Here is a 56,963-nt window from a genome sequence, read left to right as displayed (position 1 = left end):
CGCCGCCGAGAACGGTCATCGGCGGAATGACGAAGATGAAGTGGCGGATGCCGTTGTAGAGCGCGGGGCGCTTCACCATTGCGATGACGAGCGGCAGGGTGGCCGCGAGCGTCAGCATCAGCATGATCGTCTTGCGCCGCGCCGGCACGTCCTTGCGCGGCAGCATGACGAAGGTGCCGACGACGGCGCCGATCATCAGCACCAGCAGCACTTCCGGCAGTTGCAGCGCGAACAGCGTCGGCAGATAGGACCACGGCATGTCCGGCACCGACACCAGCGCGCCGTCGAACATCTCCTTCCAGGGCTTTTCGAAGAAATGCGAGAAGTAGGTCAGCGCCTGGAACGGATTGGCGGGCTCCATGATCGACCACGGCCAGATCAGGCCCATGACGAGGTAGCCGAGCACGAGTCCGGGCAGCAGCACGTAGACTGTATGGGCGAAGCGGCGCACGGCTTCGCGGGCGCCCTCGACGCGAAGTTCCTCGAGGAACAGCGGGATGAAGCCGACCAACGCATAGACCAGCGCGAGGCCGCCGAGGATGCGCGAACCGATCGACAGGCCGGCGCCGAGGCCGACGATCAAAATCGTGCGCGGCGAGGGATGCGGATATTCGTCGGCGAGGCGCACGAGGCCGAGCATCAGGACGATCATCGCCACGGCGAACGGCGCGTCCTTCGGATTCATGAACATGTGCCCGTAGAAGATCGGGCAGAGCGCGAGCAGCAACAGCGTCGCAAGGCCGGCAATCGGTCCGCCGACGCGGCGGCCGAGCCGCCACGTCACCGCAAGGCCGATCACGCCGACGATGGCGCCGACCAGACGGCGGGTCTCGAACAGTTCGAGCGGAATGACCTTGTGCAGCAGCGCTGCGATCATGTCGAAGCCGCCGCCATACATGTAGAGGTTGGCGAAGGACAGCGCCGCGGTGTCCTTGAAGCCGGAGCCGAACATGCGCAGCAGAAGGTCGGCATATTCGGCGTGGGTGTAGTCGTCCCAGCCGAGACCGTAGTCGCGGAACGTCAGGCCGGCGATGACGGCGACCACCGCGAGCACGAGCGCGGCGAGATCGTCGCAAGTCCGTTCGATCGAGCGCCGCGCTGGCGTATCGAGCGCCGAAGTCGTGATGGATGTCATGGCTAGTAGCCCGGCGTCCCCTCTCGGCCCTGCTGGCGTGGACGGGCCTGTTCCCCGGACTTCCTATAGCGCAGTTCCACGTGCAAGTAATTCGGCATAATGGCTAAATTCCTGATGCAACGCAGCAAATTGGAAGTCCTGGAAGTCTTGGAACCTTGTTCAAGCTAGCGAGGCGATGCTGAAGGGAATGTGAATAAGTCCCTGATTTCGCTATTTTAAGGAACGGCTATGGCAAATGGTCGTTGGCGAGTTGCACAATATGACGGTATCGTGGCGTAGGCGTCGCGCACAGATGCGCGGCCGGGGGTGAGTTCGATGGCGCTGGCATTGATGATCGCGGGGGTGGTCGCCGTTGTGGCGGGTCTCCTCACGATCCTTTGGGGCATCTCGCTCAAGGAATTCAGCCTCGGTAGTACCCTCATAATGAGCGGGACGATCGGCGTCTGCTCCGGAATGTTACTGCTCGGCCTGTTCGTCGTCGTGCAGGAGCTGAAGACCATCGTCCGCCGGCTCGCCGGTTCCACCGCACCGTCGGATGTGCGGGTGCGGCCGGTGCTTCCGGCCGGCCTCGCGACCGCGGGAATGACGGCGCCGGCGGCCACCACGGCCGAAGACCTCAAGCTCGCGCCTGCGCCGCCATCGCCGGGGGCATCGCCGCCATGGCAGGACGAGGCTGCGGCGCGCGCGCGTACGGAGGCCGCACCGCCGGTGCCCGACCCGCCGCCGCCACCACCGCCCGCAGAACCGCCGCGCCGGCGCAATCTCCTGTTCGAATCGACGTCGCGCAAGGAACGCGAGCGCGCCGAGGCGAAGACCGGGGATGCGCCCTCGGGCGCCGAGCCGCGGCCCGCGCCACCGCCTCCTGCGGTGCCGCCAGAGCCGCCGCCCGCGAGTTTTGACGACGCCTGGCCGAAGCCGGAGCGCGTGCGTCCGTTGGAGGCCTCGGTGACGCGGCGTCCACCGCCACCGCCGCCGCGTTCGCCCCTCACGGAACCCGCCGCGGCCCCGCCTGCACCGCCTCCGCCCGCACCCGAGCCGGCGCGTCCGGCGCCGGCCGAGCAGACGGCCGTGACTGTGCTCAAGTCGGGCGTCGTCGATGGCATGGCTTATTCGCTTTATTCTGACGGCTCGATCGAGGCGCAGATGCCGGAAGGCATGATGCGTTTCGCCTCGATCGACGAGTTGCGGGCGCATCTCGACCAGCGGGCCTGAGGCGGCCGCGCCGGCTTGCGGGGGCCGTGAGTTGTTCTTGTTACTTGAGCAGTAATAAGCTCGAATTTACTAGTAGTCGCATCTTTGTCGAATGTATTGGTGACCATGAATTGCTCGGGCATCGCCGGATCAGGCGCTGCCATTTCAATGAGGTAGATCCCATGTCAGATGCCGCTGGCAAAAATTTCATCGAGCTCACGGCGAATATCGTCTCGGCCTATCTCAGCAACAATCCGACGCCCGCAACCGAGATCCCGAACCTCATCAGCCAGGTGCACGGCGCGCTGACGCGGGTCTCGGCCGGCCGCACCGAGGCGCCGCTCGAGCCCGCGAAGCCCGCGGTGTCGCTGAAGAAGTCGATGACGCCGGACTATCTGGTGTGCCTCGAGGACGGCAAGCGCTTCAAGTCGCTGAAGCGCCATTTGCGCACCCAGTACAACATGACGCCGGAGCAATATCGCGAGAAGTGGGGCCTGCCCGCCGACTATCCCATGGTCGCGCCGAATTATGCGGTGGCGCGCTCGCAACTGGCGAAGAAGATGGGGCTGGGGCAGCAGCAGCGGAAGCGCAAATAGCGCCGCCTCACGAAGCTTCCGCGAGCGCCTCGCGCGCGTCGGTCTTGATACGCTCGACCATCGAACGCAGCCCGTTGGAACGCTGCGGGGTCAGGTGATCGCGAAAGCCGAACTCGTCGAACACGGCGATCGCATCGGTCTCCAGAATTTCCTGGGGCGTGCGGCCGGAATAGAGCGACAGCACGATCGCGACCAGCCCGCGCACGATATGCGCGTCGCTGTCGCCAAGATATTTCAGGATCGGTGCACCGCCATTGCGCTCGATGCGCTTGGACAGCCAGACCTGGCTGACGCATCCCTGCACCTTGTTAGCGGCGGAATGCTCGTCCTCCGGTAGCGGTTCCAGCGTGCGGCCGAGCTCGATGACGTACCGGTAGCGGTCGTCCCAATCGTCCAGAACGTCGAAATTGTCCCTGATTTCGTCAATCGTCGTCATGTTGGCCCGTGTTTCCCTGGGACCCTATATAGGCACACCGGAGGGCGAAATCGATAGGCGAGCCTGATCCGGGGCGTTCGTGGCGCCCCGCCATGTCGAGCGGGAATCGCTTACGGCCGGTCCAGCCGGACCCACAAGGAACCGCCGAGATTTTGGCGGTTTCGGTAGACGTAGTGCCAGGCCGACAGGCGCGCCGGGATGAAGAGCGCGGCGAGGGCGGCTTCCGCAAGCCGCCGCATCCGGCCGCGCGGCAAGCTCCTGACACGCGCGACGAAGCCGTCCGGATTGAGCTGCGCGCGCTGAATATGGCTGTAGGAGATGTCGTGGGCCAGGAATTCCCGCCAGCTCAACGGCTCGAGCTCTGCCGAGCGGACCACCAGACCGTTGCGCCGGCACACCGCGTCGAAGGCTTGCGGCGTCCATCGCCCGATATGATTGGGCGGCTGGTCCGGAACGGAGCGGTTGGCTTCCTGGTACCTGACGCGCGCGGAGTTGGGCACGGCGCAGAATGCGGAGCCGCCGCTCTTCAGTAGTGAACTGATGCGGCCGAACAACGCGTCCAGGCCATCGAGATGCTCGACGACCTGGAACAGGAAGATGAAATCGAAGGAGCCGCGATAGGCGTCCAGCGCCTCGTCTCTGAGATCGACCGAAAGCGCGCGATATCCTTTATCCCTGAGGATCGGAATCGACTTGTCATTGTACTCGAGCACCGTGACGTCTTCAGGCCGAACGAGGCTCGGACAGATCTGGTCGAGGAAGTACCCATTCCCGGCGCCGACTTCCAACACCTTCGCGCCGCTCTTGTTCAGCTTGCCGAGCTCGGCGGCCGTGCGCGTAAATTCCCACTTGGCTCTGGGATAGACGCCGTCAGAGCCGGTGAAATTGTAGAACTCGGCGTTTCCGGCAACGTAAGGCCATGCGAAGCCGAAGCCGCAATCCGCGCAGCTCATGATCTGGCAGGTGTCGCCGCCCCACAGCGAGGTGACGCAGGACAGGATGCGCTTGTGGCTTTCGGCATCTGCACGCTCGGGTGCGAAGAAGTGAGCCGCTTCGCGCGCGGACACCGTTCGCAGCGAGGACAGGGATCGCGACTTGCACGCCGGGCATTCGGGCTGGTCGGAACCGCGCGTGGCGCGATGTGCATGCTGACCGGTCAATTGTTCAGGAGGCAAGCGATCGATGGTCTCAATCATGTCAGGCTCCGCGCCGGAAATCGGTCTTGCCGGCCATTAAGGTCGGTTTCGATTACCGTCACGCTGCAACCGGCGGAAGCATATCCTTTTTCCGTAGTTAACATCCGGATTAGATTAACCAACCCCTGCCATAACGTCGTCGCTCGTAACGTTTTCCTGCTATTCCGGCCGTATCATTGAACACGTCAGCCGCGCAGTTCCGACCCGCTGGCCAGCCCAAGCATGCAATCGACGATGACCGCCGCCGTACGACCCACAGATGTTAAGGCCGTCGCTTCCCGTTGGGTCGTCTCCAGCGTCGCGGTTCAATTCGCCAAATCATTGCTGCTGTTCGGCTCCCAGATCGCGCTTGCGCGCCTGTTGAGCCCTGCCGATTTCGGCGTCGTCGCCATGTGCGCGCCGGTCTTCGGCCTGTTCGCTTTGTCCAACGACCTCGGCCTGTCGCAAGCCGTCATCCAGCGCCCGTCGCTGAGCGCCGACGACAGCAACAATGTGTTCTGGATCAACCTGGCGTTCGGATGCGTCCTGGCCTTGACCCTGCTGGCGCTCTCGCCTGCGGTCGCGACGTTCTACAACGACCACAGGGTTACCGGCGTTCTCGCCGCGCTCTCGGTGCTGATCATCGTCAACAGCCTGTCCTATCAGCAGATCGCGCTGATGCACCGGCGCATGGAGCCGGTCCCGATCCTGCTGATCGACATCGCGCCGGTTCTCGCCAACGTCATGGCATCCATTACGGCCGCGCGACTGGGCTTCGGTTACTGGTCGCTCGTCTTCGGACAATTGGTGCATACGTTCACGGCCGGCGTGCTCGCCTGGACGCTGTCACCGTTCCGGCCGGCACGTCCGCGTGCGCTTGCCAAGACGCTGCCGCTGATGAAATTCGGCGCGCATCTCACCGGGCTTTCGCTCGCCTCGTTTGCGGCCACGAGTCTCAGCCCGCTGGCGGTCGGCCGCCTGTTCGGGGCGTGGGAGGTCGGCCTGTTCGACCGCGGCTTCAAGCTCGTGAGCATGTCCTTCGTGCAGTTTCTCACGCCGCTGTCGCGGATTGCGGAAACGTCGCTGGCCAGGCTCGCCGCCGATGCCAACGAGTATCGCCAGGCCTTTCTCCAGTTCTCCGAAGCGCTCATCCTCTTCCTCACGCCCGGCCTCGTATGCCTCGTGTTCATGGCCGATTACGCCATTCTGGTCCTGTACGGCCGGGATTGGACCGCCACGTCGCCGATCGTGAGCTGGTTTGCGGCTGCGAGCCTGCTGGCACCTGCCGGAGCTGCGGCGTCGTGGCTGTTCGTGAGCCAGGGCCGCACGAAACTGATGCTTCAATGCGGCCTCGTCGGGCAGGGCCTGACCGTGCTGGCGCTGGCGCTTGGCTTGCCGTGGGGTGTGGTGGGCGTAGCCGTGTCAGCTGCGATCTTTTCGCTTCCCATCCACGGCGTGACGATCTGGGGTGCTACCCGCGAAGGTCCGGTCTCGCTGGCGCAGTTCATCACCATGCTGCTGCCGATCGGCATGTCTGTCGTGATTGCCGCGGCGCTCGTCTATGGCGTCTCGCTGGAACTTCACCGCCTCTCGCTCCATCCGGTACTCGCGCTGACGATCGGATTGCTGACGGCTTATGTCGGGACAGGCCTCGCGCTGTGTGCGACGGCGTCGGGCCGCAGGATCATTGCGAATGCGTGGCGGGCGGCGCAGCTGATCCGGGAAGGCAAGGCGGCGGCGTAACCGTCACGCCGTTGTCGCGATCGCGACCTAGTTCGCGATGTCAGGTCCGTGCCATTCCAGCGCCAGATCGTCCTGGCTCAATGTGTCACGCGGCGCCTGGCTCGCGGCAAAATCGCCTTCACCGGCCATCGCGATCGAGCCGGTATGGTCGGGCGCCTTCTTGTCGTTCTTCTCGTTGGTGATCTGCTCTTTCTTGTCGTTGATGATCTGGTAGAGCTTGCGCGCGCCGTCCTGGGCCCGCTGGCCGATGATGGTTGCGGCCTGGCCGCCGACCTCGCAGGCCGCCGGCTGGCGCTTGCAGAACTGGCTCATGTCGGAGACGGCCGCGGTCGCGGCCTGCACCGCGTCGGCGGCGCCGATCTGCGGCAGCTTTTCCGATTCGGGCGTCTTGTCCCGCGGCAGGAGCACCAGCACCAGCCCGAGCCAGAATGTGATGCGGAACAGAAAGCGCATCTTGCGACCTGTAGGTTAGATCCTGCCGCGGTGGTCCCGCTCCAGTCGACCTAGCAGTCCTCGATAAATCGCAAGTAATTGCTTTGTGCTTAACTTGGCGAAAATTTGCGGCGGATTTTGCCGAATCGCCATGCTCGTAAATTTTCGATTGACGCCGGATCGGCAGCCTTTCGCATCCGCGTCCACCAATTCGAAACCATGAGTTCTGGCAGGGTGGAAACCCCGTGTTCACCATCCGCGCGAATGAAGCGGTCAAATCGCCCCAAAACGTCCGCGATCACAAGGTGTTTTGCCGCCGGCCGCGGCGCCTTAGCGTTCGTTTAATTCCGCTCTGACACGGTGGCTCAACGACAAGGAGGCGTTCCGGCGCGTCTTTCCGACGAATGAGCCGAAGCGCGAGACCCGTGACAGTTTTGAGTATCATCCGCGATTGTCTCGATGCGCTGCTGCATCCGTCCGCTCGTTACGATGCGTTGACGCGGGCGCGCCATCGCGCCTTCATGGCGCCGCGGCTTCTCGGCAGTCTGGCGGCCTTTGCCGCATTCCCGATCTATCTCGCCATGCGCGGGGCGCCGAGCGCGCTCGAAGTGGCAGCCTTTGCCTGGCTGATCGCGCCGATCCTGTTGTCCTGGTTCCTGTCGCGCACGGGCCGCTATGAAGGCGCCCATGTGCTGTCCTCGCTGGCGCTCGCCGGCCTGATCATGGCGGTCGCGCTCACGACCGGCGGCATCGAATCCTTCGCGGCGGTCTGGCTCGTCGTCGTGCCGCTGGAAGCCGCGCTGTCGGCCTCGCGCCGGGTCGCGACGTTTGCATCCGTGCTGGCCTTGTCCTGCGTCGCGGTTCTGATCGTGCTGACACAGTTCGACCTCTTGCCGCCGGATCAGGCGAGTTCCGCCCAGCGCGGCCTGTTCATGGCCTTTGGCGTCGCATCCGCAACGCTCTATGCGGCCGGGCTCGCCTTCGGCGCGGAGTCGCTGGCGCGCACCAGTGTCTCGCTGCTCTCGCGCGAGGAAGAGCGCTATCGCCTCCTGGCGCGTAACATGAGCGACGTGATCTCGCGGCACCAGCGCAATGGCGCCGTGCAGTTCATCTCGCCGGCGGCCGAGCCCATGCTGGGTTCGCCGGTTGCGCAATTGATGGGTCACGGCCTGTTCGACCGCGTCCACGTCGCGGATCGTCCGGCCTATCTCACGGCGCTTTCGGATGCCGCGCGCGGCGCGGTGCGCAGCGTCGAGTTCCGCCTGCGCCGCGAGGGCGGCGAGGGCGAGCGCGGCCGCGTCGATTTCATCTGGGTCGAGCTGCGCTGCCGTCCGCTGGAGCAGGACGTGCGCAAGGACCCCGGCCGCGAGCCCGAGGTCGTCGCCGTGATGCGCGACGTCACCGACCGCAAGATGCAGGAACAGGCGCTCGACCAGGCACGCAGCGCCGCGGAAGCGGCCGATGCCGCCAAGACGCGCTTCCTCGCCACCATGAGCCACGAGCTGCGCACGCCGCTCAACGCCATCATCGGCTTCTCCGAGATGATCGCGCAGGAACATAGCTTGATGCTGGACGCTGCGCGCCGCAAGGAGTATGCGCAGCTCATCAACGATTCCGGCCAGCATCTGCTGTCGGTCGTCAACGGCATCCTCGACATGTCCAAGATGGAATCCGGCAATTTCGAGATCGCGCCGGAGCCCTTTGCGCCGCGCGCGGCGCTCCTCCATTGCTGCAACCTGCTGGCGCTGAAGGCACGGGAGAACGGCATCGATCTCGTCACCGACGCGCCGCAGGACCTGCCCGGCGTGACCGGCGACCCGCGCGCCTTCAAGCAGATCCTGCTCAACCTCGTCTCCAACGCCATCAAATTCACCGAACGCGGCGGCAAGGTCACGGTCGCGGCGTCGGTTGCGGGATCGCAGCTCCTGCTGCGCATCAGCGACACCGGTGTCGGCATTGCGCCTGACGATCTGACGCGCATCGGCGCGCCGTTCTTCCAGGCCGGCAAGACCTATCAGCGCCGCCACGAAGGCACCGGCCTCGGGCTCTCGATCGTGAAGAGCCTGGTCGCCCTGCATGGCGGCGACGTGACGGTGCAGAGCAGGGTCGGCGAGGGGACGGTGGTCACCGTGCGCCTGCCGCTCGTCTGCGCGCCGCCGATGGCCAAGCCGGTCGAGAGCAAGATCGCGACGCTGACGCCGGCGCCGCGTCACGAAGTTTTGGAACAACCCGCTCTGGTGAAGAAAAGTGCCTAGAAAGTCTGCAAGGGATGAAGACACGCCGCGCCGCCGTGGTGCCAAGGCGGCGGCCGTCGATGTCGAGACCGAACGCAATTTCGCGATGCGCATCCTGCTGCACAGTCCGAAGGATACGCTGGCCGGCCTCATCGCCTGCGCCGCGATCGGCGCCATCGTTGCCAACGCGCTGTTCCTGCAAACCGGCCGCCACCCGGCGCCGATGTTCGGCACCGTGGTCAACCTGCCTGCGCCGCCGTCGATGAGTTTGTCGAATCCGCTGCCGCGCCCGCGTCCGCTGGCAGCCGACTCGCTGCCGCTCGAGCCGAAGCCGATGGAGTTTCGCGTTCCCGAGGCGCGGCCGGCCGAGCCCAAGCCTGTTGAACCAAGGGCCGTGGAACGGGCGCCGGAAAAGCCTGAAGCGACGGCATCGACCTCGCGATCGGCCGATCCCATGACCAATCTCGTCAAGGCCACGACGTCAGCGCCATCACCATCATCCGTTGCGGTCGCGCGTCCTCCGGCGCCGATCCCGGTCCAGCAAAACGCCGCCGCGCGTCGCGTCGCCGCCGTGCAGCGCGCGCTCTCCGAATATGGCTATGGCCAGTTGAAGGTGACGGGCGCGATCGGTGGCGAGACCCAGGCCGCGATCCAGAAGTTCGAGCGCGAGCACAAGATGCCGGTGACGGGGCAGGTGTCGGATCGCCTGCTGCGCGAGTTGGCGGCTGCGATCGGACATCCCGTCGAATAGAGCGTTTTCGAGCGAAGTGGATGCCAGTTCGCGTAAAGAAAACGCGTCAAAACTAGAAACTAGAGCCCCGTTCCGATGCCATCGGAACGAATAGGCTCTAGCGCCCGGCGTCTCACGCTGTCCTCTGTCATTGATGCCGATCAAGCGCGCGGCCGTCGTCGCGCGGTCCGAAGCCGCGTGGTCCGGCGTCGATTTGTTCGGGATCAATGACCGCGCGCAGGGTTCGGGGAGATGATCCTCTCATCCTCATCAAGGAAGAGAGAGGTCGCCATGTTCAAGGTTTCAGTCCTCGTATGGATCATGCTGGGGACGGTGCTGGCCGGGACCAGCCTGATCGTGGTCCTGATGATTCCAAGCCTCGCGGACCAGGCTCTCAAGGCCATCCCCTACGCGGTGGCCGCAGGTTTTGCGCTTGCGATGCCGCTGTCATATCTGGTGGCGCGCCAGATCGGCGGCGCACAGCAAGGCGCGAGCAAGGTGTGAGGCGCGGAAGCTGAGACTGGCGCGATCCTCAGCGCTGGCCTATCGTCCGACTCATGCGGTTGAAATCAAGTATCTGGGTGGCGGCCTATCTGCGCCGCTGCCAGGCCGATGGCGTATTCGGCGCGGTGCGCCGGCGCGGCGCCGAGGAAGCGGGCGCCGTGTTCGTCAAGGTGTCATTGCTCGACGGCAATGCAATGCTCTACGTGCCGGCGCCGCAGACCGTCTATGAGGACGGCCGGCCGGTCGATCGCTTCTTCGTGCCGGTTGCGCCGCAGCCTTTGCCGGAGCACGCGGTGGAGGAACGGCTGACCAAGGAGATCCGTTTCGACCCCGACGCATGGATCGTCGAGACCGAGGACCGCGCTGGTCGTCACTTCCTGGAATTGGCGCGCGCGTAGAGCATGATCCGGACCCGGAGGGCCGCGCTAGCGCAAAGTGTGCAGCGGTTTTCCCTCGCGACAAACGCGGAACGCGTTTGCGCGGCGATCATGCTCAAACGAAGAGGTTAGCGCTCGGACCCGCCGGTCCCGGTGCGGATGGCCGGGCTCGAGCCGGGCTGTACGGCCGGCCGCGACGGGCTTGAGGCCGCGCGGGCGCGCTGCCGTTCGCTCTCATAGAGCGAGGACTGGTATTTGGCGCGCGTGACGGCGAGCGTCGAGCCGCGCCAGGCGGAGAGCATCACCAGCGCGGACCGCTCGCTGAGGCGATCGTAGAGCCGCGACAGCCGGTAGACGGTGTTCACGGAGTTGCCGATCTCGGACTTGAAGAACAGCAGGATGCGCTGGAAGGAGGGGCTCGGCATGTCGAGCGCGCGCGCGGCGACAGCAAGCGCCTCGCCACCCGTGTCGTCGACGATCTGTGCAGCGACGCGTGCGGGCAGGATCAGGCTTTCGCCGAGTTCCAGCGCAAAACTTTCGGAATCTTCCGCGAAGGCCGCCATTTCCAGGGTCTGGATCGCGCGCTGGGCACGCGCCGTCGGGATGCGCGGCGCAGCCTTCAGCGGCGTCTGCGCGAGGTTGTGCAGGATCAGCGCCCGCTCGGACGCCGTGGCGCGGAAGAACATGTCGTGGATTTCGGCGGCGTCCTTCGGCTGCATCGACATGTTCGAGGCCATCCGCAACTCGGCCTCGCCAGGCATACGCGCCGGCGCGGGAGCCGGGGCAGGGGCCGGAATTTCGCGCGCCAGCGGAATGCGCCGTCCCTCATGCGCCGGCAGCAGCCCGAGCTTCTGCATGATGGGCGCGGGGGTTGCGGGATAGATCGCCAGCCGCGCCTTGACCGCGGCGCGCGTCGCGTCGTCGACCTGGTCGATCAGGCGCGAGGTGAGCTCGACGAATTGGCGTTCCTCGTCGCCGCTATGGCTCTTGGCCTGGACGTAAAGGTCCGTCAGCACGCGCAGCAAGGTCGGGCGGATATCGACGCCTTCGCGACGGGAGAGGGTCATCAGCCCGTCGAATCCTGGAAACAGCGGCTTGGATGTCATGAGGCGTACGCAACTCGAGAAGAATCGCCGCCACCTTATCGCGGCTTGTTTTAAAGCCTCGTTAAGGAAAACGAGACGTGAAACAAACTGCTCAAATTGGAGTGTTGTCGTGCCGCAACGGGACGCGCGGCTTGCCCGTGTCTTGGCGGTGTCTTGGCGGGTGTTTGGCCCGGGCGGCTACGGCCCGGCCGGCGCGTTTACACCCCGTTAACCATGAGCTGATCTTAATGAGCCCATGTTGTGAGGGCCGGCACCGGTCGCGCGGCAATTGAAGAGAGCTGACATGGGGACCATCATTGAATTTCCGGCCGGTCGCCGGGTGAGCTCGCCGGGGGATGTCGCCCCGCCGGCGGAAATGGGGACGGTCGTGATCCTTCCCGTGATCCGTATCGAGCGCGAAGCGGACGAGACCAGCGGCGGGCGCGGCCCGGAACAGGGCACAGCGCCGGGGCGCCGTCGTCGCCGGCGCTAAAGACCGGCTGATTTGAAATGCCGGACACATTCCGCCAGATCCGGTGTTGTTCATCGGCCCTGCTGCTCGCGCTGATCGGCGCGGCGCTCGGTGCCTGCAGCGGCGGCGATTTTGGCCGCACCCGCGCGGACATGCGCAGCGACGACATGCACCGCTGGTTAGGGGCCGAGGTGACCTCGAGCGTTGGGGTCAAGTCATCGCAATTCCAGCTCACCGACGAAGAGCGTCAGCTTCGCGATCTCGCCTATCCCCTGATCGAGCCGCCGCGGTCGCGGCCGGCCTGGCGAAGCGTGTTCGGCGACTACAAGGCGATGCCGTCGCCATGGCGGCAGAACGTCGTGTTCGACCGCACCACCTATGGCCGCACGCTGATCGACGAGCCGCATCGTTCGTTCTCCTCGCGCTATGCCCAACTCATCGAGGACGTGCGCGACGACATCACCCGCTTCGAGCCGTTCTTCGCGAGCGCCGTCCGCGTCATCGAGCTCGACCGCAAGCGTGAGGCCAGCATGAAGATGGTCTCGGAATTGTCGCCGCGCGAGAAAGCGGACGCGGTCGCGCGGATGCAGGAGAACTCGCTGATCGTGCAGTGGGTGCAGCAGTGCCTGGAGCGGCGCGTCTCGTCCTACCGCTGGGCGCTCGAGCGCCTGGTGATCCAGGCGCCGGACGGCATGGCCGCCGATGCCGACCGCCTGATTGGCGAGCTCGCCGCCCAGACCGCCAATCCGCCGGTTGCCTCGCCCTATGGGCGGGCAGTCGCCGTGCGCGGCTAGCCGCGCCCCTTTGACGGCTTGCCCCACTTCCGCTGCTCTCGACCTCGCATTGGCGTCGTCCGCTTTGCCGCGACGCGCTGGGCTGCCGCCACCGCCTGCCGTGCCCATGTGAGAAGGTCGTCGGGTTCGTCGAACAAGCGCTCCGGTGCGCGCCAGAAGGCAAGATCGATGGCTTCGCCCTTCTTCTCGTAGTTGAGAGGCGGAAAGGCTTCGGCTTCCTTGAAGGTCGCCCGGTTATGGTCATCCACCCGAAAGTAGAGAGTATTGTCTCGCACCATCCCGAGCATCACGCCGTCGCAGAACACGCCTGTCTTGCCGAACATCCGCCGCATCGTAAGGTGCCCGAGAGGCGCGAGTTGTTCGCGCAAGAACTCGGCAAAACTGTCGCTGGCAACCATGTCGCGTAGCCTTCCGGGCCGATCAGGTTGTTGGGTCGTTCGCAACGCGACCAAAGAGTCGAAAATCGTGAAACTTACCCTTGAACCATGCCTTCTGACGTTGAACGCCTTCAAGTCGAAAACCGACCTTTTCGAGCACGCGGTCGGATGCGGCGTTACCCGGGACGGTCCACGCCTCGATGCGGTTCAATTCGAAAAGCTGGTGGCCACAAGCGACCACTGCGTGCAAGGCTTCGGTCATGAAGCCTTGTCCCCAGTAACGAGGGTGGATTTCATACCCCACGCCACCAACTCTCCAGTCTTTCAAAAAATAGTTGAAACGAGCTGCTCCCACGAAACCTGCCGTCGAGCGATCTTCGATGGCCCACGCACATCCAGTGCCGGAGCCAAAGAGGTCGGCCATTCTCTCTATCGTTCGCGTGGCCTCGTCGTCACTCGGCGAACTCGGAATGTTCGAATAGCGGGTTACGTCTGGAATCGACAGCAATTCCTGGTAGGGCGCGCGATCGTCTCGCGAGATCGCGCGCAGACGCAATCGACTGGTGGACAAGACGGGAAAGCGGGAATCGGTCACCGGCGTCTCGATGTACGAGGGTCGGTTGGAGAATGAAGTCGGCAGCCGCAGAACTCAAGCGGTAACTGGCCGCTAGCGTGTCTCGCGATTGGCTCGCCCGATCGAGGCTCTCTCGAAATCAACTCCGGACAAATTCCCCGATTACGGCCATCGCGCGATCGGGCGCGTCGGGGATGACGGCGTGTCCGCAATCGGCAAACCGCTCGAAACGGACGAGATGGGCCGGCAGTGCTGCCGCGATATCGGCCTGGCTCTCGATCGGATGCATCGGATCATCCTCGCCTCCCAGCACCAGGGTCGGACACTGTATCAGGTGCAGGTCGCCGAACATGTCGAAGGAATTGCTCTCGCCACCCGGCCGCGTGAACCAGTGCAGAACGTCGCGCCGACTGATCGCGCGTCGTGCGATGTCGGGATCGCGCGGAGAGCGCGTGTAGACCGGAAAGGCCAATCGCCGCCAGGCCTCGATGGAGGTTTGATCGAGATGGCCGTCGGTTTCGAGGAAGCGCCGGCGGGCCAGAGCCCCGACCTCAGGACCGCCAAATTTCTCGAACAGCGCGACGCGCCGCTCCCGGTGCGTGCCGCCTGCCGCTTCCGTACTGATCAGCACCAGTTTTGACGGATGATCCGGATGGCGCGTGGCGTAGGCGAGCGCGACCATGCCGCCGAACGAAGCGCCGAGCACGATCGGTTTTGCAATGCCGAGGGCGTCGCAAAACGCGCGGACGTCGTCTCCCCACTCCGCCAGGGTCCAGCTTTCGCGAGGGCCATCCTCGCTTCGGCCATTGCCGCGGTGATCGAGATAGATGATCTGGGCGTCACCGGCCAACGCCGAATAGGCGGGCTTGTAGATCGAGTGGTCAAAGCCCGGACCGCCATGAAGGAGGATCAAGGTCGGCCTTTCCCTCATGGCCGGACCGTCGGGGACGAGCTTTGCTCCCTCGACGTCGAAGAAGAGGCGTACGCCGTTCACCAGCACATGCATTGCCCGGGTCCCTCACTCGCTGCGCGCTCCATAGCAGGCGCGGCCCAGCTTGCCATTCAGATCGCGTTCGGCAATGGGGCAAAACTCAAAGTGAGCATAACAGGGCGGCCGTGACGCCTGCTACTTTGCATGGGGTTGTTTTCCTGATTTCTGGTGTGCGCCGCGAAACGAACCGGTCGTGCCACTTCGGCCGAGCGTGCCGGCGGTAGGAGGTCGGCGCCGGCTGGCGGTCCCGAGGCCATTAACCGCAACACCGGAAGGCTTATGGAACCTGTGCTTCGCCAGCGCTTGAGCTGTCGAATGTGCTTGTCGTCCAATTGCCTGTCGATAGTATTGCTGCGTTTCGCGCACTTTTCAATTTTTGATCAAGGTGTTTCATCATGCGAACAGGCATCGCCGCCAGGCTTGATGGTCATTGCAATCCACTCCGCCTACAGGGCACCCTGATTGCGGTCGGTCTGCTCCTGGGGTCGGCGAGTTCGGCAGCTGCGCTCACCATGGAGGCCGCGCGCGAGAATTGCCGGATGACGGTCGGCAAGCCGATCGTGCAGGCCTGCATGCAGGCGGCCGGCGGTCGCAAGGCCGGTGCCGACATCGAAGCCTGCCGCGCCAAGGCTACGCCGCAGGTCAGGGCCTGCGTGATGGCTGCCCTCAATGCCGCGAACGGACGGGCCAACGTCGCCGTTGAACTTCCGAAGGAGGCCGCGCCCAAGCTTGACCCAGGCACCGCGCTGCCAAAAGGCTTCATTGCGCCGCCGCGCACCATCGCCGACATCACGGCAATCCTCGACAGCGAAAAGCCGGACGTGAAGCTGATCGCGGAGTTGAAGTCGGACGCCGACTCTACGCCGACCGGGAAGGAATCGCGCGGGGACCTGGCGCAGTTCTATTTCGACCGCGCCAACGCGCGGTCTCAACTCGGCCGGCTCGCCGAATCCATCGCCGATGCCAGCAAGGCCGTCGAGGTCGGTCGCGGTGCCGTCAGCGCCCATATGATGGGCCGGCTGTTGCAATTGCTGTCGCTGCAATATGCCGCGGCCGGCGACCCCAAGCGCGCGCTTGAGGTCATGCAAAGGCTGTTGCGGGAGACGTCCAACGCGCCGGGAGCCAAGGGGTACCAAATCAGTGCAAACCGGGCGGTGGCCTCCATCCTCATTATGATGGGCGACGTGGCGCAGGCCGAAGCCTATCTCCGCAAGACTTCGGCCGCGATCCAGGAAGCCCGCACCAGCGGTCTCCCGAATTGGCGCAACGCATACGCAAAGCTGGGGCAGAACTGGGAATCGGAGCTCGAAGGCACCCGCGCCATCATCTTCGAGGCACGCGGTCAGTTCAGCGAGGCAGAAGCGGCCTATCGCGTTGCCGAGCAGCGCAAGCGCGCCGGCATGAAAGGTGTCATGGAGTGGGAGAATCCCCCCGCCGAAACCATTATGCTCCAGGCGATCGATGGCGCCGTGCTGAGCCAGGCACGGATGAAGGCGCGGCAGGGGCGGCTCGCCGAAGCCGAGGTCGATGCCCGCCGTGCCTTGCTGTCGCGCTTGAAGGACACCGGCAAATACAACCCCGTTACTCCGCGCTACGTGATGGGGCTCGCTGGCATCCTGGTCGAGGAGGGCCGCTACGAAGAAGCCGAGCAGCTGGGCCGCGTCGCCCTGGAGATCAACAAGATCGTCGGGGTGCCGGACGACGCGCAATCGACGGTGCAATTGCTGTCGCAGCTAGCCGGGATTCTGAACCTGGAGAAGAAGAACGCGGAAGCGAATGACCTCTTTGCGAGGATCGACAAGGCGGTCGCCAACTGGGACCCGCAACGACGCCAGGTCTTCGAGCTCAACCCGTCACGCATCATGTCGCTCTACGCTGCCGGGCAGCTCGACGCCGGCATCGCCGCAGCCGAGCAATTGGTGAAGAAGCAGGTCGGGCGCGTCGGCGAGAACCATTTCGACGCCGCGTCTGCGCGCGGAACACTCGCGATCGGGCTGATGCGCGCGCGGCGCGATGCGGAGGCGATCCGCGAATTCAAGGCCGCGATCCCGGTCATGATGGCGAACGCGCGCGAGAACGCCGACGACGAGAACACGACGGTGGTGGCCGCGCGCAGCCAGCGGCTCCAGTCCATCGTTGAAAGCTACTTCGTGCTGCTCGCGCGCGCGGAAGGCAGTTCCGGCGAGGTCGGTGAAGAGACCTTTGGCCTGGCCGACGCCATCCGTGGTCAAACGGTGCAGAAGGCGCTTGCCGCCTCGAGCGCACGCGCTGCCGCAAAGGATCCCGCGCTCGCCGAGCTGGTCCGCAAGGAGCAGGACCTGACCAAGCAGGTCAATGCCCAGCTCGGCACATTGACCAATGTGCTTGCGATTCCATCGTCCGAGCGTGACGAGAAGGGCGTGCAGCAGATCCAGGCGTCGATTGCCGTCCTGCGTGGTGACCGCGACAAGGCGCGTCAGGAGATCAAGCAGAAGTTCCCCGTCTATGCCGATCTCGTGTCGCCAAGACCGCCGAGCGTGGCGGAAATCCGTTCGACGCTCGGCAATGACGAGGCGATGCTGTCGTTCTATTTCGGGCAGAACGGCAGCTTTGTCTGGGCTGTGCCGAAATCAGGTCCCATCGCCTTTGCGGCCGTCACGGCAAAGAGCGGGGACATCGAAACGAAGATCCGCAAGCTGCGTGAGGCGCTCGAGCCGCAGGCGGCGATGATCTCCGACATTCCGCCGTTCGACCTCAAGCTCGGCTATGAGCTCTATGAGCTGCTGCTCAAGCCTGTGGAAGGCGGCTGGAAGCCGGCCAAGAACCTGGTCGTCGTGACCAATGGTGCGCTCGGTTTGCTGCCCTTGTCGCTGTTGCCGACGGCGCCGGCCGAGGTGGCGCAGGACGACGATCCCCTGTTCGTCGGCTATCGCAAGGTGCCGTGGCTCGCGCGGACGCATGCGGTGACGACTGTGCCGTCGGCGGCCGCCCTGCGCACGTTGCGGCAGTTGCCGCCTGGCAAGCCGGGTCGCGGCGAGCTGGTGGCATTCGGTGATCCCTACTTCAACACGGATCAGCAGGCCGAAGCGCAAAACGAAGAGATCAAGGCCCAGGACACGAAGGTTCAGGTTGCCGACGCGAGCAATGTCATGCGTGGCATGCCGTTGAAGCGGCGCAACAGTCCGAAACTCGAGGGCGTGGACAGCGCCGAGCTCGGGCTTCTGCCGCGGCTTCCCGACACTGCGGATGAGCTGAAGTCCATTGCCATTGCGTTGCAAGCGGATCCGTCGAAAGTGCTGTTCCTCGGCAAGAACGCAACGGAGAGCGCGGTCAAGACGATGAACCTGTCAGGGTTCAAGATCCTGGCCTTCGCCACCCATGGGCTCGTGCCGGGAGAACTCAACGGCCTGACCCAGCCGGCGCTCGCACTGTCTTCGCCGACCGTGACGGGTGAGCAGGGGGATGGACTTCTCACCATGGAGGAAATCCTGGGCCTCAAGCTCGACGCCGACTGGGTCATTCTGTCGGCGTGCAACACCGGCGCAGGTGCCGGAGCCGGCGCTGAAGCCGCATCCGGGCTTGGCCGCGCCTTCTTCTACGCTGGCACGCGGGCATTGCTGGTCACGAACTGGTCTGTCCACTCGCAATCCGCGCGGCAAATGGTCACGGATCTATTCAAGCGTCAGGCTGATGATCCTAAGCTGGCACGAAGCGAGGCGTTGCGTCAGGCGATGATGGCTCTGGTCGATGGGCCCGGCTATCTCAACGGCGAAGGCAAGACCGAATTTGCCTATGCGCATCCCCTGTTTTGGGCGCCATATACGATCATCGGTGACGGTGGCCTCCGCTAGTTGAAGAGGTCGGAAGCAAGCATTGAGTGGAAAAATGATTGGAAAGATTTTCATTGGTGCGGTTGCGGCAAGCTGCTTGATGTCGGGAAGCATGTTGGTCTCGGGGGCGGTGCAGGCGGCTCCGTTGATCACGGAGGAGGAGGCGAAGCTGCCGCCGCCAAAAGGCGCGATCGCTGCCGAGCGGCGCGGCATCCTGCGCGGGCCGAAAGTGGAGGTGCTCTCGCCGAGCGCCACCGTGAGCTCGCCGATGAAGCTGCAACTGAAGTTCGAATCCTTCGGCGGCGCGAAGGTCGACCCTGAATCGGTCAAGGTGATCTTCCTGCGCACGCCGAACGTCGATCTGACCTCGCGGGTAAAACCCTTCATTCAGGCCGACGGCATCAACATGCAGGACGCCGAGTTGCCGCCCGGCGAATATATGGTGCGGGTGGACATCAAGGACAGCGACGGCCGGCCCGGCACGGCGAGCTTCACCTTGAAGGTCGCACCGAAATAACGCGATGAAGTGTCCGTATTGCCAGGCCGAGAATGCCGAGGGCGCGATGGTATGCTCGGCATGCTCGCGCGATATCGGAATCCCGGCGACGCTGATCGCCGAGCGTGACGATCTCTTGCGCAAGCGGGAATTGCTGATCGAGGAACTGCGACAGGCGCGCGGCGAGATCGAGAAGATCAGGCTCCGCAGGAAGCAGCGCTAGCGATGGAATGTCCGTTCTGCGCTGAAACGATCAAGGACGAGGCCATCGTGTGCAAGCACTGCTCGCGCGATCTGCGCGTGGTGCGGCCGATGCTTCTGGAAATCGAAGGCATTGTTGCCGATCTCGACAAGCTGCAGCGCGAACTGGACCGGGTCAATGTCAGGCTCGAGCGATACAACAATCCGCTGCGATATTTCTCGACCCACGCGCTTCTCTATGTCGCCATTCCGTCATTGCTGCTGGTGACCGCGCATATCCTGGTCACCATTACCTTCAATTTCTCTCCGATTCCGCTCCGGATCGCGTCGATCGCCATTCCGCTGCTGTTCGGCTTCGTCGCCTATCCCCTGCACAGGGTGCAGACGATCGCCGCGCTCGTGCTGGCATTCTGCGCTGCGGTTCTCAGTATCCTGTCGATGCTGACGGTGACGGGCATTCACGATCGCGTCCCGATCCTGCCGGAGGTGTGGATCGAATGGCGCGAGGTGATCGAATACGGCGCAAGCATCCTGCTCGCCTTCGTGTCCGGCAACATCCTCGGCGTCCTGATCTTCCAGACTCTGCCGCGCGTGCTCGCGCAAGGCGGCAAGCCCAATGCGTTCGCCTTCCGCGTGGCGCGTCTGCTCGGGCAGCATGTCGGCGAGGAGCAGTTGCGCCGAAGAGCCAGGCTGATCCAGGACCTCATGCAGACAATCGGTCCGTTGGCGGGCGTGGCCGCGACGGCGGTCGGCTCGATCTACGCGGGCTTGAAGGGGCTGCTCGGATAGAGGCGCGTTTGCGCTCAGCGTCGGCCGCGCGGCGTCTCGGCCTTGCCGGGCGCGTCTGTCTGCGGCGCGCAGGTCGCAGCCGCAAGCGAGGCCTGCGCCTGCTGCATCAGGCCGGGCTCGGGCGCGAGCGCCTTCATCACGATCAGGCCGGTCGTGGAGGGGGAATCGATGATCAGCCGGTCGGCCGCGGTGACTTCCTCGTCCTCGGGCAGCGCGTTGTGCTGCGCCTCCGTCATCAGGTCGAGCTCGATCACCTTGCGCCCCGCAGAGCGGTCGTTGATGGCATAATAGGCGATCTCGTTGCGGGTATAGAACGACAGCGACGTATAGGCCTGGCTGACCGGCACCTTCAGCTTGAGCGGACCGCCCGACAGATCGTAGCGGCAGATCGCGATCGCAAAGGCCGGGTCCATGAACGGCATCGGCGAATTGTTGGGATCGGCGAGCGCGAGCTGGGTGACGGCGTTCTCCTTGGTCATCGGCGTCAGCCGCGAATAGGCGTCCTGCGTCGCGATCCGCGGCAGCGCCAGCACGCTGACGAGGTGGACGACGAGGCCTAGCAGCACGCCGGCGAGAATCGTGAACGCGAGCCGGATCATGGGCAGTTCACCGTCGAAATCGTCGGCATCGGCGCATCGCGCTGGGTGCGCGTGGCAACGCCCACCGGCGTGTCGTACAGTCGCAGCATCAGCGCGTAGCGCTCGATGCCGCCGGTCGGCAGCCAGTTGCCGGCGCGCGAGCGCGAGGCGATGCGGATCTCGAACGAGCCGTCCGATTGCCGCAGGATCTCCTGGCTGGTGAAGCCGTAGCGTTGCAGCGCGTTGGCGACGAGATGACCCTTGCGGTCATACAGCGTCAGCGTCCAGAAGCGGGCAGGGGGCGTCACGCCGGAGACCACCACATCGCAGCGGCCGTCGAGCGCCTTCTTCTTGTCGTCGGCGGTGGCGGTGAAGGCGACGCCGTCGCCGGTGCCGATCGGCAGTTCGCCATTGCGCACGATGGTGGCACGCGAATACGGATCGACGTCGGCGGTGCCGGTGCGGGGCCGCGCGGTCCAGGCGCCGATCGTCAGCGCGCCGATGTCGGTGCCGCGCGTCGTCGTCATCCAGGTGGCGCCGACGCCGACGACGGTCGCCAGCACGAGCGCGGTCAATGTGATGAGGATCAGCCGCACGGGATTCGATCAGTTCTTGCGCGGCGCTGTGGAGTTTGCATTGTCCTCGGCCGCATAGTTTTGCGGGAAGGCCAGCGCGCTCGACGCGGGCGCCGGCTTTGCCGGCTTGGTCGTATCGTCAGACGTCGTCTTGGTCGCGGTCTTGGCGGCATCGTCGAGCAGCTTCTCGACCCGCACCAGAATGTCGGCGCCGCGCTTGGTCAGCACGGGCGGCGGACCGGGTTTTGTCTCCAGCACCTTCGGTGCCGCAAAGCCCGCCGCGTTGACCGGCTGCGGCGGCAGCTTCTGGCCCATGCCGATGCCGGGAATTTCCCTGACCTCCACGCCCTGATGGGCCGCGACCATGATGTCGTGCCAGGTCTGCGCCGGCAGCGAGCCGCCGGTCATACGGTTGGTCGGCGAGTAGTCGTCATTGCCGTACCAGACCGCGCAGGTGAAGTTGCCGGTGTAGCCGACGAACCAGGCGTCGCGATAGGCGTTGGTGGTGCCGGTCTTGCCGGCGGTCGGAATGCCGTCGAGCGCGGCGCGGCGCGCGGTGCCTTCGCTGACAACGTGGCTCATCATGCCGGCCATGTCGGCGGCGATGTTGGCCGGGATCGCCTGCTTGGGCTTCGGACCGTCGCGGTCCCAGCGCCAGACCAGGTCGCCGGCGCCGGTGCGCACTTCCAGCACCGAATGCGGAGTCACCGACCGGCCCCGGTTGGGGAAGGTCGCATACGCAATCGCGTGCTCGATCACGGTGACTTCGTCCGAGCCGATCGGCATCGACGGCGTGTCGGGCAGCGGCGCCTTAAGACCGAAGCGGCGCGCAACCTCGACGATCTTGGCCCGGCCGGCCTTCGGGCCGTCCTTGCCGCCGATCGCGATCGACAGCTTCACGGGCACGACGTTGATCGAGCGGGTGATCGCCTGCGTCAGCGTGACGGAACCGGAATAGGAATGGCCATAGTTCTGCGGGCACCAATTGCCGATACAGACGGGGCCGTCGACCACCTTCGAATTCGGCGTGAAGCCGTTGAGGAGCGCCGTGGTGTAGACATAGGGCTTGAAGGACGAGCCGGGCTGGCGGTAGGCGTCGGTGGCGCGGTTGAACTGGCTCGCGCCATAGTCGCGGCCGCCGACCATGGCGCGGACGCCGCCGTCGAGATCGCCGACCACGGTCGCGGCTTGCGTCGCGTGGTAATCGCGGCCGAACTGGCGGAGCTGGTTCTCGATCGCGTCTTCCGCCGCCTTCTGCACGTTCATGTCGATCGCGGTCCGGACCACGAAGACGCGCTCGGTATAGGATTTCGGGAAGGTGTCGACGAGCTTGCGCATCTCGTCGAAGGCGTAGTCGAGATAGTAGTTCGGCGAGGCCTCGTCGCGGCGGTCGACCGCGAAGGCGGGGTTGCGGCGGGCGCCGAACACCTGGCCCTCGGTCATGAAGCCGGCATCGACCAGATTGTCGAGCACGACGTTGGCGCGGGCGCGCGCGGCGGGCAGGTTGATGTGGGGGGCGTATTTGGTCGGGGCCTTGAACAGGCCGGCCAGCATCGCCGCTTCCGACAGGGTCACGTCGCGGGCCGACTTGTTGAAGTAGAAATGCGCGGCGCCATCCACGCCGAACGTGCCGCCGCCCATATAGGCGCGGTCGAGATACAGCTTCAAAATCTCGTTCTTGGTCAGGCGCGTTTCCAGCCACACCGCGAGGAAGGCTTCGTTGACCTTGCGCTCGATCGTGCGCTCGTTGCTCAAGAACAGGTTCTTGGCGAGCTGCTGGCTGATCGAGGAGCCGCCCTGGCGGACGCCGCCGGCCTGGGCGTTGGTGACGAGCGCACGCGCCGTGCCGGCGATGTCGATGCCAAAATGGTCGTAGAAGCGCCGGTCCTCGGTCGCCAGCGTCGCCTTGATCAGCACGTCCGGAAAGTCTTCCAGCGGGATCGAGTCGTTGTGCTTGATGCCACGGCTGCCGATCGGGTTGCCGTAGCGGTCGAGGAAGCTGACCGCGAGGTCGCTCTTCTTCAGCCAGTCCTCGTCCGCGGTCTCGCGGAAGGCGGGGATGGCGAGCGCCAGCAGCAGGACCAGCCCGCCGAGGCCAAGGGTGGCGGCCTCCGACAGCGGCTCGATGAACACCCAGCGCTTCCACCGCCCGACATAGAAGCGGTCCATGAAGGTCGAGTAGCGCTCATAGAGCTCGCGGATGCCCTTGGCGGAGGAGAACAGGGAGGAGTCGATGCGCGCATCGAGATCCAGGAAGAAGTTCCTGAACCAGGCCTTCCAATGCGGTGGTATGATCTGGCGCACCTAGAACCCTTGAGGCTCGGTTCGAAAGCGTTCAAGCACCCGACCGGGGCGGCATCGAGACGTCTTGCTTGGATGTTGCGGCAAACCCAAGGCGCGCCTCCCGCGTCCGAGGGGACTCCTAGGGTTTGTTCTAACCGAGCGGGGGCCATAAACCAATGGCTGCACTCGCGATTTTGAACAACAGACTGAACGGGACCCGCGCTTCTACGGGGCCGTCACGACACGGCTTGCGGCGCCGTCGCCCCGCGCCCTAGATGGGTTAACCAAGACTCTTGCGAAACCAGTTGAAGATGTGATGACGGCAGCTCCCAAACGACCTTCAGACCAGGAAGGATTCTTCTGGAAAACCAAGACGTTGGAACAGATGTCGGAGGCCGAATGGGAAAGCCTTTGCGACGGCTGCGGACGCTGCTGCCTGGAAAAGCTCGAAGACGAGGATACCGGCCAGATCTATTTCACCCATATCGGTTGCAAGCTGCTCGATGCCGGTTCCTGCGCCTGCAAGGACTATCCGAATCGGTCGCAAAAGGTGGCCGACTGCGTTCGCCTCTCGCCCGAAAATGTCCGCACATTGAATTGGCTGCCGCCGAGCTGCGGCTACAAGCTCGTCGCCGAGGGGCGCGACCTCTATTGGTGGCACCCCCTGATCTCGGGTGATCCCAACACCGTGCATGAGGCCGGCGTCTCGGTCCGCGGCCGGGTCGAGGGCAGCGAGGACGAGATCCCGGTCGAGGAGCTCGAAGACCATATCGTCCGGTGGCCGGCCCTGCTGCCGAAGCGGGCGCGGCTGAAGAAGCGGCCGAAGGCCTGAGCGGCACGACCCGTTCACGCTATTGCGATGGCCCGGAGGCGGGATGCTCCCATGCGCCGGGGTGCCTGCCTGGAAAGAGATTTGCTGCGTAAATTACGTCTCATAGAACGAATCCATCGCGGCGTTGGGCCGCGGCAAGATCTGCGTCCGAGATGAACAAATTCGACCGGCAGAGCAGTTCTGCCGACATCGGGCCTTTGCCCGACGACATTGCCGAAGAGCTGTCCCGCCTTCCGACCGAGGTCATCAGCGTCAGCGACGCGCCGTCTCTCGCGCCGTCGGCGCCGCTGTCGCAGGACGAAGTCCGCACCATCGTGATCAGCCTGATGCTGACGATGTTCCTGGCCGCACTAGACCAGACCATCGTCGCGACCGCGCTGCCGACCATCGGCCGCCAGTTCCAGGACGTCTCCAACCTGTCCTGGGTGATCACGGCCTATCTGCTCGCCGGCACGGCCGTGGCTCCGGTGTTCGGCACGCTCAGCGACATTTATGGCCGCCGCGCCATGCTCATCACCTCGCTCAGCCTGTTCGTAGCGGGCTCGGTCCTGTGCGCGGTCGCGCCGAACATGCCGATGCTGATCCTCGCCCGCGGCCTGCAAGGGCTCGGCGGCGGCGGCATCATGCCGGTCGTGCAGACCGTGATCTCCGACGTGGTCTCCCCGCGCGAGCGCGGCCAGTACCAGGCCTATTTCTCCAGCGTCTGGATGGTCGGCGGCATTTTGGGTCCCGTGATCGGAGGCGTGTTCGCCGAGCATCTGCACTGGTCGATGATCTTCTGGATCAACCTTCCACTCGCGGCCGCGGCGCTTGCGCTGCTGCTGCCGAAGATGGGCAAGATCCCGGTGTTCCACCGCAAGCGCAAGGTCGACTGGCTCGGCGGCGTCTTGCTGATGGCCGCCGCCGTCGTCTTCATGCTGGTGCTGACCTGGGGCGGCACGCGTTATCGCTGGCTGTCGCCCACGATCTTGGCGATGGTCGGCGGCTCCGTCGCGCTCGCCTTCGTCTTCATCTGGCACGCGCGCCGCGCCGACGAGCCGTTCTTGCCGCTGCCGCTGCTCAGCGGCACCGTCGCGCCTTTTGCAATGACCGCCGGCGGCTGCGCCCTTGGCGCGATCACGGGCCTGACGGTGCAGCTCCCGCTCTATTACGAGTCGGTCTATCACCTCAGCGCCAGCGAAGCGGGGCTGGCCCTCATTCCGCTCGCGGCGATCTCGACCTGCGGGGCGGCGATCGCCGGCCGTACCATGGTTCATGCCAAGCACTACAAGCGCGTCGCCATCGTCGGCACGTCATTCGCGGCGATCTGCGGCGTCGGTCTGGCAGTCACCACTCTGCCGCTATGGGGCCTGCTGACGCTGATGGGCGTGTTCGCGCTCGGGCTCGGCACCACGTTCCCGGTCTGTGTGGTCTCGCTGCAAAATTCCGTCACCCGCAGCCAGATCGGCACCATTACCGGTGCCATGAACTTCTTCCGCTCGCTGCTGTCCTCCTTCACGGTGGCAGCGTTTGCGGCGATCCTGCTGATCGCACTCGGCACCGACGTCCCGCTCGCCGGCGAGCATCATCATCACGGCGCGATCAACGCGATCGCCTCAGCCGACATGATGACGGCGTTCCGCTACGTCTTCGGCGCCGCGGCCGCGATGATGGCCTGCGCCTCGCTGTGCCTGATCGCGATGGAGGAGCGGCCGCTGGCCGGCCCGGCCGCCGCGCAGCCGGTCGAGATGGCAGAGTAGGGGCGCGCCCCCTCTATCCTCCCCTGTCGTCATAGGGATTGTCATTCGCGCTGCCCTCGCTTGCCCTTCGCGCCTCCGCCGCAAGATGCTCCTTGAGCCTTGCGAGCGCCTCGGGCGACCAGTGGCTGATATCCGTGACGGCCACCCAAGCATCGACATAATGCTCCGGCGCGTAGACGTGGCCAAAACCCATGGGCGTGCCGGTTGCGACTGCCATGTCGAGCGCAAGCTGAAGCATGGTGACGACGGGATACCAGCGCAGCTCCGGCGACACGTCCGGCCCGCGCGGAGCGTCCAGCCAGGCCGGGCGCCGATACGCATCGTGGTAGTCGAAGAAGGTGATCGCGTCGCTGGCGTATTGCAGATAGACGATGCGCATCGCTCCCCATGGGTGATCGGCGGCAACCGTCGGCCCATTCTGGTTCATGAAGCGCACGAAGCGGCTGTCGCGGAATTCGGGCAGCCACGCCGGAGAGCCCTCGTTGCGGTTTGCGGTGATCGAGCGCCAGAAGCGGCTTTCGAAGGGCGGCCCGCTCCACAAGGCTCCGGCGATCGGATCGCCGATGGTCTCGAACAGTTCTGCCGACTTTTCCGAGTTCATGGCACCTAAGCTCAGCCCGTGCAGATACAGTTTTGGGCGCTTGTCCCTCGGCAGCGTCGTCCAATAGCTATAGATCTCCGCGAACAGGGCGCGCGCGGCCTCGGCGCCATATTCGGGCTGAAACAGCAGCGACAGCGGGCTGTTGAGATAGGAATACTGCACCGCAACGCTCGCGACGTCGCCGTCGTGGAGATATTCGACCGGGTTCATCGCGGCGGGGTCGATCCAGCCGGTGCCGGTCGGCGTAATGACGATGAGGGTGGAGCGCTCGAATCCGCCCTGGCGCTTCAACTCCTCGAGCGCGAGCTTTGCGCGCCCTCGCGCCGTGTCGGCGCCGCGCAAGCCCACATAGACACGGACCGGCTCTCGCGCCGGCCGCCCCGTGAACGCGCCGATCGCGCCTGCCGTCGGACCTGAGGCCACGAACTCGCGGCCGGCACGACCGAGTTCATTCCACCTCACCAGGGATGCCGTGCTTCCCGTTTTTCCGGCAGCCGTCGGCTGCGGCCGTTCGGGTTCGAGAAGAGCGTCAAATTCGCGGAACGAGGAATCGAGCGCCGTGAAGGCCGTGCGGATGAGGAGATTGTTGGCGATCGACCAGAACAGCAGGGTGGCCAGCAGAACACCGAGGACGTTCGCGATCTTCCTCGGAATGAAGCGCCGGATGCGCGCGGATACGAAACCGGTCACAAGCTTGAACAGCCGCGCCAGCGCCAGAAGCAAGACGAAACTGACCAGCGCGATCGCGCAAACCTTGAAGGGATGGGCGCTCTCGACCGGCTCCATCTTCATGACGGCGCGGATCGAGTTCTGCCATTCCGCCGCGCGCCACAGAAAGATGACGACGACGATCAGGCAGGCGCCGGCGATCAGCATATTGGCGGTCGACCGTATCCGCTCGGAAGGCTCGGGCAGTTCGAGGTAATGCCACAGCCAGCGCCAGAAGATGCCGGCCCCGTAGCCGATCGCAAAACAAGCGCCGGCAAGCGCGCCTTGCGTGAGATAGCTCCGCGGCACCAGCGTCGGCGTCAGCGCCGCCGCAAAGAACAAGGCTCCGAGGACGATGCCGACGCCGGAGAGCGATCGCATCTGCCGCTGGACGATCCACACCGGATATTTGACGACGCCCATCGTGCGACTTTCCCAACGAGACGGCGATATGCCGGTCTCCCGGTCGTCGAACGACTATTGCACAACCAGGCCTGTTCTCAACCGACGCCCCCTCACCAAATCGCGATTTGACAATTCTTCGCATTATGTCAAAAGCGACAAATGGGACCGAAAACGCGCATTCTCGATGCAACCATGCTCGTGTTCCGCCGTCATGGCTTCCGCCGCTCCTCGATCGAGCAGGTTGCCGAGGCCGCCGGCCTGACGCGGCAGGCGCTCTATCATCATTTCGAATCCAAGGAAGCGCTGTTCCGCGCCGTGATCGCGCGCGTGCACGAGACTGCCATCGCGGCCGAGGAGGCTGCGATCAGCGAGGTGGAGACGGCGGGCTCTGGCTTCGCCGATATTCTCGTGGCCGGCATGACGGCGCGGATGCAGGCCATGATCGCCTCCTTCGACGGCTCGCCGCATATCGAGGAATTGTATTCAGAGCACGTCGTGCATGGGCGCGACCTCTACCAGAAATATTCGGCCGTTTACGCGGAGCGGCTGGTCGCGACGATTGCGCGGATCGCGCGCAAGCAGAAGCTTGCGCTGCCGCAAGGCCTGTCGCCGACCGAATTCGCGCGGCTTGTCGAAATGGCGGTGCACGGATCGAAGTCGCAGCACCCGGCGATGCAGCCGGTCGATGCGTTCCTGAAGGACATGGCGCTGATGGTGCGGACGCTCTGCGCCGGCGTCGTGCCAAAATCGCAGGAGCCGTCCGCGAGCAAGTCAGGCAAGAGCAAGTCGAGACCGTCACGTAGCAAAGCGGGAGTACGTCCATGAGCACGATGACCATCAACGGCCGTGTCGAAAACCTGCCCGACGACGCGGACGCGCTGCTCATTGACGTCGTGCGCGATCGGCTCGGTCTCACCGGCACCAAGCTGGTCTGCGGAGGCGGCATCTGCGGCGCCTGCACGGTGTTGGTCGACGGCGTGCCGGTCACGAGCTGCCTGATGCCGGCGCATGCGGTTGCCGGCAAATCCGTGACGACGGTGGAGGGTATCGGAGACAAGGATCTGCATCCGGTGCAGAAGGCGTTCATGGCGCATGATGCCCTGCAATGCGGCTTCTGCACGCCGGGATTCATCGTGGAGGCCGCCGCATTCTGCGATCGCTGGCGCGCGGCAAATGGGACGACGCTGCCCTCGCGCGAGGAAATCGGCGCGGCGCTGTCGGGCCATCTCTGCCGCTGCGGCGCCTATGAGGCGATCTTCCGCGCGGTGGCGGACGCCTGTGCCGGCCGCTTCGACGGCGACAATTTCGCAAGTCCGCGCATCGAGGCGCGCGACAAGGTGACGGGCGCGGCCCGGTACACCGTCGACGTCAGGCATGACGGCCAGCTCGAAGGCGTGATCCTGCGTTCGCAGCATGCCCATGCGCGTGTCACCGCGCTCGATCTGGCGCCCGCGCGTGCGCTGCCGGGGGTCACTGCAGTGTCGCTGCTGTCCGAGGATCGCATCGTGCGCTATGTCGGCGAGCCGATAGCCGCGGTCGCGGCGAAGGACCACCGAAGCGCGCTCGCCGCGCTCGCGGCGATCAAGGTCATCAGCGAAAAGCTGCCGGCGGCGATCGGGCTCGATGCCGCGCGGAAGGGCGATGCGCCCGTGGTGTTCGATCGATCGAGCCGCAAGAAGGCGGGCAACGTCTCGGAAGCGGCCGGAGGGCCTGCGCCGTGGAAGGGAAACGTTCGCGGCCCGACCTCGGTGTTTGCCAGGCGCGCCAAGAAGGCGCGCAACTGGGTGAACGAGGCGCGAGAGGGCGGCAACGCACTGCTGGTCGAAGGGACGTTCCGCACCGGCACGCAGCAGCATACCTGTCTCGAACCGCATGCGGCGGTGGCGCGCTTCGATGGCGACAAGCTGACCGTGCACGCCTCGTCGCAATGGGTGGTCCATCTGAAGGACCAGATCGCAAAGCGGTACAAGCTTGATCCTGCAAATATTCGCGTCATCGCCGACCATGTCGGCGGCGGATTTGGCTCGAAGGCGAGCCTCGGAGCCGAGACCATCGCAGCCGTCGAGCTCGCGCGCGCGGCCAATGCGCCGGTTCGGGTCGTCTACGATCGCCGCGAGGAATTGTCGGTTGCCGGCTATCGGCCGGCGGCCGAGGTGAAGGTCGCGCTGCTTCCCGACGCGGACGGCGGACTGAAGGCGATGTCGGTCATCGCCCATGCCGACACCGGTGCTGCGATCAACTCGACGATCGCGGGTCTGGCCCGGCTGATGTATCCGGCCGAGGCCAAGGAGCTGTCGGATTTCGACGTCATCAGCAACCTGCCGCCGGGTGCGGCGTTCCGCGGACCCGGCGGCCCGCCGATGGCTTTTGCGGTGGAGCAGGCCGTCGACGAAGCTGCCATCCGCCTCGAGACCGATCCGATTGCCTTGCGCAAGCGCTGGGACCCGGATCCCAACCGCCAGCGGCTCTATGACTGGGCGCTCGGCCTCGATACCTGGCGCGACTCTCGGCGCAACCGGACGACTGCGCAAACCGGCCGGTATCGCCGTGGCGTCGGCGTTGCCACCGGCTACTGGTTCTATCTCTGGCAGCCCAAGGTGAAGGTCGAGGTTGCGGTCAAGAGCGGCCGCATCGTCCTCTCGACTGCGACGCAGGATATCGGAACCGGCACCCGCAGCGTGCTCGCCGATACGCTCGCGCGCGAATTCGATCTGGAGCCTGGTGAGGTCGAGGTGCGCATCGGCGACTCCTCGCTGCCGGAAGGTCCCGGCTCCGGCGGCAGCCGCGTCACCGCCTCGGTGTTGCCGCCGACGCTGCAGGCGATCGAGAAACTGAAGGCCGCGATCCTTGTGCAGGCCACGCGCAAGCCCGCGCCCGGCTCGAATGCGCCGTGGCGCGAGCTGATTGCGCGCGCAGGCGACATCGCCATAACGGAGACGCGTGGCGAGGACGGCACCAACACGGCGCCCGGCATCCGCTCGCCGCTCAGGGATCTCGGGCTTCTCGGAATCATCTTCGGCTGGATGATGCGCCGCAATTCCAACATCGTGATCGGCGCCGGCGTGCCGAGTTCGGTGCAGGTCATCGAAGTCGAGGTCGACACCTGGCTCGGTCACGTGCGCGTGCTCAAGGTGCACACGGGGATCGCGGTCGGGAAGATCGCGGCGCCCCTTCTCGCGCACAGCCAGGCCTGCGGCGCTGTCATCCAGGGGCTCGGCTACGCGCTCTACGAGGCGCGCGAGGTCGATCCGGTCAGCGGTGAGGTACTCACTTCAGGCATGGAGGATTATCGCATCCCGGGCATTGCCGATACGCCCGAGATCGACGTGCATTTCGACGAGCGCGGGTTCGATCACGTGCTCGGCAGCAGTGTCGGCATCGGCGAGGTGGCGACGGTGCCGACCTCGCCCGCGGTCGCCAACGCGATCTTCGATGCGATCGGCGTTCGCCTCACCGACATTCCGATCGGGCCCGACCGCATCGTCGCGGCCCTCAAGGGGAGGACCGCGGCATGAGCGCCATGGCAGCCGGAACAGAAAATGCCGCGCCCGAATTCCGGGCGGCCGGCACGGATATCTCGGAGCGCCGGCGCAGCGGGGTGTCCCGCGGGCCTATCGTCGATCTCGCAGTGACATCGGGCACGATCGGGATCGACTGGACAGCGGACGGCTCGGGCCGCATCGGCGCCTTCACCACGATCGCGGCGATCGCAGCCGATGCGCGCATCCGCGAGGCCTATCCCGGCATCGCCGCGGCGGCGCAAGGCCTCGCTACGCCGCAGATCCGGCAGATGGCGACGCTCGGCGGCAACCTCGCCCAGCGTTCGCGCTGCTGGTACTTTCGCAATCCGCAGATCGACTGTCTCAAGAAGGGCGGCTCCGACTGCCCGGCGCGATCGGGCAATCATCTTTACCACGCGGCCTTCGATATCGGCCCTTGCGTGGCACCGCATCCCTCGACCATGGCGATGGCGCTGCTCGCCTATGACGCGACCGTTACGACGGACCGGCGCAGCGGGTTGTCGATCCCCGATCTGCTCGGCGACGGCAGCAACGGCGCGGCCGATCATTTGCTGGCGCCGGGCGAAAGGATCGATGCTATCGCGGTTCCCGCGCCGGTGGTTGCCGAGCGCGCCGACTACAAGCGCGCCATCGGCCGTACCTATGCGGAGTGGCCGCTGGTCGAAGTCTGCGCGCGCGCCGTGCTCTCCACTGGCACTGTCCAGCGCATTCACATCGCCGCCGGCGGCATCGCCCCGGTGCCGCTGCGGCTGACGGCGTGCGAGGCCGCGCTGCAGGGCAAGCCGGCGACCGCGGAAATCATCGCGCAAGCCGCTCGGCTCGCGACGTCAGGCGCAAAGCCGCTGCCGATGACGGGCTACAAGCTCGAGCTCCTGGTGGGTCTGGTGCGCGATGTCGTGGAGCGGATTGCGACATAGGACGGTCGACCCTTTCGCAAAATCCATTCCTCGTCGCACGTCTATCCCGCTTGCGCGAGCCGGGCGTCGATCTCCTCGCGCAGCAGCGCAAAGTCGATCGGCTTGGTCAAAAGCCCGGTCGCACCGCTTTCCAGCGCCTTGCGCTTGGTGTCGGCGTCACCATAGGCGGTGATCATGATCACGGGCACCTCGGGCCGGATCTCCTTCACCCTCGGCAGCATCTCGAGGCCGGTCATGCCGGGCATGTTGATGTCGGAGAGGATCAAAATCAGCGACTGCCCGATATTGTTGGCGACACGGGTCAAGGCGTCCGCGGCCGAATTGGCAAAATCCATCACAAAGCGCTGAGCGCGAAGATCGCGGCGAAATTGCTGTCGGAACAGGGCCTCGACATCGGGCTCGTCATCCACCACGAGAACCATCACAGTCACGGCTAACCTCAAGTCCTGTTTGAAAAATTGCTTTTGCGCGGCAATCGGATCGTGAACTCGGTAAACTCGCCCGGACAAGTATCGACGTCTATTGTACCACCGTGCTGTTTCACGATGATGTCGTGGCTCATGGATAGGCCCAAACCGGTACCTTCGCCGGCCGGCTTGGTCGTGAAGAAGGGGTTGAACATCTTCTCCTTGACCTCAGGCGGAATGCCGATGCCATTGTCGCGAATGCGGATTTCGACATGCTCGCCGCGGGCCTGCGTGCTGGCGATCACGACGGGCGCATAGCCTGCAGCGGTCTCGGCCTTTCGCTTCGCCACGGCGTAGAATCCGTTTGAGATCAGGTTCAAGAGGACCCGCGTGATCTCCTGCGGGAATGCTTCGACGATGCCGGCCTCGGGGTCGAGCTCGCGCGTGATCATGACGTTGAATTGCGGCTTTTCGGCGCGGGCGCCGTGATAGGCGAGGTTGAGGCTCTCCTCGACCAGTGCGTTGATATCGGTCGGCCGGTGCTCACCGCTGCCCTCGCGCGAATGCAGCAGCATGTTCTTGACGATGGAATCGGCGCGCTTGCCGTGCTGAACGACCTTTTCGAGATTGTTCTTCAACAGCCCGGTCAGCTCGTCGACTTCGCCGCGGATGTCGTCGGCGAGCTTTGACGTGGCGAGCAGATCGTTCAGCTCCCCCGTCAGCTCGGCCGACAGCGCGGCAAAGTTGTTGACGAAGTTAAGGGGGTTCTTGATCTCATGCGCGATGCCGGCGGTGAGCTGGCCGAGGGAGGCGAGCTTTTCGGTCTGAATCAGGCGGTCCTGCGCGGTGCGCAATTCATCAAGAGACTTCGCAAGTTCCTGGGTTCGTGCCTGAACCTCTTCGAACAGGCGAACATTCTCGATCGCGATCACGGCCTGGTCGGCGAACGTCGAAACAAGCGCGATTTGCTGCTCGGTAAATGAGCGCACTTCGGTCCGACGAACCACGAGCGACCCGATGACCTCCTGCTCTCGCATGAGAGGTACGGCGAAAATTGTCCGGTGTCCCATGCGTCGCGCCATCTCGCATCCGAGGGGAAACTCGACCTCCTCGGCTTGCAGGTCGTCGATGTGGATCGGCTTGCGATCGACCACGGAACGTCCGGTAACCCAAGCCCTCGATACCGGAGATTGGGCGAAATCAATCGGGATCGGGCCATAGTGAGCGCCGACGCGGAGGAATTCACCTGCTCGCAGGAAGAGTACGGTGTCATAGGCTTCGCACAGGCGACACGCTGACTCCGTCAGCGTGTCAAACACTTTCTGCAAGTCGAAGGTTGAGCGGCTGATCACCTTGAGCACTTCCGCGGTTGCAGTCTGCTGCTGCAAAGCCTCGGTGAGATCGCGCGTCTTGGCCTGCACCTCCTCAAACAGGCGGACATTGCCGATGGCGATCACCGCCTGGTCGGCGAATACCTCGATGGCCTGGATTTGACGCTGCGTAAAAGGTTTGTGGTGCGATTGGCGGAGCACGATGGCGCCGAGGGATTCGCCGTCGCGCAGCAGGGGCGCCACCAGCAAGGCGCGCGGCCCGCCGAGAGCCGCACGCGTATTCCGCGACAAGTCCGGATCATCCATGACGTTGGGGTAGTGAAGCGTCCGCTTCTCCCGGGTCAGACGCTCGAACAGGCTGTACGGTTCGTCGATCGCCCCGGGATTGGCGCGCAAATATTCGACATGTTTCGGCACATCGCCGCTGAGGGCAGCGAAATGGGCCATGCCGTCACGGAACAGCAGGATCGTAGCGGCATCCGAACCGCATAGTTCGCGCGATGTCTGCACGATCGCATCGAGCACCGGCTGCAAGGCATCGGGCGAGCGGCTGATGACCTTCAGAACCTCCGAAGACGCGGTCTGGAATTGCAGGGATTCAGTGAGATCGCGCGTCTTGGCCTGCACCTCCTCGAACAGTCGGACATTGCCGATGGCGATCACCGCCTGGTCGGCGAAGGTCTGTAGCAGGGCAACCTGCTTGTCGCTGAAGGCAACTGGTTCGAGGCGACGCATTGCGATCGCGCCGATGGCCTCTCCCTCGCGCAAGAGAGGTACGCTGAGCGTGCAGCGGTGGCCCTGTTCGCGCGACAGCCGTTGTCCCTCAGGAAACACGGCTGCCTCGGGAGCCTGAAAGTCGGGCACCTGCACTGGGACCTTGTCGACGACCGAGCGGCCGACGACCCACTCCCTGCTGATTGGGCGTGGCTGTCCACCCGACCGTATCGGGCCGTGATGGGCGCTGAAATGCAAATCGTTGCCGATCCTGAGCAGCACGCTGGCATCGTTGGCACTGCAAAATGCACAAGCGCTTTCGACGATGGCCTGGAGGGCCGGCTCGACGTCGGTTGGCGTGGATGCAATCACCCTCAGCACGTCGCCGGTCGCAGTCTGCTGCTGCAGCGCCTCGGAAAGGTCCCGCGTCTTGGCCTGAATTTCCTCGAACAGCCGTACATTGCCGATCGCGATCACGGCCTGGTCGGCGAAGGTGGCCACGAGGTCGATCTGCTTCTGCGTGAACGCCTCGACGCGCTGGCGGGCAAGCACGATGGTGCCGATCGGCTCGTTCTCGCGCAACAGTGGAACCGCAAGTGCGGTGTGCTGTTGCGCCAGCGAGATCGATTCCCGCAAGGTGTATTCGGGATCCGTCGCGACATCCAGGATCTGCACCGGGCGCTTCTCCAGCACGGCCCGACCCGTGATCGTGCCGCGGTCGACCGTCAGCGGATGGCCCTTGAGGAAGTCGATATAGGCTTGCGTGTAGCCGACCGCCGCGCCTGCGCGATACTCGTCGCCCTCCCGGCGCATGATGAATGCCATCTCGGCATCGCACAGCCGCGCCGCGCTCTGCACCAGCGTGTCGAGCACCGATTGCAGGTCGAAGGTCGAGCGGCTGATGGTCTTCAGTACGTCTCCCACGGCGGTCTGCTGCCGCAACGCCTCTTCCTGCTCGCGCGTCCTGGCCTGCACCTCGTCGAACAGCCGGACATTCTCGATCGCGATCACGGCCTGGTCGGCGAAATGCCGCAACAACGCGATCTGAGACGCATGGAACGGCTTGACCTCCTTGCGGTAGATCGTGATAGCGCCGCGCAGCGATCCGTTCCTGCGAAGGGCGACCACCAGTGCGGACCGCGCGCCTCCGAGCTCTACGACGGCGCGGCGTAACGGATTGCCTGCCCGATAGGCGTCCTCGTCTTTCTGATCGAGATTGTGAACGATGTCCTCGCCGTCTATCAGGCGCTGATGTGCATCTCCAGGCCGAGGTTGATTCATGCCTGCTCGGAAATGTTCGGCGAGTGCGGGCGGCACGCCGCACTGCGCCGCGAACGCGTATCGTTGGCCGTCATAGATGGTCAGAAATCCGAATGCCGCCTCGCAGAGGTGCAGCGCCCGAGCCAGAATCGCGTCAAAAACAGGCTGCACGTCGGAAGGCGAACTCGCGATCACCTTCAGGATGTCGGCGGTCGCCGTCTGCCGCTCCAGTGCCTCCTTCGTCTCGTTGAACAGCCGCGTGTTCTCGATCGCGATGAGGGCCTGGTCACGGAAGGATTCAGCGAGCGCGATTTCGTTCTCGGTAAGCTTGCCAAGGCGGCTGCCGGCCAGTGCGAGTAGGCCGATGCATTCCCCGCCGCGCAAGAGCGGCAGAAAGAGCGAGGAGTTGACGCCGAACATGTCGCGAATATTGCGCTCATGCTCCGGCAGGTCGATCTTCGACCAGTCCGGCAGATGCAGCACCTCCTTGCTCAGGATGGCTCGCGAGGGGAAGTTGGCGGCGGGGTCGATCGGCAGGTTGGCCGGGCCGAGCTCGGCCAGCGGTCCGTCGCGATTGGCAGCTGCGACAGGCGAATAAGTGTTGCCGTCGCAGCGCAGCACGAAGCCGAGATCGCAGCCGAGCAGGCGAACCGCAGTGAGGTTGATGGCGTCGAACACCGGCTGCACGTCAGTCGGCGACTGGCTGATAACCCGAAGAATTTCGGACGACGCGGTCTGCCGCTCCAGCGCCTCGCGTGTTGCGGTGAGCAGCCGCGCGTTCTCGATCGCAATCGCGGCCTGATCGGCGAAGATCTGCTGGAGCGCCATTTCCTCGTCGGTGAATGGCGCAAGGCGGTCGCGGTAGACGATGAGCGCGCCGATCGCCTTGCCCTCGCGGCGCAGCGGCGAGCCCGACATCGACCGGGTGCCGCCGGCACGCGCGAAGGGCAGGCCGGGCCAGTCAGCGATCGCGGGATCGACATTGTCGAGGTCGGGCACGTGAACCTGGCGGTTTTCGGCCACGATCACGCCGGGCATGTTGCGTCCGCCGATCTTGAGCTGCGTCTCCGGAACGCCCGCGCCGATGCGCTGCGAACTCTCGCCGACACGGATGATCTCGGCCCAGCCGTCGCCCTCGGCGACATGGATGGCCGCGCTCGGCGCGCCGAACAGGCGGGCCGAGGTTTCGGCGATCCGGTAAAGGGTGCGCTTGGCGTCGCCCGGCGCTTCGGCGATGGCGCGCAGGATTTCCGCACTGGCGTTGCGGCGGTCGCGCCAGACATCCAGGGTGCCGCGCAGCCGCGCAGCCTCTTCCTCCGCAACGGCCCGGCCGGCGAGCGCCTGGTCGCGCTCCGCGGCACTCGCCTGCAATTTCTGCTCGAGCTCGGCAATCCTGGCTTTGAGCTCGGCCACCACGTCCTGCGGAAGGGCGGTCATTCCCGAAAATCCAAGTGGCCCGGCGCCTGGAGGGGCCGGGCCCAATCGCTGAAAGCCGGATTATTCCACCGCAGAGGCTGCAGGGCTAGGGTCTGATCCTCCCGATTTGGCTCGTCATTGCGGGGCGATGCGCCAGCATCGAACCCGGAATCTCGAGGTTCCGGGTCTGGTGCTGGCGCACCAGCCCGGAATGACGAAATGGAGTGCTCAGGTGCCGGGCCGCGATACCTCCGTCTCCTTGCTGGTAATGAATTCGAGCAAGACCGGCACGCCTTCCTTGGTCTTCTGGATGCCGCGCTTGATCGCCGGGACGATGTCCTCCGGCCTTGTGACGCGCTCGCCGTGGCCGCCGAAAGCGCGCGCCATGGCGGCATAGTCGCCGGAAATATCCGTGGAGCGGTACTTTTCGGTCGAGATCGGCATCACCTTCAGCTCGATCGCCATCGAAAAGTTGTTGAGCAGGATCGACATGATCGGAATGCGCTCGCGCACCGCGGTCTCGAAGTCCATGCCGGTGAAGCCGATCGCGGCATCGCCCCAGACGTTGATGCAAAGCTTGTCGGGCTTTGCGAGTTTTGCTCCCATCGCGAGCCCAAGGCCGTAGCCGAGCTGGGTCGTCTTTCCCCAGCCGAGATAGGAGAGCGGCTCGACCGCCTTCCAGAACGGCGAGAGCTGGTCGCGCGGGCTGCCGGCATCATGCGTGATGATGGTGTTGTGGATGTCGACGGTGTGCTGGAGATCCCAGAGCACGCGGTAGGGATTGAGCGGGGCGTCGTTGCTGGTGAGCTTTGGCATCCACTTCGCCAGCCACTCCTTGTGCGAGGCGGCGATCTCGGCCGCAACCGCTGACGCGTCGCGGTTCACGGTGACGGCCTTGCCGATTTCCTCCAGCAGCGCGTCGAGCACGAGGCCGGCGTCGCCGACGAGGCCGATCTTCGCTTCCACGTCCTTGTTGAGATGGTTCGGATCGAGCGTGGAATGGATGATGGTCTTGCCCTTCGGCATCGCGATGCCAAAGCTGGTCTCGGTGAAGGAGCAGCCGATGCCGAAGATGACGTCGGCTTCGGCGAGGAATTTTGGCACCGCGCGCGGTACCGCAAGCCCGCCCGACCCGAGCGAGAGCGGGTGCGTCTCGGGGAAGGACGATTTGCCGCCTAAGCTGGTGGTGACGGGGATAGCGAGAAGTTCGGCGAGCCGCCTCAGTTGCGCCCACGCCTGCGCGTAATGCACGCCCTGGCCGGCATAGATCACGGGACGCTTTGCGTTGACGAGCAGGGCAGCGGCTTCCTTTACGTGAACGGGATCAGCCCCGTAGCGGGTGCGCAGCACCGGCGTGTAGGTGAGCGGCTCCGGCACCTCCTCGTTCCACATGTCGGCGGGGATCTCGACGATCACGGGACCGCCGCGGCCGTTCTTCAGCTTGGTGAATGCGCGACGGAAAATGTTGGCGACCTCAGCGGCCAGAATGATCGGCTCGGACGATTTCGAGAACGGCTTCATCGCGTCAGAGGAGTTGAAGTTCGGTTCGATATGCGAAAGCCGCCTCTGATAGCCCATCGGCAGCACCAGCACCGGTACGGATTCGCCAAAGCATTGCGCGACGCCGCCCATGGCGTTCTCGGCGCCGGGCCCATGCTGCATGCAGAAGGCGCCGATCGAGCGGCCCGAAGTGACGCGGGAGATCGCGTCCGCCATGTGAATGCCGACGCGTTCCTGCCGCACCATCACGGGGCGGATCTCGGCCTTGGCCGCGTGCTCGATCAGGTGGTTGACGGGATAGCCGCAGAGGATCTCGATCCCCTCGCGCCGCATGATTTCCGCTATCGCAGTGCCGAGCTTCATGGCGTCTCTCTCCCTGAGGCAGGCCGGTTGGTCCGGCCGATTGATGGAGAGAGGATCAGGAATCTGCCGGGTGGTAAAGCGTGCGGGGCCGGGCGTCGCAGTAGGTCAGCTATGCAGTGTGCTGAGCCTTGCGCGTCGCGCTCAACGCGCGTCCGGCACAAGTCCGGACAGGAGGTACAGCGCGACCAAAAGTGTCCCCACCGACAAGACCGTCGTCATCGACACCGTGGCCGCGACCAGCGGCTCCTCGACCTTGTGCTCGTGGGCCAGCACGTAGACGGTTTTTGCCGTCGGCACGGCGGCGCAGATGACGGCGGCGACCGTGTAAAGGGGATTGAGGCCTGAGATCAGACAAAGCCCATAGACGATCAGCGGCATGATCACGAGCTTCACGGCCGAAAGCGCGATCGATGCCGAGAGGTGCGCCCGCAGGCCCTCGACCGACAGGCCGAGCCCGATGGCAAACAGCGCGCAGGGCGTGAGCGCACCCGCGATGATGTTGAGATAGGCCGCAACCGGCGCCGGAATCGGCAAGCCAACGATCGCCCATGCCAGACCGATGAGCGTCGACAGCACCATCGGATTGAGCAGGATCTGCGTCACCAGCCCGTTGGAAGGTGCGGACGGCTCGCGCGCGCCGTGCCTTTCCAAAAGGACGACCGTGATCGGAAACATCACGGCCGCCACGAACACCGTCGCGACCGCCGCGGGCAAGACGGCGGGCTGGCCGTAGATGGCATGCAGGATCGGCAGCGCCACGAAGCCGGTATTGGTCATCGCCGCGGTCATTCCATACATCGTGCTGGAGGCAAGATCGTGCTTTCCGCCGGCGCGAACTACCAGGAAGACCAGCGCGAAGCAGATGACGGAGCCGCCTCCGAATGCGAACAGAAAACGCCATTCCAGGAGATTGCGGGCCGGCTCCTGCGCGATGGTGACGATCAACAGTGCCGGCATCGCCACGTTATAGGCAAAATGGATCAGCCCGGTCGCGAGTGAGCGGGAGAGATAGCCGAGCGACCCGGCGAGCCAGCCGGTGACGATGATCGCGAACACCGGAAGGACGAGGCCGACGACTTCCATCCGCGTTCCCCCAGGAGGCGAGTTGATGGAGCGATGCTATCGCGTACTTGCCATCATTGCGAGCGTGGCTCTGGATGGGAGCAGCCAGCTATCCGCCGTCGTCCAGCGCCCGCCGCAGCCGGCGGATGATGACGCCGCGGGCGCGGTCGTCGGCCGCAGTGCCGATCTTGTCGTTGATGTCGAGCATCAGCTCCGACATCTCGTTGTGCCAGTCGAGCTGGGTCACCGCTTCCGGCTCCAGCCGGCGCCGATGGTCGACGTCGAGCACACGCGGCTCGGCCGTCGAGAGCTCATAGATATCGTCGAGCACCGGCTGGTAGATCTTGGCCGCGGGAATGATGCGCTCGCCGACGCGCTCGGCGAGACCCGCGATCGCCTCTTCCTCGCCATGCACCAGGAACAGCCCGCGCGCGATCGGGCGGCGCGCGGCGATCCAGTGCGCCATGCCGGCGCCGTCGGCATGTCCCGAATAGTCGTCGATCATGCGGATGCGCGCGGCGACCCTGATCTCCTCGCCCTGGATCCGCACCGCTTTGGCGCCGTTCTGGAGGAAACGGCCGAGCGTGCCGTTGGCCTGATAGCCCGCGAGCAGGACGGTGGCGCGCTCGTTCCACAGCCAGCGCTTGAGATGATGGCGGATGCGCCCGGCATCGCACATGCCGCTCGCGGCGATGACGATGTGAAAGCCGGTCAGCCGCATGATCGCCTTGCTCTCGTCCACCGTCTCGGTGAATTTGAGATGCGGGGAATTGAGGAGGCGGCTGACGTCGACGGTCGGATCGAGGCTCGTCGCGTGCTCGCGAAACACTTCGGTGGCGTGGATGGCGAGCGGCGAGTCCAGGAAGATCGGCGCTGCCGGAACCTCGCCGCGCTCCATGAGGTCGACGAGGTCGACGATCAGCTCTTGCGTCCGCTCGACGGCGAAGGCGGGGATCAGCAGGGCGCCTTTGGCGGCGGCCGCATCGCGAACCTCACCGGCGAGATGCTGCCGGCGCTGCTCCGGCGTGGTGACGGCGCGGACGCGGTCGCCATAGGTGGCTTCCGAGATGACGTAGTCGAGATCCGACGGTGCCTCTGGATCGGGCTGCAGCAGCTTTGCCTCCGGGCCGACGTCGCCGGAGACCAGCACGCGCAGCGGCCGCGCGCCGTTCGCCTCGGCGAATTCGAGCTCGATCGAGGCGGAGCCCAGGAGATGCCCGGCGTTCCAGTAGCGCGCGCGGACGCCTTTGATGACCTCGACCCAGCTTTCATACGCGACCGGGCGAAACGATTGCAGCGCGGCGACCGCGTCGGCCCGCGTGTAGATCGGTGTGACGTCCTTGCGCCCGCGCGCCGCATTGCGGCGGTTCAGCGCGGCGACTTCCGATTCCTGAATGCTGCCGGCATCCGGCAGCATGTAGGAGCAGAGATCGATGGTGCCGCGGGTGGCGAAGATCGGGCCGTCGAACCCACCGCGCACCAGTTTTGGCAATAGTCCGCTGTGGTCGATATGCGCATGCGTCAGCAGCACCGCGTCGATATCGGCGGGACGGAACGGGAAGGTGCCGTAATTGAGCTCCTTGAGCGTCTTCTGCCCCTGGAACAGGCCGCAATCGACAAGGATGCGGCCGCGCGCGGTCTGGAACAGATAGCTCGAGCCGGTCACGGTACGGGCGGCGCCGCAAAATTGAACGGTCACGCTCATGGCGTCTTCTCCAGCGGATCGGCTGCAGTCAGTTCGCGCGTCAGCGCGGCGGCAAGGATCGTGTCGAGCGCGATCGCATTCGTTGGATGCGGCACGCCGTCTGTCGAACGGATCGAGCGGATGCCGGCGTCCGCGAGACGTGCCGTCATCTCAGGTGGAAACAGCGCGTGCGTCACGACGGCATCGACGCTCGCCGCGCCGATCGCCTTCAACGCCTTCGCGGCGACCGTCAGCGTTCCGCCCGAGGAGACGATATCGTCGACCAGCAGCGCCGGCCGTCCGGCGAGCAGGCCTGGATCGGCGAATGCGATGTCTACCGAACGATCGCTGCGCCGCGTCTTGCGCGCCACCGTGTGCTGCAGCCCGAGCCGGCCGGCGAGATCGCGGACCCAGGGCTCGGATTCCACGTCGGGGCCGATTACGATCGTGGCGGGATCGATGCCGGCCTCCGCCAGCGCGTCCGCCATCGCCGGCATCGCGGACAGGTTCTCTGCCTCGATTCCGGGAAATACGGAGGCAATGTCCGGCGTGCGATGCAGGTGCGCATCGACCGTGATGATGCGATCGAAGTTCGTCGCAAGCAGGCGCCCGATGGCGTGCTGGCTGACGGCTTCGCCGGCGTGAAACGCGATATCCTGGCGCATGTAGCAGAGATAGGGCGCCACCAGGACCAGCCGCTTCGCGCCATTGCGTTGCAGCGCTTCTGCGGCAAACAGCAGGGCGATCAGCTTCTCATTGGGCTGGTCGAGCGATGCATGGAGGATCGTGGTAGCAGCCGCAGGGCCGACGGTCACGCGCAGCTCCGCGTCGGGGAAGTGGTGGAGGCCAATCTCATGGCAGGGAAGCCCGAGCCGCGCCGCCAATCGCCTGGCGGCGCCACTGCCGGACGGCAGGCTCTGAAAGGCCACCATGTTCACGACACCGTCTTGCTCTGCGAGGCCTCATGGCCGTTGATGGCATAGCCGTTGTCGGCGGCCGTCGCGCCTGCCGCGAGGTCGTGCTCCGGCTGGTCGAACGTGTAGACGCGGTACAGCGGCTCGCCCTGCTCGACGCGGTCGCCGATCTTCTTGAACAGGCGGATGCCGGCGCCCTTGTCGAGCGGCGCACCGGCGGTGCGGGCGAGGCGGTTCAGCCGCAAACAGTCGATCGCCGACACCACGCCGTCGCGTGACGCCTTGACGTCGAAGGAGAGATGGCCGAGTTCGGTCGCGCATTTCGACGGGCCCTGCGCGTCGATGATCTTCTGCATCTGCTTCAGTGCCGCGCCGCTTTCCAGCAGCTCGCGGGCGCGCGCGTAGCCGGTGCCGCCGCGCAGTTTGGGATCGTAGTCCAGAAGATGCGCGGCGAGCCGCAGCGATTTTTCACGCAGGTCGCGCGGCGCCTCCGGCTCGTTGCCGAGCACCGCCATCACGTCATTCGCTTCCAGCACCGGGCCGATGCCGTTGCCGATCGGCTCGCTTCCATCAGTCGTGATCACCTCGACGGTGCGGCCAAAACGGTCGCCGACGAATTCGAACAGCTTTCGCAACCGCATCGCGTCCGTCGCCTTCGTCACCTTGGCGGTGGGGCCGACCGGGATGTCGATCAGCAGGTGCGTCGAGCCCGCCGCGATCTTCTTCGACATGATCGAGGCGACCATCTGCTCGCGCGTGTCGAGGCTCAGCGGACGCTCAACCGAGATCAGGATATCGTCGGCCGGCGACAAATTCACATGTCCGCCCCAGATCAGGCAGCCATTGCAGGCCGCGACGATCGTCTTCATCTCCTCGACGCCGATATTGACGCGCGCCAGCACCTCCATCGTATCGGCCGTGCCGGCGGGCGAGGTGATGGCGCGGGAGGACGTCTTCGGGATGGTCAGGCCGTGGGCGGCAACGATCGGCACCACGATCATCGAGGTGCGGTTGCCGGGGATGCCGCCGATGCAGTGCTTGTCGACGACGATCTGCTCCGGCCATTTCAGTTGGGTGCCGGCCTCTGCCATTGCGCCGGTCAGCGCCAACAGCTCGTCGGACGTGATGAAGCTCGCCGAGCCGATCAGGAAGGCCGCAATCTCCATGTCGGAGTAGCGATAATGGGCGAGGTCGTCGATGACGGCACCGATCTCGGCGCGGCTCAAGGTCTGCCCGCGGATTTTTGCACGCACCGCCTCCATGCTCTCCGGCGCCGACGCCGGCGTCACCGTGACGAGACTGCCGGCCGGCTGGGCGAAGCGGCGGAAGGCGGGCTCGGACAGGCCGATCTCGTCGGGGCCGACCAGCGCGTTGTCGTCGGTGATCAGCAGCGTCGCGAGCAGCGTCCGGGAGTCGCTGCGGAGCTCGACCCGGCTGAAACCGCGAAAAATGTCGGCGCGCAGCGCCGTCGACTGCCGGGAGATGACGATGACGTTCTCGCGGCCGGTGTCGAGGTGGACGCGTCGTATCTTCAGTTGCGGGCGTGAAAGGTCGGGCTTCATGGGCAGGCCGGCAGAGATGCAGTCTTGGACTGATAGCTGCCTTAGCCGAGGCCTCGTTGACCCAGATCATGGCCTGCGCGGCCAGAGACCGGGGTGACTCAAGCCGAGGGTGGCCGTCCCGATCGGAGCCTGGCGCGGCGCTTCAGCGCCGCCGCAAGACGTCCGACCAGATCGCTCACGACGTGCGGCTGCGAACGCGCCGCGGTATCGGCGGCCCGTTCTTCCTCGGTCGCGTCGTTCACGATGCCGATGTAGTTTCGTCTCGTGTCTTGCTGCTGCACAGGACCTGGCTCCAACGCGGCCAACCATGCTGCGCGGACGGACAATCGAGGGTTAATTTGGTCTTCCGTAGGATTACCGTGGCGCAGCATCGGGGATGCGTCGAACCGATCGCGCATGCGGCCAACGCATTTAACGAAGCGTTGACGCTTTTCGTCAACATCGCGGCAATCCCTTCACAATAGATTGCCGCTCTCGCACGACGGCGGAGAAGCCGCCAAATCCGTTTCGACAGGAGTCTCGCATGCGGCGGCTGATGATGAAGTTTCTCGCCGATCAATCCGGCGCGACCGCGATCGAGTACGCCCTGATCGCGACCGGCATCAGCGTCGTGATCGTGACCGCGGTGCAGGGGATCGGCACCGCCATGAACGGCAAATACGCCTCCGTCAGCACGTCGCTCAAATAGCCCGTCAGCCGCGGCGCGGCGCGTTCAGCGCACGCAGCATGCCGATGCGGGCGAACATCAGCCAGCCGCCGCCGGTCTCGGCCGCGTTGATCAGGTTCTCGATCGCGACCTGCCAGCGCGCCTCGTGCTGTTCGGCTTCGCTCAATTGCATGATGTAGTCGGCCGCCTGCTGAAGTGTGCGCAGCTTGCGTCCGCCGGGCAGGGGGATCGGTTCGTCGAACGGCGCCGACCAGGGCATGTCAGGCCGGGCGATACGCGAGAAGGGACATCACGGCTGCGTCGCCCGGAGGTGGTGCTGCTATCCGGCCTTCCTGCCGCGCGCCGGCGCACGCACCGGCTTGTCGGCCTTCTTCGGCGGCGCTTCCTTAGGCGTTGCGGTCTTGCCGCCCTTGCCGGCGATCGGCAGCAGCATCTCGCGCTGGCCCTCGATGCGCTTCTTCGTCTTCTTGGCCTTGCCGTTTGCCTTCGCGACCGCAGGCGCGGCCTCCTTCTCGCTGGCGAGGCTCTTCTTGAGCGCGTCCATCAGGTTGATGACGTTGCCGGCGGTCTTCGGCGCAGCCTTGGCGACGGGCAGGCCGTTGCGCTTCTTGTTGATGAGGTCGATCAGCGCGGTCTCGTAATGATCCTCGAACATTTCAGGCTCGAACGCGCCGGACTTCTTCTCGACGATGTGCTTGGCGAGGTCGAGCATGTCCTTGGTGAGTTTGACGTCCTGGATGTCGTCGAAATAGTCCTTCTCGCTGCGCACCTCGTAAGGGTAGCGCAGCAGCGTGCCCATCAGGCCGTTGTCGAGCGGTTCCAGCGCGATGATGTGCTCGCGGTTGGTGAGCACGACGCGCCCGATCGCGACCTTGTCCATGGTGCGGATGGTTTCGCGGATCACCGCGAAGGCGTCGTGGCCGACCTTGCCGTCCGGCACCAGATAATAGGGGCGGATCAGATAGCGGTTGTCGATGTCGGCCTTCGGCACGAATTCGTCGATCTCGATTGTGTGGGTCGAGTCCAGCGCGATGTCGTCGAGCTCGTCCTTGGTGACCTCGATATAGGTGTCGGTGTCGACCTTGTAGCCCTTGACGATGTCGTCGGACGACACCTCGTCACCGGTCTCGGCATCGACCTTGAGGTATTTGATCCTGTGGCCGGTCTTCTTGTTGATCTGGTTGAAGGACACCTTCTCGGTGTCCGAGGTGGCCGGGTACAGCGCGACCGGGCAGGTCACGAGCGAGAGGCGCAAAAAACCCTTCCAATTGGCTCTGGGGGCCATGGGTTACTCCAAACGCAACTGGGACAGCAGACAAGAATACCATCCGGGAACCCCGAATCATAGCGAGGGCCGGGATGGAATCTTGCAACGGCGTTAACCAGTCCTCGCATGGCCGCACCCGCACACGAGCAGGCGGGTCTGCGCCCGGCGGCAAGCCGGAACCCCGTTCGCGATCGGGCGTTGGCTCTGCGGACGGCAACAGGCCGCGAGGAGGTCGCGGCGTTTGGACGCGACACGCAAGCATTGAGGTCACCATGGCAACCACGCGACAGCAACATCAGATCGTCGAGACCCCGACCGAAGCGCGCCAAGGTGAGCTGGGACCGTCGATAGCCGCATTGCTCACCGTTTCGACCGGACTTGCGATCCTGATCCTCGGCGTCATCTGGTTCGTGTTCTTCCGGACCTGATCATTCGCGCTTCCGACTCACCGCGTTAAGCGGCAGATTGCGCCCGTCGGGGGCGGCGGCTTGCCGTCGCCGTGGCGGGCGCGGCGGCATGTCGGTACATGACCAAAATGTAACTTTTGTGGGTTCCCCGCGTTCATATTCAGTTCACGCCGGGAGAGGTCATCTGGGGACGGATCTCGTGCAGCCCATCTTGCAGCCCATTTGGAGAGACGCGTGCGCCTGCTCGTTGTTGAGGACGACCCCGATCTCAATCGCCAGCTCACCAAGGCCCTGGCCGACGCCGGTTACGTGGTTGACCGTGCCTTCGACGGCGAGGAGGGGCATTATCTCGGCGACAACGAGCCCTATGACGCCGTGGTGCTCGACATCGGCCTGCCGAAGAAGGACGGCATCTCGGTGCTGGAGGCCTGGCGGCGCAACGGCCGCACCATGCCGGTCCTGATCCTCACCGCCCGCGACCGCTGGAGCGACAAGGTCCAGGGCTTTGACGCCGGCGCCGACGACTATGTCGCAAAGCCCTTCCACCTGGAGGAGGTGCTGGCCCGGATTCGCGCGCTCCTGCGCCGCTCGGCCGGACATGCCCAGAGCGAACTTTCCTGCGGGCCGGTGACGCTCGACACCAGGACCGGCCGGGTCAGCGTGTCAGGCAATCCCGTGAAAATGACCTCGCACGAATATCGGCTGCTGGCCTATCTGATGCACCATTCGGGGCGCGTCGTCTCCCGCACCGAACTGGTCGAACACCTCTACGACCAGGATTTCGACCGCGACTCCAACACGATCGAGGTCTTTGTCGGCCGTATCCGCAAGAAGCTCGACGTCGACATCATCCAGACCGTCCGTGGCCTCGGCTATCTCCTGACCCCGCCGGCCGCGCCGGGGGCCTGAAGGGAGAGCGGTTTCGAGCGAAGCGGATGCCGGTTCGCGTAAAGAAAACGCGTCAAAACAAGTACCTGGAGCTTGACCCGGCCGCGCGACAGGGCTCTTGGTCGCCTATGACCGTCTCGCTATTCCGCGCCGCCCCTTACGCGACCTCGGGCCCTTCCGATGCGCGCTAGCTCGCTTGCGAACCGCCTGTTCCTGTCGGCAACCGCGTGGCTCGTGGTCATTCTCGCCATCACCGGAGTCGTGCTGTCGTCGGTGTACAAGAACGCCACCGAGCGCGCCTTCGACCGCCGCCTCAACCTCTATCTGCGCACCCTGATCGCCGAGGTGGCCACCCCCGACGAGCCGCCGGACCGCCAGTTCCAGTCGCTGGGCGAACCGCTGTTCGAGCTGCCGCTGTCCGGCTGGTACTGGCAGATCACCCGCACCGACACCGAGAAGCCCGAGGCGCGCTCGTCGCGCTCGCTGTGGGACAAGAAGCTGCCCAAGCTAGAAGAGCAGGGCACCGAGCTCACCGCGGCCGGCATCCGGCTCGCTTATGTCGACGGACCCGAAGGCCAGACCCTGCGCACGGTCGAGCGCCCCGTCGATCTCGGCGCCGACGGCAAATATCTCGTCAGCGTCGCGGGCGATGCCACCGAGATTTTCGACGAGACACGCAGCTTCGACTATTACCTCGGCGGCACCTTCACAGCACTCGGCATCGTGCTGCTGCTGACCACCGTGTTCCAGGTCCGCTTCGGCCTCGCGCCGCTGAAGCGGATATCGGAATCGATCGCCGACATCCGCTCCGGCCGTGCGGAACGGCTCGAAGGCGAATTCCCGGTCGAGATCGCGCCATTGGCGCGCGAGACCAATGCCCTGATCGACGCCAATCGCGAGATCGTCGAGCGCGCGCGCACTCATGTCGGCAATCTCGCGCATGCGATCAAGACGCCGCTGTCTGTCATCGTCAACGAGGCGAGCGCGCACGCGGCCGACCCGTTCGCCTCGAAAGTCATGGAGCAGGCCGACGTGATGCGCGACCAGGTCGCCCATCATCTGGAGCGCGCGCGCATTGCCGCCCGCGTCTCGATCGTCTCGACCGTGACCGAGGTGGCCCCGACCATCGAGGCGTTGCGGCGGACGATGGAAAAGATCCATCGCGACCGCGCCATCAGCGTCGAGGCCAAGGCCGATCCGGCCGCAAAATTTCGCGGCGAGCGGCAGGACCTGGAGGAGATGGTCGGCAATCTCGTGGACAATGCCTGCAAATGGGCGGCCTCGCGTGTCTTCATCGAGGTCGCGGTGGAAGCCCCGAACAAGCCGGGGGCGGGGCACCGGATGCGGATCATCGTCGATGATGACGGGCGGGGCCTGTCCGAGGCCGAGCGGGCGCAGGTCGCGCGGCGCGGCCAGCGGCTCGACGAGTCCAAGCCCGGGTCCGGGCTCGGCCTGTCGATCGTCACCGACCTGGCCTCGCTCTATGGCGGCGGCCTCACGCTCGGTCACGCGCCGATCGGAGGCTTGCGGGCGGAACTGGTGCTCCCCGGAGTTTAGTCGTTGTTCCGACGAGGCTTTTCTTGTCGTACTCCGGAGCTTTTCGGGTCAAAAGGCGTCGCTCCGACCCAACTTCCTAAAGGGCTTCTTAACGCGCACGCCCCTATGATCGCGCACGGACGCACCCTGCCGTCCGCCTGACCACCGTGCATACCGGGCTCATGAGCCAGACATCGATCGAGCGGCTGAGAGATTATCTCGCGCAGCTCCCGCCGCAGGCGCAGGCGCTGCTGATGCGGGAGTTCGAGCGCGCGCTCGAACGCGGCCAGGACACGGCCGTGGCGACCCTCGTGCTCGACCAGTTGCGCCGGATCGTGCGCGCCGCCGAGCCCGACGACGATACGCCGGCGCGCAGCGGAGACCCGGCGCGCGTCCTGTTCCAGCCCCTCGAGCCCTTCCTGGTCGATGCCGGCATTCCGATCCGCGTCGGCCAGATCCGCCGCTCCTCGCTGCCGCCGATCTGGCAGTGGCTGGGGCGTGACGGCGCCCCTGAGCAGGTGCGCGAGTTCGAGAGGGCGCTCGGCCGCCTGTCGGACGAAGGCCAGGTGGAAGCGCTCGCCCGCAAGATGCAGGGCGTCGCGGCGGATGCGATCTATCAACTGACCGGCCCCGGCGGCGGCGACAAATCACGCGCGCTCGCCCGCGTCGGGCCGCCCAACGTGATCGAGGATCTCTACTCGATCGGTGCGGTGCTGCAGCTTCGCGAAGCGGTCGAGACACTGAACGGCCGCCTGCCGCGGTTCCTGCGCGCTTTCGGAGATTCCCAGATCGCCTCGGTGACGGCGGCGCTCAACGTTCCCGCTTTGCAGACGCCGCAGATGCTGCCGTTCGCGCTGACCATGGTGATCGCGCGCATGACGGCGCCCTGGCAGATCATCCGCCTCGCCATCAAGATGGCCGCCTCCGATGACGAGATCCGCGTCGCGGCGACGCCGTTCGGCGTGGCCGTCACGATCGCGCTGCACGATCTGTCCTGTCTCGCCGCGATGCTGCGCATGGACATCAAGCGCGGCCGCTTCGACAATATCGGGGAGAACCTGAAGGCGCTGCATGACGGTGTGCGCGGCCTCCGCACCGAGCTCGACCTGCGCAATGATTCCGCCTGGGGCAAGCAACTCACCTCGATCCGCGCCGACATTTCCAACGCCCTGCAATCCGAGATCGACAGCGTTCCCGGCCGCGTTCGCCGCATCCTGCGCCAGCGTGCCGAGAAGGACATTCCGCCGGGCGCGCGGATCGACTCCACCGAGGTGGAAGAGACCGTGGCGCTGATCGACTTCGTCGCGACCTGCCGCAATTATGCGAGCGAGCTCGCGATCAACGAGGTGACGCTGCGCACCTATTCCGACCTCCAGCAATATGTCGAGCGCTCCACGGAATCGCTGGTGCAATCGCTGCGTGCCGCCGACCTCAAGGTCCGCACCTACCGGCAGCAGCAGATGCAGGCCGCCATCCGCTTCTGCGAGGTGCTGTTCGGCGACGATTACGCGTCGCTAATGAGCCGGGCGGCCGAGAATGCGCTGACCGGTGAGCGCAAATCGTCGCGCGCCGGCTAAATCAGGCGCAATTTTACTAGCCACAATTTGTGGTTGACCTGACCCGAGGCGCACCGTACGGTCCGCCGCGCAAGTCCGGGACAATTCAATTCGTGGGCGCATGAAACCCGTCATCAGCTTCGTGGAAATCGAGAACCGCGTCATTTCGGCGACCTATCGCAGGTTGATGGTCAGGGCCAAGGTCGTGCTGGTCGAGAAGGCGAGCGGCCGGCAGCTCGTCGAGCCCGTCACGACGATTGCGTCCCCCGTCCCCGTCGGCGCGCTGCGCATCAGACTGCCCGATACGATCAAGCCCGGAACCTATTTCCTCAAAGCCCTCAACGGGCATGGCGAGGATGCCGCGCGAAGTGTCGAGTTCGAGGTCGGCTAAGCCGTTGGATTTGAACCATTTCGGTCCCAGTCTGCCTCGCGTCCAATTGACAATTGTCAATTGGCGCACCGCCTAGGCGTGGTGTAAAGCGACGCAAGGGCGCGGGTCACGCGCTGCCGGAAACCTGCCTGATGACTCCTTGGTTCGTGTTCGCGCTGATGACGGTCGCGGCGATCTTCGCCGTGCTCTGGCCGCTCGGCCGTGGCAATCGCGACGCCAGCCAAGACCTTGAAGGTCAGGGCAGCGAGACCGCGGTCTACAAGGACCAACTCGCCGAGATCGAGCGGGATCTTGCCGCAGGGCTTATCGCCGCTCCCGAAGCCGAGGCCGCGCGGGTCGAGATCGGCCGCCGCCTGCTGGCGGCCGCAAGCTCAGAACAGGCGTCAGCCGGCCAGTCCCATGTGAACTGGCGCCGCGCCGCGGCCGTGCTGGCGCTGATCGGTGTGCCGCTGGTCGCCATCGGCGTCTATGCCCCCCTCGGCTCGCCCCAGCTCAAGGACTTTCCGCTCGCCGAGCGCAGCCGCGCGCCCAACATGGCGCAATCGCTCGAAAACCTCGTGACGCAGGTCGAGCAGCATCTGGAGAAGAACCCGACCGACGGCCGCGGCTGGAACGTGCTCGCGCCGGTGCTCGAACGGCTCGGCCGTTACGACGATGCCGTGCGCGCCTACCGCAACGTGCTGACCTATAGCGGCGAGAACGCCGAGCGCCATTCCGATCTCGGCGAGGCGCTGTCGGCGGCCGCGGGCGGCGTGGTGACGGCGGAAGCCAAGAGCGAGTTCGAGCGCGCGCTCGCGCTCAATGCCGAGGAGCCGAAGGCCAATTACTTCCTCGGTCTTGCGGCCGAGCAGGACGGCCGCAAGGACGATGCGGCAAAGATCTGGCGCGGGCTGCTGGCGAAGGCGCCGGCCGATGCGCCGTGGCGTCCGCTGGTAGCGTCGTCGCTGGTGCGGGTCGGCGGCAGCGCGGCACCCGCGCTCTCGGACGAGACGCTCGCGGCGGCCAAGGATTTGAGCGAGGGGGACCGCGGCGCGATGGTGCGCGGAATGGTCGAGCGTTTGGCCACGCGCCTCAAGCAGAATGGCGACGACGTCGACGGCTGGCTGCGCCTCGTGCGCGCCTATCTCGTGATGGGCGAGCGCGACAAGGCGAAGGCTGCGCTATCGGATGCGCGCCAGGCGATTGCCAACGACGCAGACCGGTTGCGCCAGCTCAACGAGGGCCTGAAAAATCTGGGGCTCGATGGATGACGATCGCGGGACGATCCAGCTCGGGAAGAGACCTACCATGACGCGCAAGCAGCGACGTATGACAATCATCGGCGGATCGCTCGCGGTGCTCGCGCTCGCGGCAGCCCTGGTGCTCAATGCCTTGCGCGATTCCATCGTGTTCTTCTCGACACCATCAATGGTGGCCGAGAAGCACGTCGAGCCCGGCAAGCGGTTCCGCCTTGGCGGCCTGGTGCAGCCCGGCTCGCTCCAGCGCGGCGACAATCTCGCGGTCACCTTCGAGGTCGCCGACGGCAATGCAAAACTTCCGGTTGCCTATAAGGGTATTTTGCCCGACCTGTTCCGCGAAGGGCAGGGCGTCGTCGCCGAAGGCGCACTCGATGCCAACGGCGTGTTCAAGGCCGATACGGTGCTGGCCAAGCACGACGAGACCTACATGCCCAAGGAAGTCGCCGATGCCCTGAAGAAGCAGGGCCACTGGAAGGACGATTACGGCGCAAAACCCGGCGTGACCGCGCAGGGCGATCCGAAGGGAGCCGTGCGGTGATTGCGGAGTCCGGACATTACGCGCTGGTGCTGGCGCTCGCGCTGGCGCTGATCCAGTCGATCGTTCCCCTGATCGGCGCGCGGCTGAACGACGCCGCGCTGATGAACGTCGCGCGCTCGACCGCGCTGGCGCAGCTCCTGTTCGTCGGCGCGTCCTTTATTGCGCTGGTCACGCTGCACGTCGCCTCGGATTTCTCCGTCGCCAACGTCTATGAGAACTCCCACTCGATGAAGCCGCTGATCTACAAGATCACCGGCGTGTGGGGAAACCATGAAGGCTCGATGCTGCTGTGGGTGTCGATCCTGGCGCTGTTCGGCGGCCTCGTTGCACTGTTCGGCAACAACCTGCCGCTGTCGCTGCGCGCGCATGTGCTGAGCGTGCAGGCCTGGGTTGCCAGCGCCTTCTATCTCTTCATCCTGATGACCTCGAACCCGTTTTTGCGGATCGCCAATCCGCCGATCGAGGGACGCGATCTCAATCCGGTCTTGCAGGACATCGGCCTCGCCGTGCATCCGCCGATGCTCTATCTCGGCTATGTCGGCTTCTCGATCTCGTTCTCCTTTGCGATTGCGGCGCTGATGGAAGGGCGGATCGATGCGGCCTGGGCGCGCTGGGTGCGGCCGTGGACGCTGATGGCGTGGATCTTCCTCACGCTCGGCATCGCCATGGGTTCGTACTGGGCTTACTACGAGCTCGGCTGGGGCGGCTGGTGGTTCTGGGATCCGGTCGAGAATGCTTCGCTCATGCCGTGGCTTGCCGGCACCGCGCTGCTGCATTCAGCCTTGGTGATGGAGAAGCGCAATGCGCTGAAGGTCTGGACCATCTTGCTGTCGATCCTGACCTTCTCCTTGTCGCTGCTGGGCACCTTCCTGGTGCGTTCGGGCGTCCTCACCTCCGTGCATGCTTTTGCCAGCGATCCGACGCGCGGCGTGTTCATCCTCCTGATCCTCTGTGTTTTCATCGGCGGCAGCCTCAGTCTCTACGCCGCGCGTGCCTCGTCGCTGAAACAGGGCGGCCTGTTCGCGCCGATCTCGCGCGAGGGCGCGCTGGTGCTGAACAACCTCTTCCTCACCACGGCCTGCGCGACCGTGCTGGTCGGAACGCTCTATCCGCTCGGGCTCGAAGTTTTGACCCACGAGAAGATTTCCGTCGGCGCGCCGTTCTTCAATCTGACGTTCGGGCCGCTGTTCGTGCCGCTGCTGATCGCCGTTCCCTTTGGCCCGATGCTGGCCTGGAAGCGCGGCGATCTGCTCGGCGCTGCCCAACGGCTGATGGCGGCCGGCATCGGCGCGCTGCTCGTGCTCGCCTTGGTGTGGGCCTGGGCCCGCGGCGGCAGCGCGCTGGCGGCGCCCGCGATTGCGCTCGCGGTCTTCGTCATCCTGGGTTCGCTCACCGACCTCGTCGAGCGCGCCGGCCTGTTCCGCGTGCCCTTCGCAACCGCGCTGAGCCGCGCGCGCGGATTGCCGCGCTCGGTCTGGGGCACGGCGTTCGCGCATGCGGGCCTTGGCGTCGCGCTGATCGGGATCGTCTGCGAGACCACCTGGAACAGCGAATATATCGGCACGATGAAGCCCGAGGACGTCGCCAAGGTCGCCGGCTATGAGTTGAAGCTCGACGGCCTGCTGCAGCGCCAGGGTCCCAACTTCCGCGAGATGATCGCGCAGTTCGAGGTCTTCAGCGATGGCGACAAGGTCAGCGTCATGGCGCCATCGAAGCGCAGTTTTTCGACCCGCGGCTCGTCGACCACCGAGGCCGCACTTCTGACCCGTGGCGCGAGCCAGCTCTACGTCTCGCTCGGCGACGTCACGAGTGAAGGCGCGATTGCCGTCCGCATCTATCACAAGCCGCTGGTGCTGCTGATCTGGTGGGGGCCAGTGCTGATGGCCTTCGGCGGCATGCTGTCGCTGTCGGATCGGCGGCTGCGGGTCGGTGCGCCAAAGCCGGCGCGGGCGCAGCAGCGCCTTCAGCCGGCGGAGTGATCAGATGCGTCGGATGATGGCTGTGATCTTTGCGCTCGTGCTGCTCGGCCTGCCTGCGGTTCACGCCGTGCAGCCCGATGAGATCATGGCCGATCCCGCCAAGGAAGCCCGCGCACGCGAGCTGTCGCGCGAATTGCGCTGCATGGTTTGCCAGAACCAGTCGATCGACGATTCCGAGGCGCCGCTAGCGCGCGATCTGCGGCTGTTGGTGCGCGAGCGGATCGCCGCCGGTGACAGCAATTCGCAAGTGATCGACTTCCTCGTCGTGCGTTACGGCGAGTTCGTGCTGCTCAAGCCACGCTTCGAACGCCAAACCCTGTTGCTGTGGCTGCTCACGCCGGTCGTGCTGGCACTCGGTGGTATCGCGCTGTGGTTTCAGATCCGGCGTCGATCGCGGGGCGGTGCAGATGTACCCGCGCCGCCTCTCACATCTGACGAAGAGGCAAGGCTCGCCGCGCTGATGTCGGACGACGCCAAATCCGGCTAGCAAAGGCCGCTTCATGCAATCTTGAGATTTGTCTGGAAGTGTCTTGCCGCGCTTACCTCAGACGAGTCATCCCGATGTTCTCCGACAGCAAACTGACGATCCGCTTCCTGGTCGGCGCCGTCGTCGCGGCATTATTGTTCCTGCTTGGCATCGGCGGCGGCACGGGTTTTGTCGCCGTGCTCTATCTCAACAGCCAGATCACGAGCCTGTCGGCCGATTTCGCTGCGCTCAGCGGTCCCGCGCGCGATCATGCGATGCAGATCTACCAGCAGTCCCAGGCGGCGTTCTCCTACTTCCTGATCGCGTGCGGCGCGATCGCCGTCGTCGCTTTCGCGATCTGCCTCACGACGTGGTTTGCCGTCCGCAACGGCATCTTGCGTCCACTCTCCGCGATCGTGCATGCGATGCGGGAAGTCGCCGACCAGAAATTCGAGACGCCGATCCCGGGGCTGGGCGGCTCCAACGAGATCGGGCTGCTCGCCGGCGCGTTGCAGGTCTTCAAGACCAACGGCGTCGAGCGGCGGCGGCTCACCGAGCAGCAATTGCACGAGGCGCAGCACCAGGCCGAGCGGTCAAAATATCTCGACGCCAGGATCAAGGGGTTCAACGAGCTCGTCGCCGGTGTTGTCGACAGCGTGGCCTCCTCGGCGGTCCATCTGAAGCGCAACGCCGAAACCTTGTCCGATGTCGCCAACGAGACCAGCAGCAAGGCCAATGCGGTGGCGAGCGCCGCGAGCCAGGCCAGTGCGAGCGTGCAGACGGTCGCAGGCTCCGCTGAGGAGATGACGAATTCGATCGGCACCATCAGCCGCCGCGTCACGGATGCGACCCAGCGCGCCGAGGGCGCGGCGGTCGAGGCCCAGAAGAGCCGCGACACCATTCACACGTTGTCTGACGCCGCCGACAAGATCGGCGAGGTCGTGCAGCTCGTGCAGGCTATCGCCTCGCAGACCAATCTGCTAGCGCTCAACGCCACCATCGAGGCGGCGCGGGCAGGCGAGGCCGGCAAGGGTTTTGCGGTGGTCGCCTCGGAGGTGAAGAGCCTCGCCCACCAGACCAGCAAGGCGACGGAGGAGATCACCTCCCATGTCGCCAGCATCCAGGGCATCACCGCCGAAACGCGCGGCGCGATCGACGCCATCTCGAAGACGCTGTCCGAGATCTCGTCGATCATGTCGGGCATCGAGGTCGACACGGCGCAGCAGCGCAATGCGACGCAGGAAATCACCTCCAGCGCCCAGGACGCCGCGCGCGGCACGCTCGACGTCTCCAATCACATCGGCCAGATCACCGCGAGTTCCTCCCAGACCGGACGGATGGCGTCGGAGGCGCGGGATTCGGCCGTCGACCTGTCGCAGCAGGCCGAAGTCCTGAAGCGTGAAGTCGGCGAATTCATCGCCAGCGTCAGGGCTGGCTAGGTTTGGTCTCTCAGGAGGTTGTCCATCTGGTCTGAACCGAGGAAGCTGAGGTTGCGAAGCTTCAGTGTTCCAGGGAGA

At 65.2% G+C, this 56,963-nt stretch carries 51 protein-coding genes (1 of these 51 running past the window's edge); 29 read left to right on the top strand and 22 right to left on the bottom strand.

Going from position 1 to position 56,963, the window contains the following annotated elements; translation table 11 throughout:
* Positions 1-1,135, bottom strand: the 5' portion of a protein-coding gene (locus JQ632_RS27690; protein ID WP_212405811.1) for a glycosyltransferase family 39 protein. Its footprint begins 515 nt before the window's first position; 1,135 of the gene's 1,650 nt are visible here — the first part of the coding sequence; it begins with the start codon at positions 1,133-1,135; its stop codon lies off the left edge, out of view.
* Between the two features lie 315 nt (positions 1,136-1,450).
* On the opposite strand from JQ632_RS27690, the gene JQ632_RS27685 reads away from it, so the two are divergent.
* Both JQ632_RS27685 and JQ632_RS27680 read left to right on the top strand, forming a co-directional pair.
* Positions 1,451-2,347: a DUF308 domain-containing protein gene (locus JQ632_RS27685; RefSeq protein WP_212405810.1), complete on the top strand. Its 897-nt coding sequence runs from the start codon at positions 1,451-1,453 to the stop codon at positions 2,345-2,347.
* Between the two features lie 161 nt (positions 2,348-2,508).
* Positions 2,509-2,922: a MucR family transcriptional regulator gene (locus JQ632_RS27680; RefSeq protein ID WP_212405809.1), complete on the top strand. Its 414-nt coding sequence runs from the start codon at positions 2,509-2,511 to the stop codon at positions 2,920-2,922.
* 7 nt (positions 2,923-2,929) lie between these two features.
* Here the strand turns inward: JQ632_RS27680 and JQ632_RS27675 are convergent, their stop codons facing one another.
* Both JQ632_RS27675 and JQ632_RS27670 read right to left on the bottom strand, forming a co-directional pair.
* The gene (locus JQ632_RS27675) at positions 2,930-3,358 is read right to left on the bottom strand and encodes a SufE family protein (protein WP_212405808.1); all 429 of its coding nucleotides are present in this window, start codon (positions 3,356-3,358) and stop codon (positions 2,930-2,932) included.
* 110 nt (positions 3,359-3,468) lie between these two features.
* On the bottom strand, positions 3,469-4,554 hold the full coding sequence (locus tag JQ632_RS27670; RefSeq protein WP_212405807.1) for a bifunctional 2-polyprenyl-6-hydroxyphenol methylase/3-demethylubiquinol 3-O-methyltransferase UbiG: 1,086 nt from the start codon (positions 4,552-4,554) through the stop codon (positions 3,469-3,471).
* Between the two features lie 234 nt (positions 4,555-4,788).
* On the opposite strand from JQ632_RS27670, the gene JQ632_RS27665 reads away from it, so the two are divergent.
* Entirely contained in the window at positions 4,789-6,276 is a 1,488-nt protein-coding gene (locus tag JQ632_RS27665; RefSeq protein WP_212405806.1) for a lipopolysaccharide biosynthesis protein, read from the top strand.
* A 27-nt stretch (positions 6,277-6,303) separates the two neighbouring features.
* Here JQ632_RS27665 and JQ632_RS27660 read toward each other — a convergent pair whose 3' ends face one another.
* Positions 6,304-6,729 carry a DUF5330 domain-containing protein gene (locus JQ632_RS27660; protein WP_212405805.1) on the bottom strand — a complete coding sequence of 142 codons (426 nt, stop codon included), beginning with the start codon at positions 6,727-6,729 and terminating at the stop codon, positions 6,304-6,306.
* Between the two features lie 383 nt (positions 6,730-7,112).
* On the opposite strand from JQ632_RS27660, the gene JQ632_RS27655 reads away from it, so the two are divergent.
* From JQ632_RS27655 to JQ632_RS27640, 4 genes are all read left to right on the top strand, one after another.
* The gene (locus JQ632_RS27655) at positions 7,113-8,963 is read left to right on the top strand and encodes a PAS domain-containing sensor histidine kinase (protein ID WP_212405804.1); all 1,851 of its coding nucleotides are present in this window, start codon (positions 7,113-7,115) and stop codon (positions 8,961-8,963) included.
* The gene (locus JQ632_RS27650) at positions 8,956-9,693 is read left to right on the top strand and encodes a peptidoglycan-binding domain-containing protein (RefSeq protein WP_212405803.1); all 738 of its coding nucleotides are present in this window, start codon (positions 8,956-8,958) and stop codon (positions 9,691-9,693) included. Before JQ632_RS27655 ends, JQ632_RS27650 begins: the two co-directional genes overlap by 8 nt.
* 270 nt (positions 9,694-9,963) lie before the next feature.
* Entirely contained in the window at positions 9,964-10,176 is a 213-nt protein-coding gene (locus JQ632_RS27645; RefSeq protein WP_212405802.1) for a hypothetical protein, read from the top strand.
* A gap of 53 nt (positions 10,177-10,229) precedes the next feature.
* Positions 10,230-10,574, top strand: a complete 345-nt coding sequence (locus JQ632_RS27640) for a DUF1491 family protein (protein WP_212405801.1) — start codon at positions 10,230-10,232, stop codon at positions 10,572-10,574.
* A 107-nt stretch (positions 10,575-10,681) separates the two neighbouring features.
* Here the strand turns inward: JQ632_RS27640 and JQ632_RS27635 are convergent, their stop codons facing one another.
* Positions 10,682-11,620: a DUF2336 domain-containing protein gene (locus JQ632_RS27635; RefSeq protein WP_249152567.1), complete on the bottom strand. Its 939-nt coding sequence runs from the start codon at positions 11,618-11,620 to the stop codon at positions 10,682-10,684.
* Between the two features lie 322 nt (positions 11,621-11,942).
* On the opposite strand from JQ632_RS27635, the gene JQ632_RS27630 reads away from it, so the two are divergent.
* Both JQ632_RS27630 and JQ632_RS27625 read left to right on the top strand, forming a co-directional pair.
* Positions 11,943-12,131, top strand: a complete 189-nt coding sequence (locus JQ632_RS27630; RefSeq protein ID WP_212405799.1) for a hypothetical protein — start codon at positions 11,943-11,945, stop codon at positions 12,129-12,131.
* A gap of 17 nt (positions 12,132-12,148) precedes the next feature.
* Positions 12,149-12,904: a hypothetical protein gene (locus JQ632_RS27625; protein ID WP_212405798.1), complete on the top strand. Its 756-nt coding sequence runs from the start codon at positions 12,149-12,151 to the stop codon at positions 12,902-12,904.
* On the opposite strand, the gene JQ632_RS27620 is transcribed toward JQ632_RS27625, so the two are convergent.
* The 3 genes from JQ632_RS27620 to JQ632_RS27610 form a co-directional block, all read right to left on the bottom strand.
* The gene (locus JQ632_RS27620; protein WP_212405797.1) at positions 12,901-13,302 is read right to left on the bottom strand and encodes a TfoX/Sxy family protein; all 402 of its coding nucleotides are present in this window, start codon (positions 13,300-13,302) and stop codon (positions 12,901-12,903) included. The genes JQ632_RS27625 and JQ632_RS27620 overlap by 4 nt on opposite strands.
* Before the next feature lie 22 nt (positions 13,303-13,324).
* Positions 13,325-13,876 (bottom strand): GNAT family N-acetyltransferase, encoded by a 552-nt coding sequence (locus JQ632_RS27615; RefSeq protein ID WP_212405796.1) that lies wholly within the window; start codon positions 13,874-13,876, stop codon positions 13,325-13,327.
* Between the two features lie 118 nt (positions 13,877-13,994).
* A complete protein-coding gene (locus JQ632_RS27610) occupies positions 13,995-14,861 on the bottom strand; it encodes an alpha/beta fold hydrolase (protein WP_212405795.1) in 867 nt (288 codons plus the stop codon).
* 380 nt (positions 14,862-15,241) lie between these two features.
* Between JQ632_RS27610 and JQ632_RS27605 the strand changes: the two genes are divergently transcribed.
* The 4 genes from JQ632_RS27605 to JQ632_RS27590 are packed head-to-tail and all read left to right on the top strand — an operon-like array spanning position 15,242 to position 20,141.
* A complete protein-coding gene (locus JQ632_RS27605) occupies positions 15,242-18,676 on the top strand; it encodes a CHAT domain-containing protein (protein ID WP_212405794.1) in 3,435 nt (1,144 codons plus the stop codon).
* A gap of 34 nt (positions 18,677-18,710) precedes the next feature.
* Complete coding sequence (locus JQ632_RS27600; protein WP_212405793.1) at positions 18,711-19,172, top strand: hypothetical protein; 462 nt, start codon at positions 18,711-18,713, stop codon at positions 19,170-19,172.
* 4 nt (positions 19,173-19,176) lie between these two features.
* Positions 19,177-19,374, top strand: coding sequence for a zinc ribbon domain-containing protein (locus JQ632_RS27595; RefSeq protein WP_212405792.1), 198 nt, complete (start codon positions 19,177-19,179; stop codon positions 19,372-19,374).
* Positions 19,375-19,376: 2 nt separating this feature from the next.
* On the top strand, positions 19,377-20,141 hold the full coding sequence (locus JQ632_RS27590) for a hypothetical protein (RefSeq protein ID WP_212405791.1): 765 nt from the start codon (positions 19,377-19,379) through the stop codon (positions 20,139-20,141).
* A 14-nt stretch (positions 20,142-20,155) separates the two neighbouring features.
* Here JQ632_RS27590 and JQ632_RS27585 read toward each other — a convergent pair whose 3' ends face one another.
* From JQ632_RS27585 to JQ632_RS27575, 3 genes are read right to left on the bottom strand one after another with little or no spacing between them, the layout of a single operon-like run.
* Positions 20,156-20,740, bottom strand: coding sequence for a DUF1254 domain-containing protein (locus JQ632_RS27585; RefSeq protein ID WP_212405790.1), 585 nt, complete (start codon positions 20,738-20,740; stop codon positions 20,156-20,158).
* Positions 20,737-21,315 carry a DUF1214 domain-containing protein gene (locus JQ632_RS27580; RefSeq protein ID WP_140980137.1) on the bottom strand — a complete coding sequence of 193 codons (579 nt, stop codon included), beginning with the start codon at positions 21,313-21,315 and terminating at the stop codon, positions 20,737-20,739. Before JQ632_RS27580 ends, JQ632_RS27585 begins: the two co-directional genes overlap by 4 nt.
* A 9-nt stretch (positions 21,316-21,324) precedes the next feature.
* The gene (locus JQ632_RS27575) at positions 21,325-23,598 is read right to left on the bottom strand and encodes a transglycosylase domain-containing protein (RefSeq protein ID WP_212405789.1); all 2,274 of its coding nucleotides are present in this window, start codon (positions 23,596-23,598) and stop codon (positions 21,325-21,327) included.
* Positions 23,599-23,893: 295 nt separating this feature from the next.
* Here JQ632_RS27575 and JQ632_RS27570 point away from each other — a divergent pair, with 295 nt between their 5' ends.
* On the top strand, positions 23,894-24,409 hold the full coding sequence (locus JQ632_RS27570) for a YcgN family cysteine cluster protein (protein WP_212405788.1): 516 nt from the start codon (positions 23,894-23,896) through the stop codon (positions 24,407-24,409).
* 152 nt (positions 24,410-24,561) lie between these two features.
* The gene (locus JQ632_RS27565) at positions 24,562-26,148 is read left to right on the top strand and encodes an MDR family MFS transporter (protein ID WP_212405787.1); all 1,587 of its coding nucleotides are present in this window, start codon (positions 24,562-24,564) and stop codon (positions 26,146-26,148) included.
* Between the two features lie 13 nt (positions 26,149-26,161).
* On the opposite strand, the gene JQ632_RS27560 is transcribed toward JQ632_RS27565, so the two are convergent.
* A complete protein-coding gene (locus tag JQ632_RS27560) occupies positions 26,162-27,880 on the bottom strand; it encodes an alpha/beta-hydrolase family protein (RefSeq protein ID WP_212405786.1) in 1,719 nt (572 codons plus the stop codon).
* A 141-nt stretch (positions 27,881-28,021) separates the two neighbouring features.
* Between JQ632_RS27560 and JQ632_RS27555 the strand changes: the two genes are divergently transcribed.
* The 3 genes from JQ632_RS27555 to JQ632_RS27545 are packed head-to-tail and all read left to right on the top strand — an operon-like array spanning position 28,022 to position 32,300.
* Positions 28,022-28,687 carry a TetR/AcrR family transcriptional regulator gene (locus JQ632_RS27555; protein ID WP_212405785.1) on the top strand — a complete coding sequence of 222 codons (666 nt, stop codon included), beginning with the start codon at positions 28,022-28,024 and terminating at the stop codon, positions 28,685-28,687.
* Positions 28,684-31,377, top strand: coding sequence for a molybdopterin-dependent oxidoreductase (locus tag JQ632_RS27550; protein ID WP_212405784.1), 2,694 nt, complete (start codon positions 28,684-28,686; stop codon positions 31,375-31,377). Before JQ632_RS27555 ends, JQ632_RS27550 begins: the two co-directional genes overlap by 4 nt.
* Positions 31,374-32,300 carry a xanthine dehydrogenase family protein subunit M gene (locus JQ632_RS27545; RefSeq protein WP_249152566.1) on the top strand — a complete coding sequence of 309 codons (927 nt, stop codon included), beginning with the start codon at positions 31,374-31,376 and terminating at the stop codon, positions 32,298-32,300. The genes JQ632_RS27550 and JQ632_RS27545 overlap by 4 nt, the downstream gene beginning before the upstream one ends.
* 41 nt (positions 32,301-32,341) lie before the next feature.
* Here JQ632_RS27545 and JQ632_RS27540 read toward each other — a convergent pair whose 3' ends face one another.
* The 8 genes from JQ632_RS27540 to JQ632_RS27505 all read right to left on the bottom strand — a co-directional run bounded on the left by JQ632_RS27540 (position 32,342) and on the right by JQ632_RS27505 (position 44,794).
* The gene (locus tag JQ632_RS27540) at positions 32,342-32,731 is read right to left on the bottom strand and encodes a response regulator (RefSeq protein WP_212405783.1); all 390 of its coding nucleotides are present in this window, start codon (positions 32,729-32,731) and stop codon (positions 32,342-32,344) included.
* A gap of 8 nt (positions 32,732-32,739) precedes the next feature.
* Positions 32,740-37,449 (bottom strand): GAF domain-containing protein, encoded by a 4,710-nt coding sequence (locus tag JQ632_RS27535; RefSeq protein ID WP_212405782.1) that lies wholly within the window; start codon positions 37,447-37,449, stop codon positions 32,740-32,742.
* 207 nt (positions 37,450-37,656) lie between these two features.
* Complete coding sequence (locus JQ632_RS27530) at positions 37,657-39,291, bottom strand: thiamine pyrophosphate-requiring protein (protein ID WP_212405781.1); 1,635 nt, start codon at positions 39,289-39,291, stop codon at positions 37,657-37,659.
* Positions 39,292-39,432: 141 nt separating this feature from the next.
* Positions 39,433-40,374: an AEC family transporter gene (locus JQ632_RS27525; protein ID WP_212405780.1), complete on the bottom strand. Its 942-nt coding sequence runs from the start codon at positions 40,372-40,374 to the stop codon at positions 39,433-39,435.
* 88 nt (positions 40,375-40,462) lie between these two features.
* Positions 40,463-42,058: an MBL fold metallo-hydrolase gene (locus tag JQ632_RS27520; protein ID WP_212405779.1), complete on the bottom strand. Its 1,596-nt coding sequence runs from the start codon at positions 42,056-42,058 to the stop codon at positions 40,463-40,465.
* The gene (locus tag JQ632_RS27515) at positions 42,055-42,975 is read right to left on the bottom strand and encodes a ribose-phosphate pyrophosphokinase (RefSeq protein WP_312015668.1); all 921 of its coding nucleotides are present in this window, start codon (positions 42,973-42,975) and stop codon (positions 42,055-42,057) included. Before JQ632_RS27515 ends, JQ632_RS27520 begins: the two co-directional genes overlap by 4 nt.
* Positions 42,972-44,513, bottom strand: a complete 1,542-nt coding sequence (locus JQ632_RS27510) for a thymidine phosphorylase family protein (RefSeq protein WP_212405778.1) — start codon at positions 44,511-44,513, stop codon at positions 42,972-42,974. The genes JQ632_RS27515 and JQ632_RS27510 overlap by 4 nt, the downstream gene beginning before the upstream one ends.
* Before the next feature lie 98 nt (positions 44,514-44,611).
* A complete protein-coding gene (locus JQ632_RS27505; protein ID WP_212405777.1) occupies positions 44,612-44,794 on the bottom strand; it encodes a hypothetical protein in 183 nt (60 codons plus the stop codon).
* A 242-nt stretch (positions 44,795-45,036) separates the two neighbouring features.
* Between JQ632_RS27505 and JQ632_RS27500 the strand changes: the two genes are divergently transcribed.
* Positions 45,037-45,201, top strand: a complete 165-nt coding sequence (locus JQ632_RS27500; RefSeq protein ID WP_212405776.1) for a Flp family type IVb pilin — start codon at positions 45,037-45,039, stop codon at positions 45,199-45,201.
* Positions 45,202-45,205: 4 nt separating this feature from the next.
* Here the strand turns inward: JQ632_RS27500 and JQ632_RS27495 are convergent, their stop codons facing one another.
* Complete coding sequence (locus JQ632_RS27495; protein WP_212405775.1) at positions 45,206-45,439, bottom strand: hypothetical protein; 234 nt, start codon at positions 45,437-45,439, stop codon at positions 45,206-45,208.
* Positions 45,440-45,499: 60 nt separating this feature from the next.
* Complete coding sequence (locus JQ632_RS27490) at positions 45,500-46,465, bottom strand: Ku protein (protein WP_212405774.1); 966 nt, start codon at positions 46,463-46,465, stop codon at positions 45,500-45,502.
* A 254-nt stretch (positions 46,466-46,719) separates the two neighbouring features.
* Here JQ632_RS27490 and JQ632_RS27485 point away from each other — a divergent pair, with 254 nt between their 5' ends.
* The 10 genes from JQ632_RS27485 (at position 46,720) to JQ632_RS27440 (ending at position 56,885) form a co-directional block, all read left to right on the top strand.
* Positions 46,720-46,875, top strand: a complete 156-nt coding sequence (locus tag JQ632_RS27485) for a hypothetical protein (RefSeq protein ID WP_212405773.1) — start codon at positions 46,720-46,722, stop codon at positions 46,873-46,875.
* 213 nt (positions 46,876-47,088) lie between these two features.
* Positions 47,089-47,763 carry a response regulator transcription factor gene (locus tag JQ632_RS27480; RefSeq protein WP_212405772.1) on the top strand — a complete coding sequence of 225 codons (675 nt, stop codon included), beginning with the start codon at positions 47,089-47,091 and terminating at the stop codon, positions 47,761-47,763.
* A 159-nt stretch (positions 47,764-47,922) separates the two neighbouring features.
* Complete coding sequence (locus JQ632_RS27475) at positions 47,923-49,299, top strand: sensor histidine kinase (RefSeq protein WP_212405771.1); 1,377 nt, start codon at positions 47,923-47,925, stop codon at positions 49,297-49,299.
* Positions 49,300-49,460: 161 nt separating this feature from the next.
* Positions 49,461-50,855 (top strand): hypothetical protein, encoded by a 1,395-nt coding sequence (locus JQ632_RS27470; protein ID WP_212405770.1) that lies wholly within the window; start codon positions 49,461-49,463, stop codon positions 50,853-50,855.
* Between the two features lie 100 nt (positions 50,856-50,955).
* Entirely contained in the window at positions 50,956-51,225 is a 270-nt protein-coding gene (locus tag JQ632_RS27465; protein WP_212405769.1) for a hypothetical protein, read from the top strand.
* A gap of 131 nt (positions 51,226-51,356) precedes the next feature.
* A complete protein-coding gene (gene ccmI, locus JQ632_RS27460) occupies positions 51,357-52,475 on the top strand; it encodes a c-type cytochrome biogenesis protein CcmI (RefSeq protein WP_212405768.1) in 1,119 nt (372 codons plus the stop codon).
* A 37-nt stretch (positions 52,476-52,512) separates the two neighbouring features.
* Positions 52,513-53,001 (top strand): cytochrome c maturation protein CcmE, encoded by a 489-nt coding sequence (ccmE, locus tag JQ632_RS27455; RefSeq protein ID WP_212405767.1) that lies wholly within the window; start codon positions 52,513-52,515, stop codon positions 52,999-53,001.
* Complete coding sequence (locus tag JQ632_RS27450) at positions 52,998-54,980, top strand: heme lyase CcmF/NrfE family subunit (RefSeq protein ID WP_212405766.1); 1,983 nt, start codon at positions 52,998-53,000, stop codon at positions 54,978-54,980. Before ccmE ends, JQ632_RS27450 begins: the two co-directional genes overlap by 4 nt.
* A gap of 4 nt (positions 54,981-54,984) precedes the next feature.
* Positions 54,985-55,467 carry a cytochrome c-type biogenesis protein gene (locus JQ632_RS27445; RefSeq protein ID WP_212405765.1) on the top strand — a complete coding sequence of 161 codons (483 nt, stop codon included), beginning with the start codon at positions 54,985-54,987 and terminating at the stop codon, positions 55,465-55,467.
* A 74-nt stretch (positions 55,468-55,541) separates the two neighbouring features.
* Positions 55,542-56,885 (top strand): methyl-accepting chemotaxis protein, encoded by a 1,344-nt coding sequence (locus tag JQ632_RS27440; protein WP_212405764.1) that lies wholly within the window; start codon positions 55,542-55,544, stop codon positions 56,883-56,885.
* Positions 56,886-56,963: the final 78 nt, after the last annotated feature.

This window comes from Bradyrhizobium liaoningense, assembly GCF_018130955.1.
GTDB classification, from domain to species: Bacteria; Pseudomonadota; Alphaproteobacteria; order Rhizobiales; family Xanthobacteraceae; genus Bradyrhizobium; species Bradyrhizobium liaoningense_C.
The sequence above is the reverse complement of the archived record's forward strand: the minus strand, read 5'-3'. Positions and strand labels throughout refer to the sequence as shown.

Bases quoted from the DNA above. Each gene is read 5' to 3' on its own strand.
- JQ632_RS27535 (WP_212405782.1), bottom strand. From the start codon at position 37,449: ATGACCGCCCTTCCGCAGGACGTGGTGGCCGAGCTCAAAGCCAGGATT.
- JQ632_RS27465 (WP_212405769.1), top strand. From the start codon at position 50,956: ATGAAACCCGTCATCAGCTTCGTGGAAATCGAGAACCGCGTCATTTCG.
- JQ632_RS27640 (WP_212405801.1), top strand. From the start codon at position 10,230: ATGCGGTTGAAATCAAGTATCTGGGTGGCGGCCTATCTGCGCCGCTGC.
- JQ632_RS27510 (WP_212405778.1), bottom strand. From the start codon at position 44,513: ATGAAGCCCGACCTTTCACGCCCGCAACTGAAGATACGACGCGTCCAC.
- JQ632_RS27440 (WP_212405764.1), top strand. From the start codon at position 55,542: ATGTTCTCCGACAGCAAACTGACGATCCGCTTCCTGGTCGGCGCCGTC.
- JQ632_RS27475 (WP_212405771.1), top strand. From the start codon at position 47,923: ATGCGCGCTAGCTCGCTTGCGAACCGCCTGTTCCTGTCGGCAACCGCG.
- JQ632_RS27655 (WP_212405804.1), top strand. From the start codon at position 7,113: ATGAGCCGAAGCGCGAGACCCGTGACAGTTTTGAGTATCATCCGCGAT.
- ccmE (WP_212405767.1), top strand. From the start codon at position 52,513: ATGACGCGCAAGCAGCGACGTATGACAATCATCGGCGGATCGCTCGCG.
- JQ632_RS27555 (WP_212405785.1), top strand. From the start codon at position 28,022: ATGGGACCGAAAACGCGCATTCTCGATGCAACCATGCTCGTGTTCCGC.
- JQ632_RS27520 (WP_212405779.1), bottom strand. From the start codon at position 42,058: ATGAGCGTGACCGTTCAATTTTGCGGCGCCGCCCGTACCGTGACCGGC.
- JQ632_RS27605 (WP_212405794.1), top strand. From the start codon at position 15,242: ATGCGAACAGGCATCGCCGCCAGGCTTGATGGTCATTGCAATCCACTC.
- JQ632_RS27560 (WP_212405786.1), bottom strand. From the start codon at position 27,880: ATGGGCGTCGTCAAATATCCGGTGTGGATCGTCCAGCGGCAGATGCGA.
- JQ632_RS27635 (WP_249152567.1), bottom strand. From the start codon at position 11,620: ATGACCCTCTCCCGTCGCGAAGGCGTCGATATCCGCCCGACCTTGCTG.
- JQ632_RS27610 (WP_212405795.1), bottom strand. From the start codon at position 14,861: ATGCATGTGCTGGTGAACGGCGTACGCCTCTTCTTCGACGTCGAGGGA.
- JQ632_RS27565 (WP_212405787.1), top strand. From the start codon at position 24,562: ATGAACAAATTCGACCGGCAGAGCAGTTCTGCCGACATCGGGCCTTTG.
- JQ632_RS27620 (WP_212405797.1), bottom strand. From the start codon at position 13,302: ATGGTTGCCAGCGACAGTTTTGCCGAGTTCTTGCGCGAACAACTCGCG.
- JQ632_RS27585 (WP_212405790.1), bottom strand. From the start codon at position 20,740: ATGATCCGGCTCGCGTTCACGATTCTCGCCGGCGTGCTGCTAGGCCTC.
- JQ632_RS27490 (WP_212405774.1), bottom strand. From the start codon at position 46,465: ATGGCCCCCAGAGCCAATTGGAAGGGTTTTTTGCGCCTCTCGCTCGTG.
- JQ632_RS27660 (WP_212405805.1), bottom strand. From the start codon at position 6,729: ATGCGCTTTCTGTTCCGCATCACATTCTGGCTCGGGCTGGTGCTGGTG.
- ccmI (WP_212405768.1), top strand. From the start codon at position 51,357: ATGACTCCTTGGTTCGTGTTCGCGCTGATGACGGTCGCGGCGATCTTC.
- JQ632_RS27545 (WP_249152566.1), top strand. From the start codon at position 31,374: ATGAGCGCCATGGCAGCCGGAACAGAAAATGCCGCGCCCGAATTCCGG.
- JQ632_RS27665 (WP_212405806.1), top strand. From the start codon at position 4,789: ATGACCGCCGCCGTACGACCCACAGATGTTAAGGCCGTCGCTTCCCGT.
- JQ632_RS27550 (WP_212405784.1), top strand. From the start codon at position 28,684: ATGAGCACGATGACCATCAACGGCCGTGTCGAAAACCTGCCCGACGAC.
- JQ632_RS27595 (WP_212405792.1), top strand. From the start codon at position 19,177: ATGAAGTGTCCGTATTGCCAGGCCGAGAATGCCGAGGGCGCGATGGTA.
- JQ632_RS27570 (WP_212405788.1), top strand. From the start codon at position 23,894: ATGACGGCAGCTCCCAAACGACCTTCAGACCAGGAAGGATTCTTCTGG.
- JQ632_RS27685 (WP_212405810.1), top strand. From the start codon at position 1,451: ATGGCGCTGGCATTGATGATCGCGGGGGTGGTCGCCGTTGTGGCGGGT.
- JQ632_RS27500 (WP_212405776.1), top strand. From the start codon at position 45,037: ATGCGGCGGCTGATGATGAAGTTTCTCGCCGATCAATCCGGCGCGACC.
- JQ632_RS27675 (WP_212405808.1), bottom strand. From the start codon at position 3,358: ATGACGACGATTGACGAAATCAGGGACAATTTCGACGTTCTGGACGAT.
- JQ632_RS27530 (WP_212405781.1), bottom strand. From the start codon at position 39,291: ATGAAGCTCGGCACTGCGATAGCGGAAATCATGCGGCGCGAGGGGATC.
- JQ632_RS27495 (WP_212405775.1), bottom strand. From the start codon at position 45,439: ATGCCCTGGTCGGCGCCGTTCGACGAACCGATCCCCCTGCCCGGCGGA.
- JQ632_RS27525 (WP_212405780.1), bottom strand. From the start codon at position 40,374: ATGGAAGTCGTCGGCCTCGTCCTTCCGGTGTTCGCGATCATCGTCACC.
- JQ632_RS27645 (WP_212405802.1), top strand. From the start codon at position 9,964: ATGTTCAAGGTTTCAGTCCTCGTATGGATCATGCTGGGGACGGTGCTG.
- JQ632_RS27630 (WP_212405799.1), top strand. From the start codon at position 11,943: ATGGGGACCATCATTGAATTTCCGGCCGGTCGCCGGGTGAGCTCGCCG.
- JQ632_RS27470 (WP_212405770.1), top strand. From the start codon at position 49,461: ATGAGCCAGACATCGATCGAGCGGCTGAGAGATTATCTCGCGCAGCTC.
- JQ632_RS27445 (WP_212405765.1), top strand. From the start codon at position 54,985: ATGCGTCGGATGATGGCTGTGATCTTTGCGCTCGTGCTGCTCGGCCTG.
- JQ632_RS27670 (WP_212405807.1), bottom strand. From the start codon at position 4,554: ATGATTGAGACCATCGATCGCTTGCCTCCTGAACAATTGACCGGTCAG.
- JQ632_RS27590 (WP_212405791.1), top strand. From the start codon at position 19,377: ATGGAATGTCCGTTCTGCGCTGAAACGATCAAGGACGAGGCCATCGTG.
- JQ632_RS27680 (WP_212405809.1), top strand. From the start codon at position 2,509: ATGTCAGATGCCGCTGGCAAAAATTTCATCGAGCTCACGGCGAATATC.
- JQ632_RS27600 (WP_212405793.1), top strand. From the start codon at position 18,711: ATGATTGGAAAGATTTTCATTGGTGCGGTTGCGGCAAGCTGCTTGATG.
- JQ632_RS27485 (WP_212405773.1), top strand. From the start codon at position 46,720: ATGGCAACCACGCGACAGCAACATCAGATCGTCGAGACCCCGACCGAA.
- JQ632_RS27625 (WP_212405798.1), top strand. From the start codon at position 12,149: ATGCCGGACACATTCCGCCAGATCCGGTGTTGTTCATCGGCCCTGCTG.